We start from the raw sequence: 56,317 nt of genomic DNA on the forward strand, positions 1-56,317 counted from the left end.
CTGCCCTGCTTCGGGTCGTACGAGTCGGGGTTCTCCCAGATGTAGCCGAAGACCTCGCGGGTGACCTGGTCGGCCGCCGCGTCGTCGTCGAGGACGCGGTGGGCCAGGCTGTGCACCAGCGCGGCGAACCGGTCGTAGAACTCGCCCAGGGCAGCGGCCTCCCCGCGCGCCAGCCGCTGCTGCATCCTGCGGTCCCAGCGCGGTGGTGTGTCCATCGCCATACGGCCCTCCGCCCCTTCCCGGATCCCGGATCCCCGGTTCCCGGCGCCCGGTTCCTCTCCAAAGTAATGCGCCGCTCCGACAACGCACGCCTGTTTGCCGCAAGTGCGCCCTTGACGCGGATGCGGATGGTAAGGAAAGCGTCATCTCCGGGCTCGGGGGTTTCGGCGTTTCCCGGCGGGGCAGGCGGCGTCCGTGACGACGATCGAGGTCGACGAGGACGTGCACGGATCCTGGACGGTCTTCCATGTCCGGGGCGAACTGGACCTGGTCACCTCCCCGGGGATACGCCGCCGTGTCCACGACGCCGTCGCGGGCGGCCGTCACGACGTGATGATCGACCTGACCGGCGTGCGGTTCTGCGACTCCAGCGGTGTCGGCGTGCTGATCGCGTCCCGCCGGCTGCTCCGCTCCTGCGGTGGCCGGCTCCGCCTCGTCCTCCCGGAGGAACGGCCGGACCGGGAGGGTCACGTCGGCCGGGTGCTGTCCGCGCTCGGCGTGCGCCGTCTCTTCGACGTGTACGAGGACATGCCGGACGCGCTCACCGGGGCGGCCTCGCCGGGTGTGCCGGCGCAGGGCCGAAGCGCTCCCTGAGCTTGTACTTCAGGACCTTGCGCAGGGTCTCGTTGCGGGGCAGCGCGTCCACGACCTCCAGCTGTTCGGGCAGCTTGTGGACGGAGAGTCCGGCCTCCCGCAGGAAGGCGGTGACCTGCGCGAGGCCGAGCGGGGCGGCGCCCGGGGGCTGTTCGACGACGGCGCAGACGCGTTCGCCGCGCTCGGCGTCCGGGAGTCCTATGACGGCGGCGTCGCCCACGTCCGGATGGCGGTGCAGGAGGTCCTCGATCTCCTTGGCGGAGATGTTCTCCCCCTTGCGGATGATGATGTCCTTGACACGGCCCGTCAGGACGAGGTGGCCGCTCGGCGTGAGGTGCCCGAGGTCGCCGGTGATGAGGAAGCCGTCCTCGTCGAAGGCGGCGGCCGACTGCGCCGGGTCGAGGTAACCCCGGCAGACGGCCTCGCCGCGGAGCCGGACCTCGCCGTCGGCGGTGATCCGGATCTCCATGCCGGCGGGCGGCCGGCCCTCGGTGGAGGCGAGGTTCTCGTCGGTGTCGTCGGGGGCGCCCATCGTGATCATGGGGACCTCGGTCATGCCGTACCCGTGCGTGAGCCGGCAGCCCAGCTCCTCGCGTACCGCATGGTAGATCTCGGGCGGCTTGGGCGCCCCGCCGCCCGCGAGCAGCCGGAGGGTGGGGATGACGGGCTTCCCGGGTTGCTTGCGCTGCTCGGCGAGGAACATCGAGTAGAAGGCGGTGGAGCCGCCGGCGACCGTCACGCCGTGCCGGTTGTACTCGTCGAGCGCCTCGGGCAGCGAGAACTGTTCGAACATCACGGCGGGGAACCCGTACAGCAGGAGCATCACCGTGTAGTCGGGCCCGGCGATGTGCGCGTACGGGAAGGCCATCGAGCCGACGTCCTCGGCCGTCAGACGGAGGGCGTGGGCGAGGCAGGAGCCGCCGGCGAGGAGCGAGCGGTCGGTGTGCAGGACGCCCTTGGGGTCGGAGGTGGTGCCGGAGGTCCAGTAGATCCAGCGGACGTCCGTCCCGGAGGCGGGTGGCGGGGGCAGCACGGCCGGGTGACCGTCCGGGAGGTCCTCGTAGGCCTCGAAGACGCCGCGCGCGCCGAGCCTCCGCGCCATCTCCGCATGGTCGAATCCACGCCAGATGCCGGGGACCGCGAAGTACTCGGCCCGCGACTCGCGCAGCGCGAAGCCGACCTCCTTGTCCCGGTAGAAGGGGATCACGGGGGACTGCACGGCGCCGAGGCGGGCGAGCGCGAAGGAGAGCACGGCGGTCTCGATGCGGGTGGGCAGCTGCCAGGCGACGACGGTGCCGGGGCGCACCCCCATTCCGTGGAGACCGGCGGCGCAGCGCTCGGCGCGCTCGCGGAGGCCGCCGAAGGTGAGGACGCGGTCGCCCTGGAGGAGGACGGGCCGGTCGGGGGTGAGGGCGGCGCGGCGTTCGACGAGCTCCCAGAGCGTGCGGGACCCGCCCAGGGCGTACGCGGTCTGGTCCATGACCGTACTCCTCTTGGCTGACGTTCCGTCAGATAGTGCGGTGAGCGTAGAGGTCCGGCGCTTGTCGGTCCAGGGGCGCGAGGCTAGCCTGATGCCGAGTCCGTATCTGACGGGTCATCAGAAAAATGGAGGGGTCATGACGGAACTGCCCCGCATCATCAGCGTCGACGACCACGTGATCGAGCCCGCGCACCTCTTCGAGACCTGGCTCCCGGCCAGGTACCGAGACCGGGGCCCCCGACCCCTCACCGCCGGCATCGGCGAGCTCGCCTACGTCGCGGGCAAGTACCGGATCACGATGGACCCCGAAGGGCCGCCGACCGACTGGTGGATCTACGAGGACCTCACGTTCCCGTACAAGCGGAACATCGCCGCCGTCGGCTTCGACCGCGACGACATGACCCTGGAGGGGATCACCCGGGAGGAGATGCGCCCCGGCTGCTGGGACCCGAAGGCCCGCCTCGCCGACATGGACCTCAACCACGTCGAGGCCTCCCTCTGCTTCCCCACCTTCCCCCGCTTCTGCGGCCAGACCTTCGCCGAGGCCCACGACAAGGAGGTCGCCCTCGCCTGCGTCCGCGCCTACAACGACTGGATGGTCGAGGAGTGGTGCGGCGACAGCGGCGGCCGGCTGATCCCCCTCTGCATCATCCCGCTCTGGGACATCGACCTCGCCGTCGCCGAGATCCGGCGCAACGCCGCCCGGGGCGTCAAGGCCGTCACCTTCTCCGAGATCCCCACCCACCTCGGCCTGCCGTCGATCCACTCCGGCTACTGGGACCCGTTCTTCGCCGTCTGCCAGGAGACCGGGACGGTGGTGAACATGCATATTGGATCCAGTAGCCAGATGCCTGCCGCCTCGCCCGACGCGCCGCCAGCCGTCCAGGCCTCCCTCAGCTTCAACAACGCGATGGCCTCGATGATGGACTTCCTCTTCTCCGGCGTCCTGGTCAAGTTCCCCCGGCTCAAGCTCGCCTACAGCGAGGGCCAGATGGGCTGGATCCCGTACGCCCTCGAACGCGCCGACGACGTCTGGGAGGAACACCGCGCCTGGGGCGGCGTCCGCGACCTCGTCCCCGAGCCGCCGTCCACGTACTACTACCGGCAGATCTTCTGCTGCTTCTTCCGCGACAAGCACGGCATCGCGTCCCTGGACGCCGTCGGCCGCGACAACGCCACCTTCGAGACCGACTACCCGCACGTCGACTCGACCTTCCCGCACACCAAGGAGGTCGCCCTCGACCACGTCCAGGGCCTCGACGACGAGACGGTCTACAAACTCATGCGCGGCAACGCCATCCGCATGCTGGACTTGGGCATCGTCTGATGGACCTCTCCTGCACCGACGAGGAGGAGGCCTACCGCGCCCGGCTGCGCGAGTGGCTCGCCGCCACCCTGCCCGGCCTCCCCGAGCGGCCCGACCCGCTCGACTGGCCCGCCCGCCGCGCCTACGACTGCGGCTGGCAGCGCCGCCTGTACGACGCGGGGTACGCCGACACCCCCTGGGACGCCTCCCCGACCCAGCGCCTCATCTTCCTGGAGGAGACGGAACTGGCCGGGGCGCCCTACGTCGGAGCCAACTTCGTCGGCCTCCTCCACGCGGGCCCCACCATCGCCGCCGAGGGCACGCCCGTACAACGCGCGCGGTGGCTGCCGCCGATCCTGCGCGGCGACGAGGTCTGGTGCCAGGGCTTCAGCGAACCGGACGCCGGCTCGGACCTCGCCGCGCTCCGTACCCGGGCGGTACGGGACGGGGACGCGTACGTCGTCACCGGCCAGAAGATCTGGACCTCGCACGCCGAGGTCGCCGACTGGTGCGAGCTGCTGGTGCGGACCGACCCGGACGCGCCGTCCAGGCACCGGGGCATCACCTGGCTCGCCCTGCCCATGGACGCGCCCGGCATCACCGTACGGCCGCTGCGCACCCTCGCCGGGTCGACCGAGTTCGCCGAGGTCTTCCTCGACGAGGTGCGGGTGCCGGTGGCCAACCGGGTGGGGGAGGAGAACGACGGCTGGCGGGTCACCATGGTCACCCTCTCCTTCGAACGCGGCACCGCCTTCGTCGGCGAGGTCGTCGCCTGCCGCCGCGTCCTCGGCGAACTCGCCCGCACGGCCAGGAAGAACGGCACCTGGGACGACCCCGTCCTGCGGCGCCGACTCGGCAGGCTCTCCGCCGAGTTCCAGGCGCTCTGGCGGCTCGTCCAGGCCAACGTCAGCGAGGCCCGGGCGACCGGCGGGGTCCCCGGGACCGGCGGATCCGTCTTCAAGCTCCACTACTCGCACGCCCGCCAGGAGCTGTACGACGCGGCCGCCGCCGTCCTCGGGCCCGACGCGCTCGACCTCGGGCGCGAGTGGAACCTCGACCGGCTGTCCTCCCTCTCGTACACGATCGCGGCCGGCACCTCCCAGATCCAGCGCAACATCGTCGCCGAGCGCGTCCTCGGCCTGCCGAAGGGCCGGTGACCCTCTGATGGACTTCCGACTCACCGAGGACCAGCGGGTGCTGCGGCGGGGTGTACGGGAGCTGCTCGGGCGCCTCTTCGACCGGGAGGCGCTGCGGGCGGCCGTCTCCGCGCCCGCCCTGGACAGGGGCCTGTGGCGGGAGCTCGGCGCGGCCGGCTTCTTCACGTTGCGGCTGCCGGAGGCGGAGGGGGGCGTCGGGCTCGGGCTGCCCGAGGCCGTCCTCGTCTTCGAGGAGGCGGGGAGGGCGCTGCTGCCGGGGCCGCTGGTCGCGACGCATCTGGCCGCGGGGACCGTGCCGGGCGCGGCGGAGGGGGGCGTCGTGGTGACCGGAGCCTCGGAGGGCCTGGTCCCTTGGCTGGACGAGGCCGATGTGGTGTTGGGCGAGGTGGAGGACGCCGTCCCGATACGGTCGGTCGATCCGCTGACGCCCCTCCATCGGGTACCGCGGTCCGCGCCCGCGACGGATACGGAGGCGGCCCTCCTCACCGCCGCCGAGCAGGTCGGAAGCGCCGCGGCCACCACCGACATGGCCGTCTCCCACGCCCGGACGCGGACGCAGTTCGGACAGGTGATCGGGGGGTTCCAGGCGGTGAAGCACCTCTGTGCCGGGATGCTCGTGCGGGCGGAGCTCGCGCGGGCCGCCGTGTGGGCCGCCGCCGTCACCGGTGATCCCGTCGAGATCGCCGGGGCCAAGCTCCTCGCCGACGAGGCCGCCGTCGGCAACGCGCGGGACTGCCTCCAGGTGCACGGCGGAATGGGCTTCACCTGGGAGGCGGACGTCCACCTGCACCTGAAACGGGCCTGGGTGCGGGCCGAGCTGCGGCTGCCCGCCGCGCGGGCCGAGGAGATCGTGGCCGCCGGACTGTAGCGCCCGTGGCGGTCGCGCCAGGTGCCAGTCGCGGTGCCAGTCGCGCCGTGCCGCTGTCGCGCCCCGCGTCCGACACGTCACGCAATGTTGATACCGGCTCGTGTCCTTCGGCGGGGCCGTCACGGCCCGGAGTCGGCCTCCGGCTCCGGTACGCTCCGTGGGATGCGAGTGCTCATCGGCCCGGATCGTCCCGGTGTCGCCCCTCCGGCGGCTCCGCGGCCGGGAATGCCCGCCGCTCGCCCCCGGCGTTCGACTCCCCGCAGCGTGCGTCGCACAGTATGGACCATGCGTACTCCTTCGCGCTGGAATATGCCCGAAGCGCTTGTTGCGGTGACTGTACGTCAACCATGCTGTTCCACAAGGGAATCACGTTCCGTAAAGGTGTGTCCGCCGGTTCGGATGGTGTGAGCGGTGCAGGTGCTTCAGGTGCAGTTGGAGGTCGGGCCGGACCCGGCCGAGGTGGGACGAGCCCGGAGGTGGGCCAGGTCGCGGCTCGCCGGTTCGGGCATACGGGATGACGAGCCGCTCGCCGAGACGCTGGTGCTGCTCATCTCCGAGCTCGTGACCAACGCCGTGGTGCACACGGGCTGCCCGGCGGTGCTGCGGATGCTGTTCGCCGCGGAGGGGGCGGTGCGGGTCGAGGTGGCCGACGCGAGCGACCGCCCGCCGCGGCCCCGGCATGCGGAGGGCGACGACACCAACGGGCGCGGCCTGGAGCTGGTGGACGGCCTCGCGGACCGGTGGGGCTGGCAGCCGGAGGGCGCCGGCAAGAGCATCTGGTGCGAGGTGGACCGGGTGGTGGCCGTCTCTCCGATGACGCCGTTGTCGTCCAGTCGGGTGCCCTGTTGACGATTCGTTCCGTTTTGCCCACCCTAGGGTGAGCGATTCGTGGCGAGGGGAGCCGAGGGCGGTGCCCTCGGCGTGTGCGGATCGCGGTCGGGCGGCGGCGGGTCGTGCCGTGCTCGGGGCGCGTGCGAGCGCGCCGCCGCCCACAAAGTCCCTCGGGGGGATCTACAGGATCGCGACCGGAGCCACCGGTGTGCCCGTGCCGCCGACGAAGGGCTCGGGCATCGCGGAGAGCAGGAAGGCGTAGCGCCCTTCTTGTCCACAGGCTGTGGACAGATTCTCCAGATTCCAGTTCTGCCCCTGGAGCATCCCCATCTCGACCAGGTCCAGGGCGTGCACGGGCAGCCACAGGTCCTCTCTCTCGGGCGGGAAGATCTCGAAGGTGAGGGTGTCGTTGGCGACGGCCGCGACATCGTGGGCGTGGAACCACTCCGGCGTGCGGACCGAGAGGCCCGGTGAGGGGAAGGCGTACCCGTGCCGGTCCCCGGCCAGGTACAGCTGGATCTGCCCGGTCCGTACGAGGACGACGTCCCCGGCCCGTACGGTCACCCGGCCGAACTCGGCGGCCTCGTCGAGGTCTTCGGGGGTGACGGCGTGGTCGCCCGGAAGGCGGTCGACCCCCTTCGCGGCGGCGACGTCCAGGAGGACCCCCCGGCTGACGAGGTGGCGTGCCGTGTGGATGCCGCTGAACTCGGAGCGCCCGTGCGGGGTGATCGAGGTGGCGGGCCGGCCGTTGTAGATGCGTCCCGAGTGGGAGACGTGCGTCAGGGCGTCCCAGTGGGTGCCGGCCTGGAGGCCGAACGTCACGGCGTCGTCGCTGGTGGCGACCGTGCCGGGGCCGAAGATCTCCTGGTTGACCTGGACCATGACGTGGAGCGGGTTCACCCGGCCGGGGATCATGCCGGTCTGCACGCCGTCCTGTTTGAGGTCGACGGCGAGCGGGACGCGGTGGCCGGTGCGGACGGTGGCGGCGGCCTCCCGTACGACCTCGTCGGTGACGAGGTTGAGCGTGCCGATCTCGTCGTCCTCGCCCCAACGACCCCAGTTGTTGACGCGCTTGGCGATCTCGTGGAACGCGGCGGGAAGAGACATCGGGGCCTCCGGGGTCTTGTTTTCCGGTATCTGACGGACCGTAGAATCCTGACGACGAACGAATCTAACGGACCGTCAGAAAGCGCGGGAAGGGGCCGGGCGTGGGGAACTTCTTGGCTGGGAAGGTCGTCGCCGTGACGGGAGCGGGGCGCGGCATCGGCCGCGCCGTCGCCCTCGCCTGCGCGGCGGAGGGCGCGAAGGTCGTCGTCAACGACTACGGCGTGTCCATCGAGGGCGGCGAGCCGACCTCGGAGGTCGCCGCCTCCGTCGTGAAGGAGATCGAGGCGGCGGGCGGGACGGCCGTCGCCGTCGCCGACGACATCTCCACGATGGAGGGCGGAGCGAGGGTCGTCGAGACCGCCTTGACCGCGTACGGGCGGATCGACGGGGTCGTGTGCGTCGCCGGCATCCTGCGCGAGCGGATGCTGTTCAACATGTCCGAGGAGGAGTGGGACCCGGTCGTCGCCACCCACCTGAAAGGCACCTTCACCGTCTTCCGGGCCGCGTCGGCGGTCATGCGCAAGCAGGGGTCCGGGACGCTCATCGGCTTCACGAGCGGCAACCACCAGGGCTCCGTGGCCCAGGCCAACTACGCGGCGGCCAAGGGCGGGATCATCTCGCTCGTACGGAGCGCGGCCCTCGGCCTCCACAAGTACGGCGTCACCGCGAACGCGGTCGCGCCGGTGGCACGCACCCGGATGTCCGCGAACGTCCCCATGGAGCTCAAGGAGATCGGCGAACCGGAGGACGTGGCGGCGCTCGTCGTCTACCTGCTGAGCGACCGGGCGCGCGAGGAGAGGATCACCGGCCAGGTGTACACGATCGCCGGCCCCAAGATCGCGGTCTGGGCGCAGCCGAGGGAACTGCGCGCCGGGTACGCGGAGGCGGGTTCCTGGACTCCCGAACGCATCGCGGACTTCCTGCCGGGGACGGTCGGTGTGGACCCCATGCCGATGCTGGCCCGCCTGGAGGAGATGGCCCGGGCCGCCACCGCGGGCGAGCGCCCCAACGCCGGTGAGGGGAACGGATCATGAGAGGGGTCGTCTTCGACGGGAAGCGGGTCCAGGTCGTCGACGACCTGGAGGTACGCGACCCCGGCCCCGGCGAGGTGCTCGTGGCGATCGCCGCCGCCGGGCTCTGCCACAGCGACCTGTCCGTCATCGACGGGACCATCCCGTTCCCCGCGCCCGTCGTCCTCGGCCACGAGGGCGCCGGTGTCGTCGCGTCCGTGGGCCCCGGGGTCACCCACGTCGCCCCCGGCGACCACGTCGCCCTGTCCACGCTCGCGAACTGCGGCGCCTGCGCCGACTGCGACCGGGGCCGCCCGACCATGTGCCGGAAGGCGATCGGGATGCCGGGGCGGCCCTTCTCGCGGGACGGCCGGCCGCTCTTCCAGTTCGCGTCGAACTCGTCCTTCGCGGAACGTACCGTCGTCAAGGCCGTCCAGGCCGTGAAGATCCCGCCGGACATCCCGCTGACCTCCGCCGCCCTCATGGGCTGCGGCGTCCTCACCGGCGTCGGAGCCGTACTGAACCGGGCGAAGGTCGGCCGCGGTGACACCGTCGTCGTCATCGGCACCGGCGGCATCGGCCTCAACGTCCTCCAGGGCGCCCGGATCGCGGGCGCCCTGACGATCGTCGCCGTGGACACCAACCCGGAGAAGGAGGCGGTGGCCCGGCGGTTCGGGGCGACGCACTTCCTCGCCTCCGCCGACGGCGTACGGGACATCCTGCCCACCGGCGCCGACCACGTCTTCGAGTGCGTCGGCCACACCGGCCTCGTCCGGACCGCGATCGACCTCCTCGACCGGCACGGCCAGGCGGTCCTGCTCGGGATGACCGCGCCGAAGGCGGAGGCGAGCTTCCCCCCGGCCGCGATGTTCCTGGACAAGTCGATCCTGGGCTGTCGGTACGGCTCCTCCCGCCCCCAGAAGGACATCGCCCTCTACGCGGAGCTGTACCGCTCCGGAACCCTGCTCCTCGACGAACTCGTCACCCGGACCTACCCCGTTGAGGACTTCGCGCGGGCCGCGGAGGACGCGGAACGGAGGAGGGTGGCGCGCGGGGTGCTCACGTTCTGAGGGGGAAGCGCGCGCCAAGGGCTCGCGGGATGAGATCGGCGGAAACGCACTGGGCATCGGGTGCGTACGGCCGTTACGGTCCCCCACATGTCCTACCGCGAGCTCGCCACCCGCCCCGTCCTCGCCTGGTCCGCCGTCACCGTCGCCGGCCGGCTGCCCGTCGCCATGGCACCGCTCGCGCTGGTGTTCCTCGTACGGGAACGGCCCGGGGGCTACACGCTCGGCGCGGTCCTCGCCGCCGCGTACGTGCTCGGGGAGATCCTCGCCGCGCCCGTCCTCGGCATGCGGATGAGAGCCGAGCGGGCCCGGCCGCAGCTCGCCGCAGGCCTCGCGGTCGGCGCCGCCGGGTTCGCCGGACTCGGGCTCGCGCCCGGCGCCCACCCCGTCGTCCTCGCCGTCCTCGCGCTGCTCGCGGGCGCCGGCCCCGCCGCCGTGCCCGGCGGACTGCGGGCCCTGCTCACCAGCCTGGTCCCCGAGCGGGCCGTCACCCAGGCGATGAGCGCGGAATCGATGCTGACCTTCGCCCTCTGGGCCGCCGCACCGGCACTCACCACCGGCCTGGCACTCGGCGCCGCCCCCGCCGTACCGCTGCTCCTGCAGGGCGTCCTGATGGGGCTCGCGGTGGCCGGACTGTGGACGCTGCCGCCCGGATGGGCCGCCGTGGAGCAGGAGGAGGGCGCCGCGCTCCGGCGGGCACTGTTGCGGGCCTGGCCCGTGTACCTCCTCGGGGCCGCCGGTCTCACTCTGCTCGCGCTCGCCGAGCTGATCCTGCCCGCCCTCCTCGAACAGCGCGGGATCGGCATCGGCTGGGCGGGCCCCCTGCTCGCCGGGTTCTCCATCGGCTCGGCCGTCGGTGCCTTCGTGTACGGCCTCCGGGGGCGCTGGCCCGGCCCGCTGGCCGTCCAGTCCCTCGTCCTGGTCCTCGCGGTGGCCCTGGGCGTCGCGCTGGTCGCCGTACTGCCGTGGACCGCCGCCATCGCGGTGGCCCTGGTCGCCGCCGGTCTCCTCCAGGCCCCCGCGAGCCTCACCCGGAACCTGGCCCTCCGGCAGGTCCTCCCGCCGTCCGCGCTCGCCGCCGGGTACTCGGTCATGTACGCGGCGGTGGGCGCCGGTTACGCGGTCAGCGGTACGTTCACGGGCGGGCTGCTCAAGGTGGTGGCACCGTCGACGGCGATCCTCTGGGGGGTGGGCCTGACGGTGCTGCTGACGGTGGTGGGAGCGGCGGGCGAGCGGCGCCTGACGCGGCGCACGGCGCGCGCGTCCGACGCCGGCGCGGACGTTCAGGCCGAGGCCGCGCCCGTGCGGAAGGTGCGGCGGTAGGACGTCGGGGTCACTCCGATCGCGCTCATCAGGTGCACGCGCAGCGACTGGGCCGTGCCGAAGCCGGCGTCCTGGGCGACCCGGTCGATCGGCAGGCCGGTGGACTCCAGGAGGTGCCGGGCGCGCTCGACGCGCTGCTGGGTGAGCCACTGGCCGGGGCTGATGCCGACCTCGTCGCGGAAACGGCGCGTGAACGTCCGCACGCTCATCGCCTCCTTCTCCGCCAGGTCCCGCAGCTGGATCGGCTCGTGGAGGTGCGCGAGCGCCCAGGCCCGCGCGGTGGTCGTGGTGTGGGTGCCGGTCTCCGGCAGGGGCCGCTCGATGTACTGCGCCTGGCCGCCGTCCCGGTGGGGCGGTACGACGGTCCTGCGGGCGACGTCGTTGGCGACGGCCGTGCCGTGGTCGCGGCGCACGATGTGCAGGCACAGGTCGATGCCGGCGGCCACTCCGGCCGAGGTGAGGACGTCGCCGTCGTCGATGAAGAGGACGTCCGCGTCGACCCGCACGCGCGGGAAGAGGCGCTGGAAGTGCTCGGCGGACGCCCAGTGGGTGGTGGCCGGGCGCCCGTCGAGGAGACCGGCGGCGGCCAGCACGTACCCGCCGGTGCAGATGGAGACCAGCCGGGTGCCGGGCCGGATGTGCGCGAGCGCCGCGGCCAGGTCCTCGGGGAGCCTGCCCTCGTCGTGGACCGGCCCGAGCTCGTACGAGGCGGGCACGACGACGGTGTCGGCGGTGGCGAGGGCCTCCGGGCCGTGCTCCACGTGGATGGAGAAGTCGGCGTCCGTCTGCACCGGACCGACAGCCGTCGCACAGGTCACGATCTCGTACAGCGGGCGTCCCCGGGGGTCCTTCGCGCGGCCGAAGATGCGGTGCGGGATGCCCAGCTCGAAGGGGAGGAGGCCGGGCAGGGCGAGAACGGCGACGCGGTGCGGCGACGGCACGGGCAGCGCCCCCTTCGTCATTCGGTGGTGGGCCAGACCATACGGCTGGTGCGCGTACGTGTCCGTGACGGACAACACGTACAAGTCCGAGGCCGACGAGCGGATTCCCGTCCCGGTCGCGCCGCCCGCCTTCTGGCTGGTGATGTGGTCGACGGCGGTCCAGACGCACGTACCGCAGGAAGCCCTGCACCGGATGCCGTCGTGCAGCTGAGAACCGTGTCCCGATCCTTTGGAAACCTGTCATCCGGGCCAATGGCCGGGGGCGGCCCGGAACGGGAAGCTCGGTGGCATGGCCCAGACAACCGAGACTCACGTCCGTACGCCCGAGAAGACCCCCCGTCACCGCGTCCACCGTGCGTGGTTCGTCGCGGCGGTCACCTTCGTCACGATCATCGGCGCCGCGGCCTTCGCCTCCCTGCCGGGCCTGCTGATCGAGCCGCTGCACGAGGAATTCCACTGGTCGCGGGGGACGATCGGCTTCGGCGTCTCGGTGAACCTCGCGCTCTACGGCCTCACCGCCCCCTTCGCCGCGGCCCTCATGGACCGCTTCGGCATCCGCCGGGTCGTGGCGGTCGCGCTGAGCGTGATCGCGCTCGGCTCGCTCCTCACCGTCTGGATGACGGCGGCCTGGCAGCTCGTCCTCTACTGGGGCGTCCTCGTCGGCCTCGGCAGCGGCTCCATGGCCCTCGCCTTCGCCGCGACCGTCACCAACCGCTGGTTCGTCGCCCGCCGGGGCCTGGTGACCGGCATCCTCACGGCGGCCGGCGCCTCCGGCCAGCTCGTCTTCCTGCCCCTCCTCTCCTGGCTGGTCGCCCACCACGGCTGGCGCCCCGCCGCCGTCACCGTGGCCCTCGCCGCGCTCGCGGTCGTCCCCTTCGTGTGGCTGCTGCTCCGCGACCACCCGGCGGACGTCCGGCTCGCCCCGTACGGCGGGGAGTACGCCGACAAGCCGGCCCCCGTCACCGGCGCGGCCCGCCGCACCGTCACCGTCCTCCTCAGGGCCGCCCGCACGGGCCCGTTCTGGCTCCTCGCCGGGTCCTTCGCGATCTGCGGGGCGTCCACGAACGGCCTGGTGAAGACCCACTTCGTACCGGCCGCCCACGACCACGGCATGGCGGTCACGGCCGCCGCGGGGCTGTTGGCCGTGATCGGCGTCTTCGACGTCGTCGGCACGGTCGCCTCCGGCTGGTTCACGGACCGCTTCTCGCCGCGCCGACTGCTCGCCGTCTACTACGCGCTGCGAGGGATCTCCCTCCTCTTCCTCCCGATGCTGCTCGCGCCCTCGGTCCACCCCCCGATGCTGTTCTTCATCGTCTTCTACGGCCTGGACTGGGTCGCGACGGTCCCGCCGACGATCGCCCTGTGCCGCGAGCACTACGGCGAGGACTCGGCGATCGTCTTCGGCTGGGTCCTCGCCTCCCACCAGGTCGGCGCGGCGGCCGTCGCCTTCGCGGGCGGCGTGGCCCGCGACGTCTTCGGCACGTACGACGTCGTCTGGTACGCCTCGGGCGCGCTGTGCGCGGCGGCGGCCTTGATGGCCCTGGTCATCAGTCGGCCCCGGACGGAGACGGTGTCCCTGGCCGGAGCATGATGACCGCCGGGGGGCCTACGCGCTGAACCGACCGAACCGCCCCCGGTGGAACAGCAGCGGCTCCGCCTCCTCCTCCGCTCCCAGCGACTCCACCCGCCCCACCACGATCAGATGGTCGCCCCCCGTGTGCACCGCGGTGATCGCGCAGTCGATCCAGGCGGGCGCGCCGGCGAGGCGCGGCGAGCCGGTGACCGGCGCCGCCGCCCACTCCACGCCCGCGAACTTGTCCGCGCCGCTCACCGCGAACGACCGGCACAGCTCGCCCTGCCCTGCGCCGAGGACGTTGACGCAGAAGGCCCCGGCCGCCGCGATCCGGGGCCAGGTCGTCGACGTGCGGGCCACCATGAAGGCGACCAGGGGCGGATCGAGGGAGAGGGAGGCGAAGGACTGGCAGGCGAAGCCGGCCGGTCCGTCCGCGTCGCGCGCCGTCACGATCGTGACGCCGCTGGCGAAGTGCCCGAGGACGCGGCGGAACTCGCCGGGGTCGACGGGGGCGCGCTCGTCCTCCCCGACCGCGCGCAGGGCCGGCCGGGGCAGTGGTTCCACGGCCGTCGGCGAACCGGCCGCTCTCAGGTGTCGGACGACGGTGGCCGCCATCCCCGCGTGTCCCATCACACCGTCCATTGAAACTGACGGTCCATCAGATGGGAACCCCTCGGGGACGACGGCCACGGTCTCCGCTCAGCCGGCGACGGCCCCCGTCGACCGGGTCCAGGCCACACCCGACAGGTGCCCGGTCCGCGCGGCCGTCACCCGCACGGTGATCTTCAGCCCGCGCTGGGCCTTCGTCAGGACGAACGTCGTCTTCGTCGCCCCACTGATCGCCCGCCCGTTCGCGTACCACTGGTACGCGTACGAGGTCGGCGCCGGCGTCCACGTCCCCCGGTTCAGACCGAGCGTCCGGCCGACCTTGACCGTGCCGGTGACGTACGGCGCCCGGGTGGCCTTGGGCGCGACGCCCTTCACCACCACCGAGCCGCTCACCGCGGTGAGCGTCGGGTGACCGGCCTTCCGTGCGATCACGGCCACCGACAGCTGCTTCCCCTGGAGCGAGGACGGGATCGTGTACGTGGAGGCCGTGGCGCCCGCGATCGCGACCCCGTTGGCCCGCCACTGGTACGCGAGGGAGTTCACTGGCAGCGACCACGACCCCGGCTTCGCCGTCACCTTCCCGCCGACGACCGCCGTACCGGAGATCCCGGGCGCCGCCGTGTTGCGGAGGGCGGCGACGACGGTCACCGACGGCTTCATGTACTGCGCGCCGAACGCGTACACGCTGAGGTTCAGCGAGCCGAGCGGGGCGCGCGTCAGGTCCAGGGCCACCGTCATGCTGCGCCGGTCCGGCGCGACGGAGAGGGTGGTGGACTCGGCGCGGAAGGACCCGTCCGTCACGACGACCTTGGCGGAGCTGTGCAGCGCCGAGCCGGTGACGGTCATCGAGATCTTCCCCCGCCCGACGGTGGCCGGGCCGACGGTGCCGAGGGAGCGCTCGTCGGGACCGCAGAGGTACTGGGCACACGTGATGCCGGCGTTCACCGCCGTGGAGGACTCCGCCGGCGCCTCCGGGAGACCGATCACGAGGATGCCCGGCCGCACCTGCTTGGGGGAGAGGTTCGACAGGGTGCACTCGTAGTTCTGGCCCTCGCTGGAGTACGACCCGGAGCAGCCGTTCTTCCACGTCTCCCGGTCGTACAGCCACGGCGTCGGCTGCTGCTCGAAGGTCCCCGCGGGCGTGAACCGCACACCGAAGCGGTCGCCCGACGCCGACGGAACCGCCGCGCAGAGCGCGGTCTTATGCTCGGTCAGGGTGCCGGCGAGCGGGCCGAAGCCGTAGCTGACGTTCGGGACCTTGACGCACTCGGGCGCGGGCCCCGCCGGGGTGGCGATGCGCAGGGCGTCCAGGCGGTAGCCGGCAGGCGCGGTGCCGCCGACCGGGACCTGGACGAGCACCTGGTACGCCGCCGATCCGGTGGCGGCGCACCCTCGGGCGAAGTAGTCGCAGACGGCGTCGCCGGCCGCGTCGAAGGCCATCAGCCGGACGGCGTTCTTGGCGTCGCGCACATTGAGGTGCAGGGTGTCCCCTGCCGAGGCCGTGGTCACCCGGTGGCACAGGAAGGTCCCGGGCACGGCCGGGACTCCGCCGGTGGACGGGCCGCCGACGGCCACCGCCGGGGTGGCGACGCAGCCGCGCGCGGTGGCGGTGACGTCCCGGCGGGTCAGCGCGATCTCGGCGGCGAGGTCGCGGCCCTGGACGAGGACCGTGTGGGCGACGCCCGGAGTCAGGTCGCAGCCGGTGAAGGTGGAGTAGTACGAGCGGATCTCGCAGATCCGCTTGCCGTTCGCGTCGACGACGACGATCTCGGCCGCCATGTCTCCGGCGGTCTTCTCCACCTGGAAGAGCTCGCGGGCGGAGTGCCCGCCGGCGGGGATGGTCAGACAGTCGGCGAAGACGCCGCCGCCGGTCTTGACCCGCATCCGGGTCGGGTTCGCGGTGAGGTCGCCGGCGAGGAAGGTCCGGCAGGTCGCGGGGGCGTCGGTGCGGTGGACGACGAGGCCGTAGCCGTCGCCGCCCTCGGGCGCGTGGGCGTCGGTGACGATCATCCGGTACGGGGCGGTGCCGCCGAGGACGCAGGTGCCGTCCCACAGGCCGTTGCCGTAGAGGCATTGCTCGGCGCCGTTCGCGTCGAGGACCTTGATGTCCGTGCTGTGGTCCGACAGCACGGCCACGTGCGCCCCCTGGGGCGCCGGCAGGTTCAGGCAGTCCGCCTCGCCGGGACCGGAGAACGTGCCCCGGTAACTGCTCGCGAGCGTGACGCCGTCCGTGCAGCCCTCGGTGGAGGTCCGGCCGAGGATCCGCAGGGCCTCGTCCGTGAGCACGGTGTACGTCGCGCCGGCGGTGAGCGTGCAGCTCTCGTCGTAACCCCGGCAGACGAACGTGCCGTCCTTCGCGTACACGGACATGGGGCTGATCGCACCGGACGCGTCGACGGTCTCGACGTCGTAGCGGCCGGTCACGGCGGGCGTGAAGGTCTTGCACCCGGTCGGCGGCGAGGCCTGGGCCGGCGCGGTGCCGTAGGCGGTGACGGCCACGGTCGCGCAACCGGCCGGGTCGGAGAGCCGGCGGACCTTCAGCGAGTACGCGGCGGGGAATCCGCCCTCGACGTATCCGACGGTCCCGAAAACGCGGTAGCCGCTGGTCCCCTCGGGCAGGACGCAGCCCTCGCTGCCGTCCGCGTTGCCGAGCGGGCAGAGCCGCTTACCGGTGTCGTCGGCGATCCACGCGTAGGACTCGCCGTACTTGACCGGCCGGAAGAGGGTGGTGATCCGGTCGCCCGGGGCGGCGGTGAAGGAGTGGCAGACCACGCTCAGCGCGGCGGGCACCTGGCCGGTGACGGGCGCGGTGTCGTAGCCGGTACCGGAGACGGCGGGGCACTCGCCCCGGACGCCGGCCATCAGCGGGACGAGGGCGACCCGGTTCTCGGCGGCCTGCCAGTCGTTGTTGGTGAGCTTGAGCGTGTACGAGCCGACGGCCAGGTCGCACCAGGCGTCCTTGTAGCCCCAGTCCTCGCACGTGACCCGGTCCTCACCCGCGTACAGCTCCGGGTAGGTGTCGTGGCTGCCGTCGATGAGGATGCGGTGCGTGCCGGGCTTCTCCACGGTGACGTTGAAGCAGGCGGTGCCCTTCGCCTCGACGGTGACGTCCCTGACCGCGTCGCCCGGGTCGCCGAGCGGCGCGAGGGGCAGCACGGGACACGGGTCCGAGGTCGGTGTCGGGTCGGGCGTCGGATCGGTGGTGGCCGTCGGGTCCGGCGTCGGCTCGGTCGTCGGCGTCGGGTCCGTGGTGGCCGACGGTTCGGGCGTCGGCTCGTCCGGAGCCTGGGCGTTCTGGGCCGGCGCCGCCCCAGACGCGGTCGGCGCGGGCGTCGCCGCCAGCGCCGTACCCGTCGGGAGCATCGGCCCCACCAGGGCCGTCAGCAGGGCAGGGACCAGCAGGAGCGTTCTCGCGGATCGTCTGGATCTCGAGCGAGAGCGCGCGAAGTTCGGCATTGTTCCGTTCCCCCCGGAGCGGTGCGTGTCATATGCGCGTCACACCCTACGGGCAGCCCCGGACACCGTCGCGCGACTAAATCCCCTGGTACCGCGCCCCCCGCCGCTCCACGAAGCTCGCCACCCCCTCCTGTGCGTCCCTCGTCGTCATGTTGATCTCCTGGGCCGTCGCCTCCGCCGCGAAGGCGGTCGAACGGTCCACGTCCAGGGACGCGTTCACCAGCTGTTTCGTGAGGGTCAGGGCCCGCGTCGGGCCCTGGGCCAGGCGTTCGGCCCATTCCCTGGCCGTCTTCGACAGCTCGGCCGCCGGGACCACCCGGTTCACCAGGCCCATGCCGAGCGCCTCCGCCGCCGGTACCGCGTCGCCGAAGAACATCAACTCCTTCGCCCGCTGCGGCCCGATCAGCCGCGGGAGGAGGTAGGCGCCGCCGCCGTCGGGCACCAGGCCCCGCCGTACGAACACCTCGATGAAACGGGCCGACTCGGACGCCAGGACCAGGTCGCACGCGAAGGCCAGGTGCGCGCCGATCCCCGCCGCCGTGCCGTTCACCGCCGCGATCACCGGCTTCTCGCAGTCCAGTACGGCTCCGACGAAGCGTTGCGCACCGAGCCGGATCATCCGCGCCACGTCCCCGGCGACACGCTCACCGGTGGCGGGCGCGCCCCGCAGGTCCGCGCCCGCGCAGAAGCCGCGCCCGGTGGCCGTCACCACCACACAGCGCACCTCCGGGTCGGCGGACGCCTCGGCCAGCAGGGCGATGATCCGCTCCCGCTGGTCCCAGGTGACCGCGTTCATCGCCTCGGGTCGGTTGAGCGTGATCCACGAGACGCCGTTCTCGACGGTGTGCAGCACGTCCGGCACGGCTCTCCTATCGGCAGACCGCCAGCGCGTCCAGGGCGACAGCCCCCTGCCCGCGCGGCAGCACCATCAGCGGGTTGATGTCCAGTTCGGCGAGGTCGCCGTCGAGTTCGAGGGCCATCCGCTGGACGCGGAGCACGACCTCGACGAGCGCGTCGACGTCGGCCGGCGGGGCGCCCCGTACGCCGTCGAGCAGGGCCCGGCCGCGCAGTTCGCCGAGCATCGAGCGGGCCTCGCGCTCCCCGAAGGGCGGGACGCGGACGGCGGTGTCGTTCAGGACCTCCACGAGGACCCCGCCGAGGCCCACCGTGACCGTCGGGCCGAACAGCTCGTCATGGGTCACGCCCACCACCATCTCGACCCCGTGCCCGACCATCTGGCAGACGAGGACGCCGTCGAGGTCGATCTCCTCGAAGCGGGCGATGTCGGTGAGCTCGCGGTAGGCGTCCCGTACCTGGCTTGCCGAGGTCAGCCCGACCTTCACCAGGCCCAGCTCCGTCTTGTGGGCGAGCTGCGCACCCGAGGCCTTCATCACGACCGGGTAGCCGACGAGCCCGGCGGCCCGGACGGCCGCCGCCGCGCTGGTGACGAGCTGCTCGCGCGGCACCCGTATCCCGTACGCCCGCAGCAGCTGCTTCGCCGCGTGCTCGCTGAGCCGCCGGCCGGGCCGCACGAGGGCCTGGGCCTTGCGGAAGGACGGGGAGGGGGTGCGGGGGGCCTCGTCGAAGGGGGAGCGGTAGCCGGCGGTGAAGCGGTGGTGGTCCAGATAGGCCTTCACCGCCCCGATGCAGTTGGCGAAGGTACGGAAGGTGGCGACGCGGGAGGAACCGAGGAGGGTCGTGCGGTACGCCTCCTCCGTACCGACCGGCGAGCCCCAGACCACGCACACCAGCTTGTCCGTGGCCTCGGCCGCGTCGACCAGGTCCTGGGCGAGCTTGTCGCTCATCGGGGGGAAGGGGCCGGTGATGGGACAGATGAGGACGCCGACGGACGGGTCGGCGAGGATCGCGTCGATGATCTTCCGGCCGCGCCAGTCGCCCACCGGGTGCCCGCCGTTGTCGACGGGGTTGGCGACGTTCAGGTACTCCGGGATCCACTGGTGGAGTTCGTCCTGCTTGGACTGGTGGAGGGTGGGGAGCTCCAGCCCCGCCGCCGTGGCCAGGTCGGCGAAGTGTGCTCCCGTGCCGCCGGAGATGGAGTAGACGACGACCCCTTCGGCGAGCGGCCTGCGCGCGCGGGCGAGGAGGGCCGAGGTGTCCTGGAGCTGGTCGAGCCCGTCGACCCGGATCACCCCGTACTGCCGCATGGCCGCGTCCACGACCCGGTCGGCGCCCGTGAGCTTGCCGGTGTGGGAGGCGGCGGTCCGGGCGCCGGTCTCGGTGCGGCCGACCTTCACGGCGACGACGGGGACGCCCTGGCGCGCGGCCCGGTCGGCGGCGAGGAGGAAGGACCGGCCGTCCTTGAGCCCTTCGACGTAGCAGGCGATGGCCCCGACCTCGGGCCGCCCGGCGAAGTACGAGAGGAAGTCGGCGGTCTCCAGGTCGGCCTCGTTGCCGGTGGGCGCCCAGTGGGAGAGGCGGACGCCGAGCTCCTGGAGGGTGAAGACGGGTCGCCCCTGGTGACCGGACTGGGTGATGAGGGCGACGGCGGGGCCTTCGAGGTCCTCGCGGAAGCGCTCGAAGGCGTTGAGGTTGGTGTTGGGGCCGAGGAGCCGGAGTCCGGAGCGGCGCACGGCGGCGGCGAGACGTTCCTGCGCGGCGGCCCCCGCCTCCCCGGTCTCGGCGAAGCCGGAGGCGAAGGCGACCGCGAACCTCACCTTGGTCTCGGCGAGTTCCTCGATGACGGGCAGCGGGTCGGCGACGAGGAGGACGGCCAGGTCGACGGGTTCGGGGAGCGCGCCGACGGAGGGCACGCAGTCGATCCCGAAGACGCTCGTACGGGTCGGGTGCACCGGCACGAGCCGGGCGCCGACCCGCTCGGCCCAGGCGAGCAGCTGCCGGGTGATGCCGGTGGTGGGCCGGCCCTCGGTGTCGGAGGCGCCGACGACCGCGACGGCCTCGGGCCGGAAGAACCGGTCGAGGTCGGGGACGGGCGCGTGCAGCGGCCGCCCGCTGACGTCCAGGTCGCCGGCGACGGCGGTGACGCCGTGCACGGCGTCCCTGGGCGTGTCCCCGCAGGCGACCACGCGGGCGCGGAGATCGGTGGTGAAGGTGCCGTGAGTCGATCCGAGCATCGTTCCGCTCCACCCTTCAGTCCCTGACAAGAGAGCTGACGTACTGTCAGGTTACATAACTGACGGTCAGTCAGGAATGGGTGGACGCGGATCGGCTCCGTCAGCTCTCCGGGGGTGTCCGGCGGTCCGCCCGCGCGATCCGGCGGGCGATCCTCTCCGCGTCCCGCGCCAGCTCCCGGAGCATCCCGCTGATCGGGTTCGTGAACCCCGTGAAGTACAGCCCGGGCGCCTCGCGCGGGCTCCGCGCCCCGTGCGCCACCGGCAGCCCGCGCTCGTCGAGCACCTCCAGGTGTCCGAGGAGCGGCTCCAGGGCGCGCCGGTAGCCGGTCGCCGCGATCACCGTGTCCGGGGTGATCCGGCTGCCGTCCGCGAGGACCACCTCGCCGCCCTCGAAGGACTCCACGGCGGCGACGATCTCGACCTTCCCCACGCGCACGGCGTCGACGAGGCCGACGTCCTGCACCGGGATCGCGCCCTCCCGCTGCCGGGTGGCGAGCCCCTTGTCCGGCCGGGGCAGTCCGTACGCCGTGAGGTCCGGCCCCGCGAACCGGGCGAGCAGCGCGCCCAGCCGGTCGACCACGGCCGCCGGCAGCCGCCGCACCAGGATCCCGGAGCGCTGGGCGGGCCAGCCGAGCGTCGTGCGGCGCACGATGTGCGGGACGGTCCGCACCGCGAGCCGCACCCGCGCCGCCCCGCCCCCGGCGAGGTCGGCGGCTATCTCGGCGCCGGTGTTCCCGACGCCCACGACGAGGACGTCCTTCCCGGCGTACGGCCCCGGGTTGCGATAGGTCCGGGCGTGGCTCAGCTCGCCCCCGTACGCGTCGCGGCCGGGCCAGTCGGGGACGTACGGGGTGTGGTTGTATCCGGTGGCCACCACCACCGCGCGCCCGGTGAGCCGCCGGCCGCCGGTGGCGTGCAGGACCCAGTCCGCGCCGGCCCGCTCGACGCGGTGGACCTCGACCCCGGTCACGACCTCCAGCTCGTGCTTCTCCGCGTACGTCTCCAGGTAGCGGACGACGTCGGCGCGGGCGACCCAGCGGCCGAACGAACGGGGCATCTTGAGCCCGGGGAGTGCGGAGAGCCGGCGGGTGGTGTGCAGCCGCAGCCGGTCGTAGTGCGTGCGCCAGGAGGCGCCGACGGCATCGGACCTCTCCAGGACGACGGCCCGGACGCCCCGCGCGCGCAGGGCGGCGGCGACGGCGAGCCCGCCGGGTCCGCCGCCGATGACGTACACGGGGTGGACGACCTGTGGAGAGGGTGTTCGGGGGGTGGTGACCATGAATGCTGAGCGTAATGACGTGTACACGCAATGGGTCTCGATCGAGAGGGGATTTCGGTTGCGAATCGGTCACGCGCCCCCACCCCTTGCGGCCGGGGGCGGATCTGCGCTGAACTGACGTACCGTCAGATCCAGTACGTGAGGGAGCCCGCATGCAGACCGTCTGGCTCACCGGCGCCGAATGGCTCGCCGTCCTCCGCATCGGCCTCGGCCTGTGGTGGCTGGAGAGCTGGCGCCACAAGGACAGGAAGGCCTGGTTCGAACGCGGCACCGGCATCGCCTGGGCCGCCGACGTGGCGGGCAAGCACAGGTGGCCGCCGGTCAAGAGGGGCTTCGAGACGGTCGTCGCCCCACGCCCCAAGCTCATGGCGTACGTCGTCGTCTACGCGGAACTGGCCCTCGGCCTCGGCCTGGTCACCGGCTTCCTCACCCCGATCGCTCTGATCGGCGGCCTCCTCCTCAACCTCCTCTACCTCGTCCTGATGATCCACGACTGGGCCGAGCAGGGGCAGAACGCGATGATGGCGCTCATCTCCCTCGTCGCCCTCCTCGCCGTGTCCTGGCAGACCTGGTCCCTCGACTCCGCGATCGGACTCTTCCGGTGACGGCTGCCGACCCCGACATCGACACCTTCACCCGCCCCTACTGGGACGCCGCCGCCGAGGGGCGTCTCCTCCTGCGCCACTGCGCCGCCTGCGACCGCGCCCACCACTACCCGCGCGAGTTCTGCCCGTACTGCTGGAGCGAGGACGTCCGCTGGGAGCGGGCGAGCGGCCGCGCCACCCTCTACACGTGGTCGGTCGTCCACCGGAACGACCTCCCGCCCTTCGGCGACCGCGTCCCGTACGTCGCGGCCGTCGTCGACCTCGCCGAGGGCCCGCGCATGATGACGGAGGTCATGGGCGTGCCGGAGGGCGACCTCCGGATCGGGATGGAGCTGGAGGTCGCCTTCCGGAGGGACGGGGACGTCACCGTCCCCGTCTTCGGCCGTCCCCGTTCAGAGGGCTGAGATGTTCCGCCAGAGGTAGGCGCGGTCCGCGGAGTTGCAGGAGTACGTCATCACGAACGGCGGTCCCGTCAGCAGGCACATGCCGTTGTTCACGTTCTTGATCGTCCGCCCGGCGGACGTCGAGGTGCCGATCTTCCAGGACTGGACGCTGGAGCCGTTGCAGGGGGAGAGCGCCACGGTGGAGCTGGAGGGCTCCAGACACTTTCCGGACTTCCTGCTGACGAGGCGGAAGGTGCCGTTCGCCCCGGGGGAGTAGGTCCAGGAGTAGGAGAGGCTGCCGCCGTTGCTGGGCGCGGAGCCGCACTCGTAGGTGTTGACGAGGGTGGCCCAGCCCTCGTCGCTTTCGGCCAGACACTGCCCGTTCGAGGCGTTCTCGATGGAGTACGTCCCCGAGGGCGCCGAGCCGCCGGAGGGCGGCGGGGGCGCGGGCTTGTTCGTCGGCTGGGGTGCGGGCCGGGTCGTCGACCCGCCGGAGGACCCGGAGCCCGAGCCCGAGCTGGTGGAGCTGGAGCCGCCTCCCGAGCCGCCGGTGTCGGAGCCCCCGGAGGACGTGGAGGTGCTCGATCCGCCGCCCGTGACGGACCCGCCCCCGCCCCCGGCTGCGCCGGAGCCGTCGGGCAGGGTGCCGGTACCGCCCGCGTCGCCACCACCGGAGGCGGGCGGGAGCGGGGCCGTCGACCCGGCCGACGGCTTCCCCGAGGGCTTGCCCGGCGGCTTGGCGGAGGGCTTGGCCGAGGGCTTGCCCGTGCTGGACGAGGAGGGTACGGCCGCCGGCTGCGAGGCGACGGCGGACGGGGAGCCCGAGGTGCCGGGGGACGCGCCGAGACGGCCGATCTCGTACGGACCGAGGGCGACGGTCAGGGTGGTGCCGGTAGCGACGACGACGGGCACGGCGAGCATGACGAACTTGTTGCGCCGCCGTTTGTCAGGTGCGGCCGTAGCCGTGAGGGCGACGGCGTCGGGCGAGGCCGTCGCGGGCTCCTTGGGGGCCTGCGGGGTCAGCGAGGCCGTCGCCACGTCCTGGGCGGGGTCGGTCCGCTCCAGCTCGGCGAGCTGCTCGGCGGTGGGCGCCCCGGCGGCGAAGACGGCCCGCTCGGCGATCCGCTCGGTCACGGCCGCCGGCCAGACGGCGCCCACCGCGCGCTCCTCGGCGAGCCCGACGAGTTCGTCGGCCGTCGGCCGGTCCGCCGGATCCTTGGCGAGACACTTCTGTACGAGCTCCGCGAGCTCGGGGTCGCCCTCGGTGAGCCGCCCGAAGTCGGGGTCGCCGTGGACGACCCGGTAGAGCAGATCGGGCCCGGAACCGTCACCGAACGGAGGGCGTCCGTTCGCGGCGTAGAGGAGAAGGCTGCCGAGGGCGAACACATCGGCCGCGCCGGTCAGTCCGCGGTCGGCGACGGCCTGCTCGGGGGCCATGTAGGCGGGGGTGCCGATGACCATGCCGGTCTTGGTCAGCCGGCTCTGGTCGGCGGCGCGGGCCACGCCGAAGTCGATGAGCGAGAGGCCCTCGCCGGTCAGCATCACGTTGGACGGCTTGAGGTCGCGGTGCACCATGTCGGCGCCGTGCACCACCCGCAGCCCGGCCGCCGCGCCCCGGAGGAGCCGCCACAGGGCGTCGCCGGTGAGCGGGCCGCCGTTGAGGCGGATGGCCTCGTTGAGGGTGATGCCCGGGATGAACTCGGTCGCGAACCACGGCGGCTTCGCCGTGCGGTCACTCGCGAGGAGCTTGGTGTTGGCGCCGGCGGGCAGCCGGGCCAGGTTGTCGAGCTCGTGGCCGAAGTGACTGAGGAAGTCGGCATCCTCGGCGAGCACGGGAAGGACCCGCTTCACCGCGGCGAACTTCCCGGGGACGGCGCCGAGATAGACCCGGCCCATCCCGCCGGACCCGAGCACACCGAGCAGCCTGAACGCCCCGATCTGCCGCGGGTCGCCCGCTTCGAGAGGCATCGCCCCGCTGCCGCTCAAACTGTCCGAAGTGGATTGGTCTTCCGGTTCCCCCTGCATGGGCGACACAGTAGCCGAGCGGGTTTGCGATCTGAATGGAGCCCAAGTCGTTGTTGCTGAGGTGTGGTTGAGGGGCGGGGGAGGGAGGGGGCTTCGAGAGTGCGGGTCTCGGAGGTTCTCGGTGTGGCCGGGCTTCGAGGGCTTCTGGTGTGGCCGCCCTCTTTCCGAGTGTGGCGGGCTCCACCACCGCGTCAAGGGCAAGTCGGCTCCGCCGATGGGCTGCGCCCACCCTTGACCCGGCGGCGGAGCCCGCTCTTTCACACTCGGAGGGCGGCCGGGGGAACGGGTCCACGCAAGGGGCGGTATCCGCGTCCCGCCGTAGGCGGGCGACGGGCCGGTGGGCGGGGCCGAGGCCGGGCATCGGCCGGGCGGGTAGTCGGCGCGCGGCGGGGTGGGTGGGGGGCGCGGTTCGTGGCCGGGGAGGGTGGGGCCGGTTCCGTGGGTTCGGGGTGCGCGGCAGTTGCATGGGGCGGCCCGGCGGCGCTTAGCGACTCATCGTGGCCGTGTGGTGGGGCTTCATGCCCCGCTGGTCACTGTCGGGGGGTCGTTTCCCGCAGTAACCCGCCTCGGTTGGGCGGTTCGCCCTCTATGAGGCCTCGTCCGGGGGCCGTTACCGCGAGTAGAGCGGACTTACCTCCCAGGACGCGCCTCACCACCCACCGGGAATGACCAGCGGGGCCTGAATCCCAGCCGACACACGGCCCACAGCCGCCAAACCGACCCGGGCCGCCCCATTCCACAACCGCGCACCACCGACCCACCCGGAACGGGTCCACCCTCCCCGGCCACAAACCGAGCCCCCACCCACCGACCCGCCACCCGCACACTCACCCCGGACACTGCCCGGGCCTGGGCGGGGACCCCGACCCCCGGACCGCCCTCCGAGAGGTCTTTCGCGCCTGGAGCCGCCGGGTCAAGGGTGGGCGAAGCCCATCGCGCAGCGACGCCGAAGGCGCCCTTGACGCGGCGGTGGAAGGCGCGACTCTCGGAAAGAGGGCGGTCCCACCAGAAGCCCACGAACCACCCCCACCCCCAGCACCTCAGAAACCCATGAAAGAACGCGCCGTGACGGAGGTTTTCGACGCCCCGCCGAGCGGGGCGGCTCTATGCCGACAGCGACCAGGGCGCGGACAGGAGGTCGGCGACGCTGCGCCGGTCCCGGCCGTCCGGGCGCTCCCCGGCCGCCTTCCCCAGGGCGACCATGGAGACGATCGCCCATCCCGGCTTCGGACCGAGCTCCTTCGTGAGGCCTTCCATGTCGAAGGCCCGGAACTGGTGCGAGGCCAGCCCCAGCGCCTCGCCCTGGAGGGTCATGTGGGCGATGGCCTGGCCCAGGTCGTAGTCCGCGAACTCCGAGTACAGCAGCTCCGTGTCCCCCACGTGCCGACGCGCCAGCGTGACGACGAGCAGGCCCGCGTTCGTCGCCCACCGGGCCGAGCTGGGCGCGAGGTGGCGGACCACCCGCTCATGGTCCGGCTCACCGGGCCGGCTCGCGAAGAAGCCCCAGGGCTGGGAGTTCCCGGCCGAGGGTGCCCACCGCGCGGCCTCGAGCAGCAAGTTCAGGGAGTGGTCGTCGACGGCGGCCGACGGGTCGAACTGGTACGGGCTGAACCGACCCGCCAGCAGGGGATGAATGCCGTCGGACGATTCCAGATCACGTTGCATGAACCGGTGCAACCTTCCCCCACTCAGGCGTATTCCAGTCCTAGGAGAGGGCGTCCAGGATGTGCGGTGCCGCCTCCGCGAGGCTCGGGAAGTGGCGGTGGGCGTCCGGGTGCGGGGCCGGGGTGTTCACCGTCCAGACCGTCATCCCGGCATCCAGGCCCGACCGGACCCCGGACGGCGCGTCCTCGATCACGAGGCACTCCGCCGGGTCCGCGCCCAGCTTCTCGGCGGCCGTGAGGTACGGGACGGGGGACGGCTTCCCCTCGGCGACGGAGGCCGCGTCGATGACGAGCCCCGGGAGGGGAAGCCCGGTCCGCTCGAACCGACCCCGCACCCGATGCTCGTAGTTCGACGTGACGAGTGCCCACCGGTCCGAGGGGAGCGCGGTGAGCAGCTCGACGGCCCCGTCGAAGGCCGCGTACGAGCCCGTACGGACGTCCTCGTCCTCCAGCGCGTGCAGAAGGGCGAGGCACTCGTCCGGGTCCTCACCCGGTACGACGGCCACGAAGGTCTCCACGGGCCGCGTCCGTAGCGCGACGGCGTACACCTCGCCCCCGTCGAGCCCGTACCGCGCGGCCCACGCGTGCCAGACGCGCCGCTGGTTCTCGACGGCGTCCATGAGGGTGCCGTCGACGTCGAAAAGAACGATCTTCATGGGGGTCACGCGCCGGATGCTACGTCCAGGAAAGCGGCCCAGGAGGCGGGGGAGACGGCGAGCTGGGGGCCGCGGGGGTTCTTGGAGTCGCGGACGTGGACGGTGGTGGGGTGGGCGGCGACTTCGACGCAGTTGCCGCCCGAGGCATCGCTGTAGCTGGACTTCTGCCAGTCGTAGGCGACTTCGATGCACTCGCCGCCTTCGGAGCTGCTGTAGCTGCTTTTGAACCAGGCGAGTTCCGTGGTGTTCATCGTTCTCCCAGCAGTTTTTCGATCCAGGCCAGGGACTCCTGCGGCGAGAGAGCTCGCGCCCGGATGATCCCATAGCGCTCGGCGTAGGTGCGCGCCTGTTCCGGTGAGGTGATCAGACGGGCGTGCCCGTAGATCTCGGTGTACGCGACCTCTCGCCGACCCGGTGGAGTGAGCAGCGTGAACGCGCCGTCCAGATAGGGGTGTTCCGTTCCGTCCTGCGGCATGATCTGCAACTCGATCGTGCGCTGCCGAGCGACGTCCAACACGCGTCGCAGCTGCTCGCGGTGGACCTGCGGTCCACCGAACGGACGCAGCAGGACAGCGGCCTCCAGGACGAAGCTGATCGTTGGCGAAGGCCACTTGTCGAGGATCACCTGTCGTGAGATCCGGTCTGCCACCCGTTTCTCGACCGTCTCCTCGTCCAGCATGGGACGACGGTTTCCGAAGAGATAGCGTGCGTAAGCCTCGGTCTGCAGGATGCCTGGCACAGCCTGCACTGCGTAGTAGTGCAGGGCCACTGCCTTCGCCTCAGCCTCAGCGAAGTCCTGGAACCAGTCCGGATGTCGGGTTCGCGCCCGCGCCAGCGCCTCCCGTACGTCGTCCACCGCAGCCGCCAGCACACCCCCCGCCCCCAGTGCCTCGTCGGCTCGCAACAGGAAGTCCGGCTGCGGAGTCCGTACCCCCCTCTCGATCGCCGAGATCAGGTCCTCGCTGCAATGCGTGATCTCCGCCAGCTCCGCCTGGCTCAGGCCCGCGTTTCTCCGCAGCACCTTGATGATCTTCCCGAGCGCACGGAAAAGGTGCGCCGTACCGTCCACCTCGGAGGGCCGTTCCGGCCGCTCCTCCTCGTTCCCCGACATCCGTACCGCCTTCTTGGCGTACCCGTACAGTTACTCAGCGTCGTGGCGTCGCTGCTGGTCAGCGTACGGCCGAGGGGTCAGGCTCGGGGGCATGAAATCCGAAACAGCCACTCCAACCGGTGAGTTCACGCTCCGGCTCTCGGCCACCCGCCGGGGCGCACGCCTGGCGCGGTTACTGGCCGTGCAGCAGCTCCGTGACTGGGGTCTGCGCGGGCCCGCCGTCGAGGCCGTCGAGCTGGTCGTCGCCGAGCTGGCCAACAACGCCGTCCAGCACGGGTGGGTCCTGGGGCGGGACTTCGAGGTGCGGATGGAGCGGGGCGGCGACCACGTACGGATCGAACTGTCCGACGCGCGCGGGGAGCGCAGGCCCGTGCCGGCCCGGGAGCCGGACGAGGGCGGCTACGGGCTGCTGCTCGTAGCCGCCCTCGCCACGGCGTGGGGCGTGAAGGACCGGTCGGTCGGCAAGACGGTCTGGGCGACCGTGCCGGCCGGGCCCGCCCCGCTGACCGGTCAGAAGATGGCCAGCTCCCAGCCGAAGTAGTCGTAGGAGTAGATCGGGCTGCGGGTGCCGAAGGGGGCCCGCCAGTTGCCGGTGCCCTTGTACACGTACGTGTTGCCGTACTCGTTGCTCGCCAGCAGGTCGGGGTGGCCGTCACGGTCGACATCGCCGAAGCCGGCGACGCCGTGGTACGCGTTCCAGCCGCCTCCGATCCGGGTGCGGGCCGCGAAGGTGCCGTCGCCCTTGCCGAGGTAGAGCCAGAGGACGCCGGCGGTGTCGCGGGCGACGAGGTCGCCGGCCGGGCCGCCGCCGATGTCGCCGGTGGCGGTGAGCTGGTTGTAGGCGCCCCAGCCGTGGCCGGCCTTGACGCGCGGACCGAAGGGGGCGGTGGCGGAGCCGGTGCCCTTGTAGAGCCACAGGTCCCCGGCCTTGTCGGTGGCGAGGAGGTCGAGGCGGCCGTCACCGGTCAGGTCGCTGCCGCTCGCGATCTGCCGGTAGGCCTGCCAGCCGCCGCCGATGCGGACCCGGGGGGCGAGGGCGTGGCCGGTGCCCTCGTGGAGCCAGAGGACGCCGGTCTTGTCCCGGGCGAGGACGTCGCTGTACGGGGCGCCGCCGAGGTCTCCGGGAGAGAGGAGCCGGTCGTAGTCTTTCCAGCCGCCGGTGCCGAGCACCTCGGGGGTGCCGGGGGTCCAGGATCCGAGGGGCAGGCTCGTGTTGTAGAGCTTCAGACCGGCGGCGTCCCGGACGAGGACGTCCGGGGTGCCGTTGTCGTTGAAGTCGTGCGCGACGGTCTTGCGGACGACCTTGAAGGTGCCGGTCCTCTCGAGGGCCGGGCCGATTCCGTTCAGGGGCCGTGCGGTCATCCGCCAGGTGTAGTCACCGTTGGGGGCGGGGACGGCGTCGCCGTTGCTGCCGAAGACGGCCTTCCAGTTGAGGGTCCGGTTCACTCCGTCGTAGGACAGCCGGTAGGTCTCCTTCCGCCGGGTCGCCGTGTGCGTCAGTTCGAGGCGTGCGTCGACCCTTTCCCGGCTGAAGGACCAGCTCAGGGGCGTCGGACCGGTGGCGGTGTCGAGGTCGATCACCTCGGGGACCCTCTGATCGCCCGCTTCGAGCGCGGTGGGCTTGCCGGAGCCCGCCACGAGCGTGGCGACCGGAGTGCCGTCGCCGCCGGCGGAGATCCGGTACAGGCCCTCGCCCCCGGCGAGGGTGCCGCCGCGCGCCATCTGGGTGCCGTCGGGCCCCGGGAGGGGTTCGGCGAAGTCGTCGAGGAGCTTGACCTTCGTGCCGTCCTTCAGCGAGAGGGCGGTCAGCGCGTGCAGGGGGGTCTGGTAGCCGGCCGTGTAGCCGCCCGTCTGCCCGTACGTCGCCCAGTCGCCCACCAACTCGACCTGGATGGGCGAATACGTGCTGCCCAGGGGGGTGCGGGTGGCCGCGCCGGTGTCCCGACGGGCGGTGACCAGGGTCGGGGTGGACGGGGTGGGCCACTCGGTCCAGGCGATGTGGGTGGGGGACAGCGCGGTGCTGAAGTTGGCCATCCGCTGGGGTTCGTACGTCTCGACGACCGCGCGGGCCGCGAGGTCCACCACGGCTATGTGGTGCGCGGGGGTCGCTCCGTCGCCGGCGCGTGTGTACACGACCACGGCGGTGCCGGGGGAGTCGACGTCGAGGTGGGCGAGCACGGCGTCGTCGGGCAGGCCGGTCACCTTGTGGTCGACGAGTTCGCCCTGCGGACGGGTGATGACGTGGAGTTCGCGGCCGCCGGCGGCGTTGGCCTTCGTCGTGAGGACGGAGGAGCCGTCGAGGGCCTTCGCGGCGCCGTAGCCCTCGCCCAGCACGCTGAGGTCGAACACGACGGGGTCGGCACCGGTGGCCAGGTCGTACACCGAGTAGACGGTCCCGTCGGCCCGGGTGACGAGGTCGGTCCGCCGGCTCGACACGTACCGGCCCTCGGGCAGCGTGGTCGTGACCCCGTCCGCGTACCGCGTCCACCGGTAGGTGAGATGGCCGCCGTCGCTCCGGGCGCTCAGGAAGCCCGACGGGCCGGCGCCCGCGAGCTGGGCGTCGGCGGGGAACGTCAGCGGCGTGGTGTCCTGCTGGGATGCGGGGGCCGGGGCGGCCGCGGCCGGTGCCGCCAGGGCCGGGACGGTGGCCAGGCCGCTCGCGGTGACCGCGAGGGTCGCCGTCAGTGCCAGGGCGAGCCGACGGCGGGGCGTGCGCGTGTGGTTCACAGGGCGGTCCTTCGGGAGTACGGGCGCGGCGGATCCTCCGCCGTGCCCGTACTCGACTCGCGAGGGGTTCGGAAGGTTGTAGGCCGGGGCCCGGGTCAGGCGACGCTGTTGAACTTCGTGCCCTCGCCCGCGTACAGGTTCGTCGTCATGCGGCTGAACGGTGCCGTGGCCGAGCCCGTGGACCGGTAGGCGTACGTGCCGCCCGTCCCGTACGCGATCAGGTCCGGGCGGCCGTCGTTGTCGAGGTCGCCGGCGCCGACGAGCTGGGAGAAGGCACCCCAGCCGGAGCCGATCTTCACGCGGGTGGTGAAGCCGCCGGTGCCGTTGCCCTGGTAGAGCCAGAGGACGCCGGTGGTGTCACGCGCGATGAGGTCGCCCGCGGCGCTGCCCGCGATGTTGCCGACGGCGGTGAGCTGGTTGTACGTCCCCCAGCCGGTGCCGATCTTCACGCGGGCCCCGAAGGGGGCGGTGGTGGAGCCCGTGCCCTTGTAGAACCAGAGCGTGCCGGTGGTGTCGGTGGCGAGCAGGTCGGCGCGGCCGTCGCCGTCGAGGTCGGAGCCACCGGTCAGCTTGTTGTAGCCGCCCCAGCCGGAGCCGATCTTCACGCGGGTCGCGAAGCCGCCGTCGCCCTTGCCCTGGTAGTGCCAGAGCACCCCCGAGCCGTCGAGGGCGACGAGGTCGCCGTGTGCGCTGCCGGCGATGTTGCCGACGGCCTCGATCTGCTTGTACGTCTGCCAGCCCGTGCCGACCTTCGTACGGCGGGCGGTGACGATCTGGCCGCCGGTCGGCCAGTCGAAGAGGTCGTCCCGCCACAGGGTGCCGGAGGCGTCGCGGGCGAGGACGTCGGTCGAGCCGTTGTCGCTGAGGTCGTGCGCGTTGGCCTTGCGGGTCACCTTGAAGACGCCGGAGGCGTACGCGGGGTCGCCGACGCCGTTGAGCGGAGTGGCGACGACCGACCACATGTAATCGCCGTTGGGGGCGCTGGAGTCGCCCGTGAGGCCGTTCCAGCTGATCCGGGCCGTGGTGGAGGTCGGGACCACGCGCTGCGTGTGGGTCTTGCCGGTCCTCGTGTGCTTGAGGGTGATGTCCAGGACGACGTTGGAGCGGGAGAGGGTCCACTCCATCGGGACCGTGGTGCCGTTCTTCTCCAGGTCGACGACCGCCGGCACGTGGGAACCGGTCACCTGGACACGGGTCGTCCGGCCGGTGCTCGCGACCAGGGTGACGTTCGGGGCGCCGCCGGTGTCGGAGATCCGGTAAAGGCCTTCGCCCTGGTCGACCGTGCCGCCGCGCACCAGCAGTGAGCCGTCGGTCGCGGCGGTCGCGCTGCTGAAGTGGTCGAGGAGCTTGACGCGCTCGTTCGTGACGATGTTGCGGGCGGTCAGGGCGTTGAGGGGGTTGGCGGTGGTCGCCGTGGCGCCGTCGGTGTTGCCGTACGTCACCCAGTCACCGACGACACCGGCGATGACGGCCTTGTCGCTGTCGGAGCCCAGGGAGAAGTGGGCCGGGCCGGCGTCGTTCGTGAAGTCGTCCGCGTACACCTCGGTCGTGGAGTCGCCCGGGACCGAGGTCCACGCCTGGTACTTCGACGTGATGGCGCCGGTGACGGTGGCGGGGTCGAACTTCCCGGTGCCACGGACGTAGTCGTACACCGCGCCGCCCCCGCGGAACTGGGTGGAGCGGAAGTAGCCGGTCTGGTTGTTGAAGAACGACATCCCCAGGATGGAGATGCGGTCCCCGGAACCGCCCTGGACCTTGTAGAAGGTGTTGCTGTAGCCGTACGAGATCTTCTGCTTCGCGTCGACCCCGTTGGTCCTGGTCAGCGTGTAGAGGTCGTACGTGCCGGAGAGGTTGGGCACGGACACGTACAGGGTGTTGTCGACGGCCCCGGCGAACTTGGCGCCGGGACCGAACTTCTGGATCAGGTTGAACGACGTGCTGACCTGGTTGGGGTCGTTCACGTCCCGTATGAAGAAGAGGTTGTCGTCGGACGTGGTCACCGCGAAGTCCGAGGAGGTGCCGTAGCCCCGGGTGCCCTGGACGGTCTCGGTCGAGCCGTCGGAGAAGTTCGTCCAGACGAGGGTGCGGCCGCCCGCCCCGTCCCCCTGCGAGGAAAGGAAGCCGGAGGGGCCGGTGCTGACGATCTCGGCGTCGGGCGCGAGGGTGATCCCCTCCTGGGCGTCGGCGGGCAGGGCGGGGACGGTGGCGGGCGCGGCGGTGGCGGGGGTGGTCGCGAGAGCGGTACCGGCCGTGACGGCCAGCACGGCGGTCACGGCAACGGCGAGACGCCGCCGCGGAACGCGGGAGAGAGACACGCTCGGATCCTTCGTGCGGAGGGAGGTAGAACGGGGTACGCCGCGACGGCGCGCCCCGGTGGCGCCGTGGTCCTGGGGGCTTCGCGTCAGAGGACGTGGCCGTACGGGTCGGCCTGAGGGGCGTACACGGAGGGCACGGGACGGCGTTCCCCGGCGGCCGCGGCGAAGGCGCGGCGGATGGTGCGTGCTGAACTCAAGATTCCCCCCGTGAGAACCGGATGTCGCACGCGATCGCGCGTGCGACATCCGGTCAGACACCCGAAGGAAACGAGAGGTTGTACGGGAGCTGACGAAAGATCCGGCTCGGTGAGGAGGTGTTGGCGGCTACGCCCGCCGCTTCACCACGCCCCGTACGTACGCCGCCTGCCCCGCGTGCTGGAGGTCGTCCGCGATCACCGACACCAGCCGGACGCCGAGGGTCACCGGCGGGTCCCAGGCCGTGTCGACGACGCGCTCCAGGTCCGCGTTCGTGACCGTGCGGACCAGTTCCTCCGTACGGGCGTGCACGGCGTCGTGGTAGCCGAGCAGCAGCTCCGCCGAGGCGCGGACCTTCCCCACCTGGGCGCGCGACTGCCCGTACCCGGTCGCCGCCGGGGGGAACGGGAGACCGAAGCGGTCCCGCCAGCCGTCCGCGGTCCACACCTGCTCCCTGTCGAACGCGTCCGCGAGGTGATCGTCCTGGACGCGGGTGAGGTGCCAGACGAGCCAGGCGACCGAGTTGGCGTCGGGATCGATCCGTACGGCGAGCTCCTCGTCCGTCAGCCCCTCCACGGCTTCGTGGACGACCTCACGGATCCGGCCGAACGAGTCGAGCAGAAGACCGGCGCTGTTCATGGGGGCTCCTCGGGGTCGGGGACCTACGGACGCTCCTGCCGCCACCGCTCCACGGCCGCCTCCACGTCGAACGGCCCCAGGTTCAGCGGGGGACCGGCCGGCGGACGGGCGAGGGCCTCGGCGATCTTGGTGTTGATCTCCCCGAGGATGCGGCGGACCTGGCTCTCCGAGACGGCCGCCGCCACCGCCGCCTCCGCGTCCTCGGCCTCCTTGCGCAGGGCGAGGGAGGGCGGCAGCACGGACGCGCCCTCGCGGTGCATCTTCCCCTTGATCCACCACAGCTCGTCGTACGGGGCCGAGTCGTCGGGGAGGGGCTTGCCGAAGCCGGACAGGCTCCGGAAATCGCCGCGCTCCGCGGCCTCGCGGATCTGCTTGTCGACGAACGACTCGAAGCTGACTCCGGGCGGCTTGCGTTCGGTCATGTGTCCAGACTACGTACCCACCGCCGATCGGGTGTGGTCTTCGTCGGCTACTGCGGCACGCGATCTTCCGGCACTCTGAGGTCCGTTCAACGCGCGTCGACCCTTGCTCCGCCCATGTTCCGCCGATCCCCGACCCACTCACCGGAGGACGCATGCGTGCACGGATCACCCCCCTCGGCACCCTCCTCGCGCTCGTCGCGGGCCTGCTCACCGCGCTCGTCACCACGACCCCCGCCCAGGCCGCGCCGCTGTTCAAGGCGCCCTACCCCTGCGGGCAGACCTGGACCTACAGCCACCACTCGGCCGAGGTCCGCCAGGCGCTCGACTTCGTCCGCTCGGACGGCGGCACGACCGCCGGCACCCCGGTCCTCGCCTCGGCGTCCGGCACGGCCCGGCGCTACTCCCAGCCGACCGGCGCCGGGAACTACATCGTGATCGACCACGGCAGCGGCTGGAAGACGTACTACTTCCACCTCAGCGCCTACTCCGTCGCCGACGGCGCCTGGGTCGCACAGGGGCAGCAGATCGGCACCACCGGTTCCACGGGCAACAGCTCCGGCGCCCACATCCACTACGAGCAGCTCTACAACGGCGTCGGCCAGACGATCCTGATCAACGGCGTCTCCCTCGCCCCCTACCCGGGCTCCTACGGCTCCAAGTTCCTGACCAGCGACAACGGGTGCTCGGGCGGCGGCGGTGGAAAGTACTGGGTCGACACCTTCGCCAACGCCACGGGATACGCCCAGGCGAACACGAACGACCCGCAGGGCGTGCTGAACGCGGGCACGAACTACGTCTACTGCAAGGTCTGGGGCGCCGAGGTCCGCGACGGCTCCGGGAACTACAACCACTGGTGGCTGCGGACCGACCTCGACACCGTCTACGCCGGGAAGAACGGCTACGGAGCGTACGTGTCGGCGTACTACCTGTCCCGCTGGGGCAACGACGAGGCCCGCGACAACAACGGCGCCGTGATCCCGAACTGCTGAAAGCGGCCCGGAAAAGGGCAGGAGCCCCGCTCGTGCCGAGGCACGGAGCGGGGCTCCTTGGGTACTGCTCTAGTCGTGCTTTCGCCGACCCGGGCAACTAGGCCGGGGAGACGTTCTCCGCCTGCGGGCCCTTCGGGCCCTGCGTGACGTCGAAGGTCACGAGCTGGTTCTCCTCGAGCGAGCGGAAGCCGTTCGCATTGATCGCGGAGTAGTGGACGAAGACATCCGGGCCGCCGCCGTCCTGGGCGATGAAGCCGAAGCCCTTTTCAGCGTTGAACCACTTCACGGTTCCGGTAGCCATGAGCCCTCCTATGGGCCAAAGGGTCGCCCTGCTCCAGAACCTGCAAACAAGTCTGAAAACTACAAAAGCCTGCGGGTTACATGCTCCGCAGGCTCTGTACTGCAAGGGAAACCAAACTGCAACTTGCGTTGAGCGTAGCACGCAGGCCCCTCGCGGCGGTAGAGGTAAAGATCACGTCACCCGGATGTTTGATTCTCTTCCGGGCACTGACGGGCGTGCCCCGCCGATGCCCACACCGCGAGACGGGTCTAGCCTCGCGATGTGGACAAAGCAACCGACGACCAGCAGCGCAGCCGGCCCCGCGTCGGACACATCCAGTTCCTGAACTGCCTCCCCCTCTACTGGGGCCTGGCCAGGACCGGGACGCTCCTCGATCTCGAGCTCACCAAGGACACGCCGGAGAAGCTCAGCGAGCGGCTCGTCCGGGGCGATCTCGACATCGGGCCCATCACCCTCGTCGAGTACCTCCGCAACGCCGACGACCTGGTCGCCCTCCCTGACATCGCCGTCGGCTGCGACGGGCCCGTCATGTCCTGCGTGATCGTCTCCCAACGGCCCCTGGCGGAGCTCCACCACGCGCGCGTGGCCCTCGGCTCCACCTCGCGCACCTCCGTACGCCTCGCCCAGCTGCTCCTTTCCGAGCAGTACGGGGTCGAGCCGGACTACTACACGTGCCCGCCGGACCTCGGCGTGATGATGCAGGAGGCGGAGGCCGCCGTCCTGATCGGCGACGCCGCGCTCCGGGCCTCCCTGCACGACGCGCCCCGGCTCGGCCTCCAGGTCCACGACCTGGGGCTGATGTGGAAGGAGTGGACGGGCCTGCCGTTCGTCTTCGCCGTCTGGGCGGCGCGCAAGGACTTCCTGGCGAGCGAGCCGGAGACCGTCCACGAGGTGCACCAGGCGTTCCTGGCCTCGCGTGACCTCTCCCTCGAAGAGGTCGCCAAGGTCGCCGAGCAGGCCGCCCGCTGGGAGACCTTCGACGCCGAACTCCTGGAGCGGTACTTCCGCACGCTCGACTTCCGATTCGGCCCCGAGCAGCTCGCGGGCGTTCGCGAGTTCGCCCGCCGCACCGGCCCCACGACCGGCTTCCCGGCGGACGTCGCGGTGGAACTCCTGCCGCGCCCGGCGCGATAAGCGGCGGAGCCGCGGGGAGCGGCGGGAAAGCAATACCGGCAGGCGCTCCCGCGTGCCGGGCGGGCCTTTCCGCGCACCATGCGGAATGCGGTCGCTCCGCCCCGGGCGCCGGTAAGGGGGACGCACCCGCAATTCACCGGCTATTCGCCGTTCCCCCGCTCGCGCGTCACGGATCCGACCCCTCCCCGGACACCGGCGGCCGCCGACCCGCACCCCGCACGAGCCGCGAGGGGCCCTGGCGTAGGCTGGTTCGGTCTGTCATAACCCCTCCGAAAGGGACGCACCCGGTGACCGAGAAGGCCGAACTCCAGTCTGTTCTCGACCGCGCCGCCGCGGGTGGCCGGATCACCCCCGAGGAGGCGCTCGACCTCTACCGCTCGGCGCCCCTGCACGCGCTGGGCGCCGCCGCCGACGCCGTGCGCCGCCGCCGGTACGCGGGGACCGAGCACATCGCGACGTACATCATCGAGCGGAACATCAACTACACGAACGTCTGCGTGACGGCGTGCAAGTTCTGCGCCTTCTACGCCGCGCCGAAGGACACCAAGAAGGGCTGGACCCGGGACCTCGACGACATCCTGCGCCGCTGCGCGGAGACCGTGGAGCTCGGCGGCACCCAGATCATGTTCCAGGGCGGGCACCACCCGGACTACGGCGTCGAGTACTACGAGAAGCACTTCGCCGCCATCAAGAAGGACTTCCCCCAGCTGGTCATCCACTCCCTCGGCGCCTCCGAGGTCGAGCACATGGCCAGGATCTCCGGCGTCTCCGTCGAGGAGGCGATCACCCGCATCCACGCCGCCGGTCTCGACTCCTTCGCGGGCGCCGGCGCCGAGCTGCTGCCCGAGCGGCCGCGCAAGGCCATCGCCCCGCTCAAGGAGAGCGGCGAGCGCTGGCTGGAGATCATGGAGATCGCCCACGGGCTGGGCGTCGAGTCGACCTCCACCATGCTGATGGGCACCGGCGAGACCAACGCCGAGCGGATCGAGCACCTGCGCATGATCCGTGACGTGCAGGACCGGACGGGCGGCTTCCGGGCCTTCATCCCGTACACGTACCAGCCCGAGAACAACCACCTCAAGGGCCGGACGCAGGCCACGCTCTTCGAGTACCTCCGGATGATCGCCGTCAGCCGGCTCTTCCTCGACAACGTCGCGCACATCCAGGGCTCGTGGCTGACCACGGGCAAGGAGATCGGGCAGCTGACCCTGCACTACGGCGCGGACGACCTCGGCTCGATCATGCTGGAGGAGAACGTCGTCTCCTCGGCCGGCGCCAGGCACCGCTCCAACCTGCGCGAGATGATCGACATGATCCGCACGGCGGACCGCGTCCCGGCGCAGCGCACCACGACGTACGAGCACATCGTCGTCCACGACGACCCGGCGAACGACCCGGTGGACGAGCGCGTCGCCTCGCACATCTCCTCGACCGCGATCGAGGGCGGCACGGCGCACCCCGAGCTGAAGCTCCTCGACGCCCGCTGACGCCCGTGCTCACGATCCACGTCGCCGAGGCGTCGCCCGAGACCGCCGTCCTGGTCGACGGCGGCCTCGTCGCGGCCGTCGGCCCGTACGAGGACCTGGCCGCGGTGCGCCCCGAGGCGCGGCTCCGCGAGTGGCCGGGCATCCTCACGCCCGGCCTGCTCAACCCGTACGGGCCCGAACTCCTCGAAGGCATGTACCACCCGGACCCCCGGGAGGCCGAGGGCTTCGGCACCGAGCCGATCACCGGCGAGCGGGCGCAGCGGATCTTCCGCATGGACGCCTCACGGCGGGGCGCCTCCGCGCGCCGCGCCGTGCAGCGGCTCCTCGCGCACGGGACGGTCGCGGTCGCGGGCGAACTCCGCGGTCAGGCGGCGGCGGACGCCGTCCGCCGGGCGGGCCTGGCGGTGGGCCGCCGCCCGGAGAAGCTCCCGGGCACCCCCTCCTTCTCCCCGAGCCCGCTCATCCTCCTGCCGGGGTTGGAGCCGGGAGGCCCGGCCCGCTTCGCGGTCTTCGACGTTCCCGACCGCGCCTCCCTGGTCCGCCTGGGCGCGTCAACCTGCGTCGCCACCGTGATCGCCGGCCGACTGGTCTACCGCGCCCGCTGAGCCGTCCCGGAACCAGCTCCGGTCCCGGCCGCCCCAAGGCTCCTCCCGCTCCTCCACCGGACGTGCGTCCGCGCTCCTCACCAGCTCAAGGAAGCGCGGGTCCGCGGCCACGGCAAAGAAGTCGCGTGCCTTCAGCGGCGCCGCCGCCGTCCCGGCCCTCCCCGACATCCCCGCGTACACGGAGAGCTCGACCCGGCTCGTGCGGTACTGGTACTGCACGGACGTCAGGCCCTGCCATTCACTGATATGACCGGTCGGTGACCTTCGGGGGCAGCAGCTCATCGAGCAGAGCCGCCGCCTTCCGGCCCCCGGTCATCCGTACGCGTACGCCAAGACGGTGCTGACCCGCACCTTCCAGTCCGAACGGCGCCGCCAGCTGCGCGTCGCGCTCGACCGTCCTTGAGCACGCCGGGCCCGGAAAGGTTGAAAGGAGTTCCGGGAAATCGGGAAATCGTGCTGCGCAGGCTGCCCGGCGGGCCCGCGCGGGGTGGCCGGGGCCCGCCTGCCAGAATGGGCGGATCCGTCCGCACCGACCTTGCGAGGCCGAACGCCAGTGACCCGCGCATCCCTGGACAAGCAGCCGCACGAAGTCGCCACGATGTTCGACGACGTGGCGGCCAACTACGACCTCACCAACGACGTCCTCTCCCTCGGGCAGGACCGCCGGTGGCGCAAGGAGGTCGCGAAGGCGGTCGACGCCCGTCCCGCGCAGAAGATCCTCGACCTCGCCGCCGGCACGGCCACCTCCTCGCAGCCGTTCGCGCGGGCGGGGGCGTACGTGGTGCCGTGCGACTTCTCGCTGGGGATGCTCCAGGTCGGCAAGAAGCGGCACCCGTGGATGCCGTTCACGGCCGGCGACGGCATGAACCTGCCCTTCCGCGACGACGTCTTCGACGCGGTCACGATCTCCTTCGGCCTGCGGAACATCCAGGACACGGACCAGGCGCTGCGCGAGCTGTACCGGGTGACGAAGCCGGGCGGCCGGGTCGTCATCTGCGAGTTCTCGCACCCCACCTGGGCGCCGTTCCGCACGGTGTACGAGGAGTACCTGATGCGCGCGCTGCCGCCGGTGGCCCGTGCCGTCTCCTCGAACCCCGACGCGTACGTGTACCTCGCGGAGTCCATCCAGTCCTGGCCGGACCAGCCGACCCTGGCGGGCATGCTCCAGAAGGCCGGCTGGTCGAGGGTGGCCCACCGGAACCTGACGGGTGGCATCGTGGCGCTCCACCGGGGGTTCAAGCAGGCGTAGGGCGGCTTCGGCCTACTTCTTGTACATGCCGTAGCCGCTGATTCCGGCGTACACGGCGTCGGAGACCGCCCGGTGCACGTACACGCCGTTCACCCGGTCCGTCGGCGGGGTGCGGACGGTGGTGCCGGCGGTGGTGGTGGCGGTGATCAGGGTCGCCGAGCCGCCGCCGTCGAGGTTGAGCGCGTCGATCAGGCCGAGCTCGTCGGAGTCCAGGAGCTCCCCGAAGGCGTGCAGCCAGGCGCCGTCCTCGTGGGTGGTGGTGTTGTCCGGCTGAGGCTGTCCGGTCAGGGTGACGAAGACGGTGTGGCCCCGCACGTTCGTGCCGAGGGCCACCCGCGAGTCGGTGCAGATCTCGGTGCCGGGGGTGGCGCCGGGGCTCGTGTCGCCGCAGGTGTCGGGCAGTTCGGCCGGGATGTCGCCGTTGCGCAGGAGCTGGTGGAAGGAGCTCACGACGTCCACCGACGGGTCCAGAGGGATCTCCCGGGCGAACCGGGTGTCGGTCAGCTTCTGGGAGACCTTGAGCGTGGTGCCGAGGAGCGCGTGGTCGCGCAGCCACGTGGCACCGGTGCCGACACCCTGGAGAATGCGGCCGCCGGACGGCACCCTGACCTGGGCGGTGTTGCCCTTGCCGCCGCCGCGGCTCGCGCGGGCGGCCGTCACCTTCCCCGTGGAGTCGAGGACGACCTCGTAGCCGGGGTCGTCGTCGGTGGTGACCGTCGGGTCGAGGCCGGGCTTGGGCACCGGGTACTTGTAGTCGGACGTGAACAGGACGATCTCGTCGGGGTCGGTGTAGACGCCCTTCTGCCCGGTGATCGACTCGGCGACGAGCCTGTCCTCGGCGTCACGGGCGCAGCCGCGGGCGCGGCCCGGGTCCCGGTTGATGTCGTCGAGGCGCGCGGGCGCGCCGTCGGCCGCCGTCAGGCCGAGGTCGGTGCGCAGCTTGGTGATGTACGGGACGCCGTACTGGATCACGGCCCCCGATGTGCCCTGGCCGCCGCCCCAGCAGCTGGAGCCGTGCAGGACGCCGTCGGTGACCGAGACGCTCATGTGCTGGAGGGTGACGGGACCGGCGGCCGCCAGGTCCGGGTGCGGCGTCTCCGACTTGAACAGGCTGCCGTTGACGCCCGCCACGGGGTGCCGGGAGGGCGCCGAGCTGACCCCGGCGAGCTGGTCGGCGACCGTCTCGGCCAGACCGTCGCCCGCGCCGACGGTGCTCGAAAGGTCGAGCGGCGCGGCGGTGGGGTCGATCTCGACGACCTGGAGGATGCGCGGTCTGGTGCGGTTGTCCAGGTTCTTCTCGGTCCAGTTGGTGACCGTGATGCCGGCGGGAAGCTCGGCGGCGCCCGGCACCGGGGTCTGCTCCCAGTTGGCGGCGAGCGGGCTCAGGACGCCGTCCACCGCCGTGGAGGCGGGGGCGTTGGAGGTGGTCAGGGCGAGGGTCGCGGTGAGGGCGGCGGCGACGGCGAGGGCCGGGCGCAGGGACGTGGTCACTGGCACTCCGAGGTTCCGTTGACGAGTTCGTGGGAGCGGAACGTGCCCGCGAAGGGCGCGGGGACGGTGACGCTCTGGCCGCGCAGCACGACGTACGCGCCGTACGACGTGGTGCCCTGCGTCCAGGTGCCGGTGTAGTCGGGGTTCGGGTAGAAGCAGAGGTGCTTGGCGGTCCGGTTGAACACGGACGCGGGGGCTACCTCGGGGCCGTAGCTGTTGCCGTAGTTCTGGGTCGCGGCGTCGGGGCCCGGGTCGTGGACGGTCATCGCGCCGCGCCCGTTGCGCTCGGCGAAGGTGCAGACCTGGCCGTCCTGGCAGCGCTCGTAGCCGGTGAAGCACAGGGCGCGGGTGGGCACGAGCTTGTACGAGCCGACGACCCAGCGGGTGCCGCCCTCGACGTACTCGTCGGCGTTGCCCGGCTTGACGGTCTGGAGGCCGCCGCCGTACTCGGACCTACCGTACACACAGGCCCACATACCGGTGTTGTTCTTCACGGAGAGGACGGTGCCGGCGTCCCGTTCGGCCTTGGCGCCCTCGGCGACGTCCGTGCGGGTGCCGGTTCCGCCGCTGCCGTCGTAGAGGCAGAACTGTCCGGCCGGGCAGTCGGGGAAGGCGGCGGCGTCGGCCTTCCCGGGCAGCACGAGGAAGGCCGAACAGAGCAGGGCGAGGAGGGCCGCGAGCAGCGTGCCTCTCCGTATGTGTGTACGAGTGATGGTCACGATCGATGATCTTGCCCGAGGGGTGGCCCTCCGACCAGTCCGTCACGGGCCCCCATAGACTGCCCCGGTACGTCCGTACCCCCCTTACCGTCGAGTCTCCGGGAGATCCGCCGTGACCGAGCAGCCCCTCTCCGAGCACACCGCAGATGTGATCGTCGTCGGGGCAGGCCCGGCCGGCTCCACCACCGCGTACTACCTGGCCAAGGCCGGCCTCGACGTCCTGCTCCTGGAGAAGACCGCGTTCCCCCGGGAGAAGGTCTGCGGCGACGGCCTCACCCCACGCGCCACCAAGCAGCTCGTCTCCATGGGCATCGACATCTCCGAAGAGGCCGGCTGGCTGCGGAACAGGGGCCTGCGGATCATCGGCGGCGGCGTCCGGCTCGAACTCGACTGGCCGGAGCTCGCCTCGTACCCGGACTACGGACTCGTCCGCAAGCGCGACGACTTCGACGAGCAGCTCGCCCGCCAGGCGCAGAAGGCCGGCGCCCGGCTGTACGAGCGCTGCAACGTCGGCGCGCCCGTCATCGACGACCGTACGGGCCGGATCACCGGTGTCCACGCGAAGCTGGGCGAGGAGAAGCGCGACGTCACCTTCCACGCCCCGCTGGTCGTCGCCGCCGACGGCAACTCCACCCGGCTCTCCCTCGCCATGGGCCTGCACCGGCGCGAGGACCGGCCGATGGGCGTGGCGGTGCGGACGTACTTCACCAGCCCCCGCCACGACGACGACTACCTGGAGTCCTGGCTGGAGCTGTGGGACCGGCGCGGGCCGCAGGACCGTCTTCTGCCCGGCTACGGCTGGATCTTCCCGATGGGCGACGGCACGTCCAACGTCGGCCTCGGCATCCTCAACTCCTCGAAGGCCTTCCGGGAGCTGGACTGGCGCGAGGTCCTCAAGGCCTGGTGCGCGTCCATGCCGGAGGACTGGGGCTACACCCCGGAGAACATGACGCAGCCGATCCGCGGCGCCGCCCTCCCGATGGCCTTCAACCGCCAGCCGCACTACACCAAGGGCCTGCTGCTCGTCGGTGACGCGGGCGGCCTGGTCAACCCGTTCAACGGCGAGGGCATCGCGTACGCCATGGAGTCCGGCCAGATCGCGGCCGACGTCATCGTCCAGGCACACGCCCGCGCGACCCCCGCCCAGCGCGAACTGGCCCTGCGGAACTACCCGCAGATCCTCAAGGACACCTACGGCGGCTACTACACGCTGGGCCGCGCCTTCGTGAAGCTCATCGGCAACCCGAAGGTCATGAAGATCGCGACCCAGCGCGGCCTGACCCACCCGCTCCTGATGAAGTTCACCCTCAAGATGCTGGCGAACCTCACGGACCCGACGGGCGGCGACGCGATGGACCGCATCATCAACGGCCTCTCGAAGGTGGCGCCGAAGGCGTGAACGAGCGCCGGTAGGCGGTGGGGGAGAGCCCGACGGCCAGGGTGAAGTGGCGGCGCAGGTTCGCCGCCGAGCCGAGCCCGCTCTCCTCACCGATCCGCTCCACCGGCAGGTCCGTCGACTCCAGGAGGGTCTGGGCCCGCGCCACGCGCTGCCGCAGCAGCCACTGCAGCGGGGTGGTGCCGTGGGCCTCCCGCACCCTGCGGTGGAAGGTGCGCGGGCTCATCCGGGCCCGGCGCGCGAGTTCGTCCACCGACAGGGGCTCGTGCAGGTGCTCCAGGGCCCAGTGGAGGACCGGCCCCAGGCTGTCCTCGTCGCTCGCCGGCACCGGCGCCGCCACGAACTGCGGCTGCCCGCCGGGGCGGTGCGCGGGGACGACCAGCCGCCGGGCCAGCTCGCCCACCACCGCGGCGCCGAGGTCCCTCCGTACGAGATGCAGGCACAGGTCCAGGCCGGCGGCGGCGCCCGCACTGGTGAGCACGCGTCCCTCGTCGGTGTAGAGCACCGAGGCGTCGACGGTGACCCGCGGGTGCCGGGCGGCCAGCGCGGCCGCGTAGTTCCGGTGGACGACGGCCCGGTGGCCGTCCAGGACCCCGGCCGCCGCGAGCGCGAACGCGCCGGTGCACATCGAGACCATGCGCGCCCCCGCCGCGTCCGCCTCCCGCAGGGCCGCGACGAGCTCGGCGGGCACCTCCCGGCGGCCCTCGGCCACCTCGTCCGGCACCGACGGCACGATGACCGTGTCCGCGCCGGCGAGTCCGTCGAAGCCGTGCGTGGCGTGCGGGACCGGGCCGCACACCCTCAGCGCGTACCAGGGGTCGGCCAGGTCGGTGTGCGGCACGCCGAACACCATCGAGACCGTGGACAGCTCGTACAGGTCCCACGGCGAAAGCCCGCCCCGCTCGTCGGGGACGAGGACGACGGCGACCGCTCCAGCGCTCATGCACCCGACCGTACGACACGGCACTGACACCGTGGCAGGAACCGTGCGCAGCGGGTCGGTTCCTCCGCTGTCGGCGGGATCCGCGCGCTGCGAGCGTGGAGCCATGAGCACGAAGCGCACTCCAGTGACCGTCATCGGCCTCGGGCAGATGGGCGCCGCCCTCGCGGGCGCCTTCCTCGACGCCGGCCATCCCACCACCGTCTTCAACCGCACCCCGCAGAAGGCGGCCCCGCTCGTCGCGCGGGGAGCCGTCCAGGCCGCCACCGTCGCCGAGGCCGTCGAGGCGGGCGAACTCGTCGTGGTCTGCGTCCTCGACTACCCGGCGGCCCGCGCCCTCCTCGCCCCCGCCGCCGGGGCGCTGCGCGGCCGGGTCCTGGTCAACCTCACCTCCGGTTCGCCCGAGCAGGCCCGCGAGGAGGCCGAGTGGGCCGCAGGCCACGGCGCCGGCTATCTCGACGGCGGCATCATGACCACCCCGCCGGGGGTCGGCGACAGCGACAGCATGATCCTCTACGCGGGCGGTCCGGGGCTCCTCGCCGAGCACCGGGCGACCCTGGAGGTCCTCGGCGACCCGGTCGACCTGGGCGCGGACGCGGGACTGGCCTCGCTCTACGACGCCGGGCTGCTCGGCCTGATGTGGTCGGTCTTCGGCGGCTGGCTGCACGCCACCGCGCTCGCGGGCGCGGACGGGGTGCCGGCCAAGGAGTTCACGGCGGTGTCGGTGCGCTGGCTGCGCACGGTGTCCTGGTTCCTCACCACGTACGCGGAGCAGATCGACGCGGGGGAGTACCCGGGCGACGACGCCACCATCGACGTCCAGGTCGCGACCATCGGGCACCTGCTGCACGCGGGCGAGGAGCGGGGGATCGACGGGCGGCTGCCGCGGCTGCACCTGGAGCTGATGAGGGAGGCGGTGGCGGCGGGCCACGGCGGGGACAGTTACGCCCGGATCATCGAATCCTTCCGCACATAGAACAGAACGTTCCCGAGGTGGCCAGACAGGGCAGAAGCCGTCACTCCCCCGAGGAGTGACGGCTTCTCACCGTTGAAGGCGCAGGGATCAGAGGATGCGCACGGCGCCCGAGGGAGTGTCCCAGTCCAGGGAGCGCTCGACGACGCCGGTGGACGGGTTCTGCGCGCCGACGTACTTGCCGCCGCCGACGTAGATGGCGACGTGGTACGAGCCGCTGCGGCTGCCCCAGTACAGGATGTCGCCCGGCTGCAGGTCGCTCAGGGAGACGGAGGTGCCCATGCTCGACTGCTCGTACGAGATGCGGGGCAGGTCGATGCCGGCCGCGCGGTAGGCGGCCTGGACGAGTCCGGAGCAGTCCCAGGAGTTGGGGCCGGTGCCGCCGGAGACGTACGCGTCGCCGACCTGGGCCTGGGCGAAGGCCACGATCGCGGCGGCGGAGCCGGAGGGGGCCTGCGTCCGGGTGTCGCTCTCCGAGGCGGTGGAGCCGCCGTCGTCCGACGACGAGCCGGTGTCGTTCGAGGAGCTCGTGGTGGAGAGCTGGGTGCGCACGGCGTCGCGGGAGGAGCGCTCGGCGGCCTCCTTGCGCTCCTGCTCGGCCTTGAGCCGGGCCTCTTCGGCGCGCTCGGCCGCGGCCTTGCGCTCGGCCTCGGCCTTGGCCTTCTTGGCCTCCTTGGCGGCCTTCTGCAGCGCCGCGTCCTCCAGGGTGCGGAGGTTCTGGTCGAGGGCCTCCTGCTGGGAGGCCTCGGCGGAGGCGGCGACGGCGCTGGCGAGGCCGGTGGAGGCGTCGAGCGTGCCCAGGGTGGGCATTTCGATGGTCTCGGTCACCGGCTCGGCATTCGCCGGCCCGGCAGCACCGGCCACCGCGATGGTGCCGAGGACGCCACCGGCAACTCCGGCGCGGAGCGCGAGCTTCGAGGCGCTGCGGCGGGGCTTCCGGTGGCTGGGTATGTGAGCGGTGTGGGACATGGGTACAACCGCTATCAGGGCTTCACGGTTCCCTTCAAGAAACGTGGGTTGCGCCACAGTTACGTCTGGAACCTGTGAATCCACTTGCGTGGCAACCTTATTGACGCCGTAACGGGCAAATCGGGCATGGGTCATCCGGCCGGTGATCACGGGTTTTCATTGAAACGCCCGAATTGCCCGACGCTTACCACCTCTTGACGCCGATGGCCAAGCCCTCTTCTTTTGAAGCTCCTGTGGCGTGACGCAGGTCACATCGGGCTCGTGAATCCGTGCACGTGTCCGTCGTCGCGTCCACCTCCGTCCGCCGGACCCCCCGACCGGGCGACGGCCGGATCCTTTATCACTCGGACGCACCCACCGCCAATTTGCCTGTATGGGCCATCGCTTGATAGTGCGACACCCCTTCCGAGCAGCGATTTCCGGTCCGGATGTCACAACTGGTGATCACCTGGGCGCTTCGCGCAACAAGATCACCGCTCATCCGACTTCATGATCCTTCGTCAGGTGGTGGAGATCACAAAGTCCTTGCTGTACCCCGTGTCGCAGATCACAGAGGGGCAGGCATAAGATGCGGGGCAGTCGGGCTTGTGAACTGCCTCACATGGGGGCGATCTTTCACGGTCCGGTGGTGCGGTCCAACGGTCAAGGACGACTGGAAGGAGCGAGGAGCGTGAATGCGTACGCGCCCGTCCTCGTGCTCGGTGCCCTGGGTGCGGGGTTTGCGATCTTCTCCGTGGTCATGGCCACGCTAATCGGGCCAAAGCGGTACAACAGGGCGAAGCTTGAGGCATACGAGTGCGGCATCGAACCGACGCCCACTCCCGCCGGGGGCGGTCGCTTCCCGATCAAGTACTACCTGACGGCGATGCTCTTCATCGTCTTCGACATCGAGATCGTCTTCCTCTACCCCTGGGCCGTCACCTTCGACGCCCTGGGGCTTTTCGGGCTCGTGGAGATGTTGCTCTTCGTGCTCACCGTCTTCGTCGCCTACGCGTACGTGTGGCGACGTGGCGGCCTGGAATGGGACTGAGGGGCTGAGGGGCACCTATGGGACTCGAAGAGAAACTCCCGAGCGGCTTTCTGCTGACGACGGTCGAACAGGCCGCGGGCTGGGTGCGCAAGGCGTCCGTGTTCCCCGCGACCTTCGGCCTCGCCTGCTGCGCCATCGAGATGATGACCACCGGAGCCGGCCGGTACGACCTGGCCCGCTTCGGCATGGAGGTCTTCCGCGGCTCGCCGCGCCAGGCCGACCTGATGATCGTGGCCGGCCGGGTCAGCCAGAAGATGGCGCCCGTCCTGAGGCAGGTCTACGACCAGATGCCCAACCCCAAGTGGGTCATCTCCATGGGCGTCTGCGCCTCCTCGGGCGGCATGTTCAACAACTACGCGATCGTGCAGGGCGTCGACCACATCGTGCCGGTCGACATCTACCTGCCCGGTTGCCCGCCGCGTCCGGAGATGCTCCTGGACGCGATCCTCAAGCTCCACCAGAAGATCCAGACCTCCAAGCTCGGCGTGAACGCCGAGGAGGCGGCCCGCGAGGCGGAGGAGGCCGCGCTCAAGGCGCTGCCGACGATCGAGTTGAAGGGTCTGCTCCGGTGAGTGACGAAACTCCGAACCCCGAGAAGGAGCTGAGCGAGCAGAACCTGCCCGGTCAGCGCGGGGACCACGGCGAGGAGGTCCGCGTCCAGCGCGGCATGTTCGGCGCCCAGAGCGGCGCCGACACCTCCGGCTACGGCGGCCTCGTCCGCTCGATCCGCCTCCCCGGCCCGGCCACCCGCCCGTACGGCGGCTGGTTCGACGAGGTCGCCGACGAGCTGGAGGGCGCCCTGGAGGAGCAGGGCCTCCTGCCCGGGAACGCCATCGAGAAGACGGTCGTCGACCGCGGCGAGCTCACCTTCCACATCGAGCGCGAGCACCTGGTCCGCGTGGCCCGCACCCTGCGCGACGACCCGGCGCTCCGCTTCGAGCTCTGCACCGGCGTCTCCGGCGTGCACTACCCCGGTGACAAGGGCCGCGAGCTGCACGCCGTCTACCACCTGCGCTCGCTCACCCACGGCCGGCTGATCCGCCTGGAGGTCTCGGCCCCCGACGCCGACCCGCGCATCCCGTCGCTCGTCGCCGTCTACCCGACGAACGACTGGCACGAGCGCGAGACGTACGACTTCTTCGGCATCGTCTTCGACGGCCACCCCGCCCTCACCCGGATCATGATGCCGGACGACTGGCAGGGCCACCCGCAGCGCAAGGACTACCCCCTCGGCGGCATCGCCGTCGAGTACAAGGGCGCCCAGATCCCGGCTCCGGACCAGCGGAGGTCGTACAGCTGATGTCCACCTCACACGCGTCTCCGCGCGAGACCACGGAAGGCACCGTCTACACGGTGACCGGCGGCGACTGGGAAGAGGTCGTCCAGTCCGCCGCGAAGGCCGACGACGAGCGCATCATCGTCAACATGGGCCCCCAGCACCCCTCCACCCACGGCGTGCTCCGGCTCATCCTGGAGATCGACGGCGAGACCGTCACCGAGGCCCGCTGCGGCATCGGCTACCTCCACACCGGCATCGAGAAGAACCTCGAATACCGGACCTGGACGCAGGGCACCACCTTCGTCACCCGCATGGACTACCTCACCTCGTTCTACAACGAGACGGCGTACTGCCTCGGCGTGGAGAAGCTCCTCGGCATCACCGAGCAGATCCCGGACCGCGCCAGCGTCATCCGCGTCCTGCTCATGGAGCTCAACCGGCTCTCCTCGCACCTGGTCTGCATCGCCACCGGCGGCATGGAGCTCGGCGCCACCACGATCATGATCTACGGCTTCCGGGACCGCGAGATGATCCTGGACCTGTACGAGCTGATCACGGGCCTGCGCATGAACCACGCGTTCATCCGCCCCGGCGGCCTCGCCCAGGACCTCCCGCCCGGCGCCGTCGACGCCGTCCGCGAGTTCGTGAAGACCATGAAGAAGAACCTGCCGGAGTACGACAAGCTCGCCACCGGCAACCCCATCTTCAAGGCCCGCATGCAGGACGTCGGCTACCTCGACCTCACCGGCTGCATGGCCCTCGGCGCCACCGGACCGATCCTGCGCTCGGCGGGCCTCCCGCACGACCTGCGCAAGACCGACCCGTACTGCGGCTACGAGAACTACGAGTTCGACGTCCCCACCGCCGACACCTGCGACTCCTACGGACGCTTCCTCGTCCGCCTGGAGGAGATGCGGCAGTCCCTGCGGATCGTCGAGCAGTGCCTCGACCGCCTGGCGCCCGGCCCGGTCATGGTCGGCGACAAGAAGATCGCCTGGCCCGCGCAGCTCGCGCTCGGCACCGACGGCCTCGGCAACTCCATGGACCACATCGCGAAGATCATGGGCACCTCCATGGAGGCCCTCATCCACCACTTCAAGCTGGTCACCGAGGGCTTCCGGGTCCCGGCCGGACAGGCCTACGCGGCCGTCGAGTCACCCAAGGGCGAGCTCGGCGTCCACGTCGTCTCCGACGGAGGCACCCGCCCCTACCGGGTCCACTACCGCGACCCGTCCTTCACCAACCTCCAGGCCATGGCCGCGATGTGCGAGGGCGGCCAGGTCGCCGACGTCATCGTCGCCGTCGCCTCCATCGACCCCGTGATGGGAGGCGTCGACCGATGACCGAACAGATCAGCCTGGGCATGCCCCAGCTTCCCGCCCCCGCGTACCCGGCGGACGTCCGCGCCCGCCTGGAGGAGGACGCGCGGGCGATCATCGCCCGCTACCCGGACTCCCGCTCCGCGCTCCTGCCGCTGCTGCACCTCGTGCAGTCGGAGGAGGGCTACGTGACCCGCACCGGCATGCAGTTCTGCGCCGACGTCCTCGGCCTCACCACCGCCGAGGTCACCGCCGTCGCCACCTTCTACACCATGTACCGCCGCAAGCCCTCCGGCGACTACCAGGTCGGCGTCTGCACCAACACGCTCTGCGCGGTCATGGGCGGCGACGCCATCTTCGAGGAGCTCAAGGCCCACCTCGGCGTCGGGAACAACGAGACGACCCCCGACGGCAAGGTCACCCTGGAGCACATCGAGTGCAACGCGGCCTGCGACTTCGCGCCGGTCGTGATGGTGAACTGGGAGTTCTTCGACAACCAGACGCCCGAGTCCGCCAAGAAGATGGTCGACGACCTGCGGGCCGGCCGCACCGTCGAACCCACCCGCGGCGCCCCGCTCTGCACCTTCAAGGAGACGGCCCGCATCCTCGCCGGCTTCCCCGACGAGCGCCCCGGCGCCGTCGAGGCCACCGGCGGGGCGGGACCCGCCTCCCTCGTCGGCCTGCGACTGGCCAAGGGCGAGCAGCCGCACCACCGAATCGTCCACCCGCGTGGTGAGACCTCCGGTCAGGAGGGGGAGTGATGACCTTGGCCGCCGAGATCAACAACAGCAGTCCCGAGAAGCTGCTCGCACCCGTCCTCTCGGCCTTCTGGGACCAGCCCGACTCCTGGACCCTGGAGACCTACGAGCGCCACGACGGCTACCAGGGCCTCAAGCGGGCCCTCGCGATGAGCCCCGACGACCTCATCGCGTACGTCAAGGAATCCGGCCTCCGCGGACGCGGCGGCGCGGGCTTCCCCACCGGCATGAAGTGGCAGTTCATCCCGCAGGGCGACGGCAAGCCGCACTATCTCGTCGTCAACGCCGACGAGTCCGAACCCGGCACCTGCAAGGACATCCCCCTCCTCTTCGCCAACCCGCACTCCCTCATCGAGGGCATCGTGATCGCCTGCTACGCGATCCGCTCCCACCACGCCTTCATCTACCTGCGCGGCGAGGTCGTCCCCGTCCTGCGCCGCCTCCATGAGGCCGTCCGCGAGGCCTACGCCGCCGGCTACCTCGGCACGGACATCCTCGGCAGCGGACTCGACCTCGAACTCACCGTCCACGCCGGCGCCGGCGCGTACATCTGCGGTGAGGAGACCGCGCTGCTCGACTCGCTCGAAGGGCGCCGCGGCCAGCCCCGGCTGCGACCCCCCTTCCCCGCGGTCGCCGGTCTGTACGCCTGCCCCACTGTGGTGAACAACGTCGAGTCCATCGCCTCGGTTCCCGCGATCCTGCACAAGGGCAAGGACTGGTTCACGTCCATGGGCAGCGAGAAGTCCCCCGGCTTCACGCTCTACTCGCTCAGCGGACACGTCGCCTCGCCCGGCCAGTACGAGGCCCCCCTCGGCATCACCCTGCGCCAGCTCCTCGACATGAGCGGCGGCATGCGGCCCGGTCACCGGCTCAAGTTCTGGACCCCGGGCGGCTCCTCCACCCCCATGTTCACCGACGAGCACCTCGACGTGCCCCTCGACTACGAGGGCGTCGGCGCCGCCGGGTCCATGCTCGGCACCAAGGCCCTCCAGTGCTTCGACGAGACCACCTGCGTCGTCCGGGCCGTCACCCGCTGGACCGAGTTCTACGCCCACGAGTCCTGCGGCAAGTGCACACCCTGCCGCGAGGGCACGTACTGGCTCGTCCAGCTGCTCCGCGACATCGAGCACGGGGCGGGCACCCTGTCCGACCTCGACAAGCTCAACGACATCGCCGACAACATCAACGGCAAGTCGTTCTGCGCCCTCGGCGACGGCGCCGCCTCGCCGATCTTCTCCTCCCTCAAGTACTTCCGCGAGGAGTACGAGCAGCACATCACGGGCAAGGGCTGCCCCTTCGACCCGGCCAAGTCGACCGCCTGGGCGGACAACCACAAGGAGGTGACCGCATGACCGTCATCGCGTCCACCCCCAGCGGCGGCGGCAGCGCGCCCGTACCGCCCGAGGATCTCGTCACGCTGACCATCGACGGCGCCGAGATCTCCGTCCCCAAGGGGACGCTGGTCATCCGCGCCGCCGAACAGCTCGGCATCGAGATCCCGCGCTTCTGCGACCACCCGCTCCTCGACCCCGCCGGCGCCTGCCGCCAGTGCATCGTCGAGGTCGAGGGCCAGCGCAAGCCCATGGCCTCCTGCACCATCACCTGCACCGACGGCATGGTGGTGAAGTCGCAGCTGACCAGCCCCGTCGCCGAGAAGGCCCAGCACGGGGTGATGGAGCTGCTGCTCATCAACCACCCGCTGGACTGCCCGGTCTGCGACAAGGGCGGCGAGTGCCCCCTGCAGAACCAGGCGCTGTCCCACGGACAGGCCGAGTCCCGCTTCGAGGGCGTCAAGCGGACGTACGAGAAGCCGATCCCGATCTCCACCCAGGTGCTGCTCGACCGCGAGCGGTGCGTCCTGTGCGCCCGCTGCACCCGCTTCTCCCACCAGATCGCCGGCGACCCGATGATCGAGCTCATCGAGCGCGGCGCGCTCCAGCAGGTCGGCACCGGCGAGGGCGACCCCTTCGAGTCGTACTTCTCCGGCAACACCATCCAGATCTGCCCGGTCGGCGCCCTCACCTCCGCGGCCTACCGCTTCCGCTCCCGCCCCTTCGACCTGGTCTCCTCGCCGTCCGTCTGCGAGCACTGCGCCGGCGGCTGCGCCACCCGCACCGACCACCGGCGCGGCAAGGTCATGCGGCGGCTCGCCGCCGAGGACCCGGAGGTCAACGAGGAGTGGGTCTGCGACAAGGGCCGCTTCGCCTTCCGGTACGCCCAGCAGCGCGACCGGCTCACCACCCCGCTGGTGCGCAACGAGGCGGGCGTCCTCGAACCGGCCTCCTGGCCCGAGGCCCTGGAGGCCGCCGCCCGCGGGCTCGTCCGCGGCCGGACCGGCGTCCTGACCGGCGGCCGGCTGACCGTCGAGGACTCCTACGCGTACGCCAAGTTCGCCCGGGTCGCCCTCGACACCAACGACATCGACTTCCGGGCCCGGATCCACTCCGGCGAGGAGGCCGACTTCCTGGCCTCCGTCGTCGCCGGACGCGGACGCGACCTGGACGGCAGCGGCGTCACGTACACCTCGCTCGAAGCCGCCCCCGCCGTCCTCCTCGTCGGCCTGGAGTCCGAGGAGGAGGCCCCGGGCGTCTTCCTGCGGCTCCGCAAGGCCTGGCGCAAGCACGGTCAGAAGACGTACGCGGTCGCCCCGTTCGCCACCCGGGGCCTGCAGAAGGCGGGCGGCACCCTGCTGCCGGCCGCCCCCGGCACCGAGACCGAATGGCTCGACGCCCTCACCGCCCGGGTCGGCCTCTCCGGGGACGGCGCCGCCGCGGCCGAGGCCCTCCGCCAGGAGGGCGCGGTCCTCGCCGTCGGCGAGCGGCTCGCGGGCGTGCCCGGCGCGCTCACCGCCGCCCTGCGCGCCTCCGCCACCACCGGCGCCCGCCTCGTGTGGATCCCGCGCCGCGCCGGCGAACGCGGAGCCGTCGAGGCCGGCGCGCTCCCGGCGCTGCTGCCCGGCGGCCGGCCCGCGACCGATCCCCGCGCACGTGAGGAGGTCGCCGCCGCCTGGGGCGTCCGCGAACTCCCGCACCGCTACGGGCGCGACACCGGCCAGATCGTGGAGGCCGCCGCCACCGGCGAACTCGGCGCGCTGCTCGTCGCCGGTGTCGAGGTCGCCGACCTGCCGGACCCGGCACGCGCGCGTGAGGCCCTCGACGCGGCCTTCGTGGTCTCCCTGGAGCTGCGGCCGAGCGAGGTCACCGAACGCGCCGACGTGATCCTGCCGGTCGCGGCGGTCGCCGAGAAGCCCGGCACCTTCCTCAACTGGGAGGGCAGGGCGCGGCTCTTCGAGGCCGCGCTCAAGCCCGAGCAGATGACCCGGCCGCTCGCGCCGAGCGACGCCCGCGTGCTCCACATGCTGGCCGACGCCCTCGACGCCCACCTCGGTCTGCCCGACCTGCGGTCCGCGCGGCGGGAGATGGACCGGCTCGGCGGCTGGACCGAGGAGCGGGCCTCCGAGCCCACCTCGCCCGGACAGGCCGCGCCCCGGGCCGGCGACGGCGAGGCCGTCCTCGCCGGACACCGGCTCCTGCTCGACCTCGGCCGGCTCCAGGAGGGCGACGCCGCCCTGGCCGGCACCCGGCACGCGGCGGTCGCCCGGCTCTCCGCCGCCACCGCCGCCGACACCGGGGTCAAGGACGGCGACGTCCTGGAGGTGACCGGCCCCGCGGGCTCCGTCGCCTTCCCGCTCCAGGTCACCGAGATGCCCGACCGGGTCGTCTGGCTCCCGCTGAACTCGGCGGGCCGGGGCGTCCTCTCCGACACCGGCGCCCAGCCCGGCGACCTGGTCCACATCGGTCCGGCGACGCCGCAGGAGGTGCAGGCATGACCGCGAACGTCCTCGCCGCCGAAGACCTGTCCATGTTCGGCACGGACCCCTGGTGGCTCGTCCTGATCAAGGCCGTCTTCTGCTTCGCCTTCCTGATGATCACCGTGCTGTTCTCCATCGTGTGGGAACGCAAGGTCGTCGCCTGGATGCAGCTGCGCATCGGCCCCAACCGGCACGGCCCCTGGGGCCTCCTCCAGTCCCTCGCGGACGGCATCAAGCTGATGCTCAAGGAGGACGTGATCGTCAAGAAGGCCGACAAGGTCGTCTACGTCCTCGCCCCGATCATCGCCGCGATCCCCGCCTTCATGGCGATCGCCGTGATCCCGTTCGGCCCGGCCGGCAACGAGATCTCGATCTTCGGTCACCGGACCGCGATGCAGCTCACCGACCTGCCGATCGCGATGCTGTACGTCCTCGCGGTCGCCTCCGTCGGCATCTACGGCATCGTCCTCGCCGGCTGGTCCTCCGGATCCACGTACCCGCTGCTCGGCGGTCTCCGGTCCTGCGCGCAGATGATCTCGTACGAGATCGCCATGGGCGCGGCCTTCGCCTCCGTCTTCCTCTACTCCGGGTCGATGTCGACCTCGAAGATCGTCGAGGCGCAGGCGGACCGCTGGTTCGTGATCCTGCTGCCGGTCTCGTTCATCATCTACATCGTCACGATGGTCGGCGAGACGAACCGCGCCCCCTTCGACATGCCGGAGTCCGAGGGCGACCTCGTCGGCGGCTTCAACACCGAGTACTCCTCCATCAAGTTCGCGATGTTCATGCTTGCCGAGTACGTGAACATGGTGACGGTCTCGGCCGTGTCGGTGACCCTCTTCTTGGGCGGCTGGCGGGCCCCGTACCCGGTCTCCACCTTCTGGGAGGGCGCGAACCACGGCTGGTGGCCGATGCTCTGGTTCGTCGTCAAGGTGCAGTTGCTGCTGTTCTTCTTCATCTGGCTCCGCGGCACCCTGCCCCGCGTCCGCTACGACCAGCTGATGAAGCTCGGCTGGAAGGTCCTCATCCCGGTCGCCGTGGTCTGGCTGATGCTGGTCGCCACCGTCCGCGCGCTGCGGAACGAGAACATCGCCTTCTCGAACATCGTCCTGTACGTGGCCGGCGCCGTCCTCGCGCTGCTGCTCCTCTCCTTCCTCGTCGACGTGTTCCGCGACCGGAAGGCGAAGGCGGCCGCGGACGGGCCCGCCGACGC

51 protein-coding genes (2 of these 51 cut by a window edge) are annotated in these 56,317 nt (G+C 71.8%); 28 read left to right on the forward strand and 23 right to left on the reverse strand.

Going from position 1 to position 56,317, the window contains the following annotated elements; translation table 11 throughout:
- Nucleotides 1-221 carry the 5' portion of a sigma-70 family RNA polymerase sigma factor gene (locus ACZ51I_RS22995; RefSeq protein ID WP_468878878.1) on the reverse strand. 361 nt of this gene lie to the left of the window's left edge, so 221 of the gene's 582 nt are visible here — the first part of the coding sequence; the start codon lies at nt 219-221; the stop codon falls past the left edge of the window.
- Nucleotides 222-414: 193 nt separating this feature from the next.
- On the opposite strand from ACZ51I_RS22995, the gene ACZ51I_RS23000 reads away from it, so the two are divergent.
- On the forward strand, nt 415-813 hold the full coding sequence (locus tag ACZ51I_RS23000) for an STAS domain-containing protein (RefSeq protein ID WP_468878881.1): 399 nt from the start codon (nt 415-417) through the stop codon (nt 811-813).
- Here the strand turns inward: ACZ51I_RS23000 and ACZ51I_RS23005 are convergent.
- On the reverse strand, nt 761-2,293 hold the full coding sequence (locus ACZ51I_RS23005) for a class I adenylate-forming enzyme family protein (protein ID WP_468878884.1): 1,533 nt from the start codon (nt 2,291-2,293) through the stop codon (nt 761-763). The genes ACZ51I_RS23000 and ACZ51I_RS23005 overlap by 53 nt on opposite strands.
- Before the next feature lie 136 nt (nt 2,294-2,429).
- Between ACZ51I_RS23005 and ACZ51I_RS23010 the strand changes: the two genes are divergently transcribed.
- The 4 genes from ACZ51I_RS23010 (at nt 2,430) to ACZ51I_RS23025 (ending at nt 6,473) form a co-directional block, all read left to right on the forward strand.
- Nucleotides 2,430-3,620 (forward strand): amidohydrolase family protein, encoded by a 1,191-nt coding sequence (locus tag ACZ51I_RS23010; RefSeq protein WP_468878887.1) that lies wholly within the window; start codon nt 2,430-2,432, stop codon nt 3,618-3,620.
- Entirely contained in the window at nt 3,620-4,756 is a 1,137-nt protein-coding gene (locus ACZ51I_RS23015; RefSeq protein ID WP_468878889.1) for an acyl-CoA dehydrogenase family protein, read from the forward strand. Before ACZ51I_RS23010 ends, ACZ51I_RS23015 begins: the two co-directional genes overlap by 1 nt.
- A 7-nt stretch (nt 4,757-4,763) precedes the next feature.
- Entirely contained in the window at nt 4,764-5,624 is an 861-nt protein-coding gene (locus ACZ51I_RS23020) for an acyl-CoA dehydrogenase family protein (RefSeq protein WP_468878891.1), read from the forward strand.
- A 411-nt stretch (nt 5,625-6,035) separates the two neighbouring features.
- On the forward strand, nt 6,036-6,473 hold the full coding sequence (locus ACZ51I_RS23025) for an ATP-binding protein (RefSeq protein ID WP_468878894.1): 438 nt from the start codon (nt 6,036-6,038) through the stop codon (nt 6,471-6,473).
- Between the two features lie 162 nt (nt 6,474-6,635).
- Here ACZ51I_RS23025 and ACZ51I_RS23030 read toward each other — a convergent pair whose 3' ends face one another.
- Nucleotides 6,636-7,562, reverse strand: coding sequence for a cyclase family protein (locus ACZ51I_RS23030; protein ID WP_468878897.1), 927 nt, complete (start codon nt 7,560-7,562; stop codon nt 6,636-6,638).
- Between the two features lie 101 nt (nt 7,563-7,663).
- Between ACZ51I_RS23030 and ACZ51I_RS23035 the strand changes: the two genes are divergently transcribed.
- The 3 genes from ACZ51I_RS23035 to ACZ51I_RS23045 all read left to right on the forward strand — a co-directional run bounded on the left by ACZ51I_RS23035 (nt 7,664) and on the right by ACZ51I_RS23045 (nt 10,962).
- Complete coding sequence (locus tag ACZ51I_RS23035; protein WP_468878900.1) at nt 7,664-8,596, forward strand: SDR family oxidoreductase; 933 nt, start codon at nt 7,664-7,666, stop codon at nt 8,594-8,596.
- Nucleotides 8,593-9,642, forward strand: a complete 1,050-nt coding sequence (locus ACZ51I_RS23040; protein WP_468878903.1) for a Zn-dependent alcohol dehydrogenase — start codon at nt 8,593-8,595, stop codon at nt 9,640-9,642. Before ACZ51I_RS23035 ends, ACZ51I_RS23040 begins: the two co-directional genes overlap by 4 nt.
- Before the next feature lie 87 nt (nt 9,643-9,729).
- On the forward strand, nt 9,730-10,962 hold the full coding sequence (locus tag ACZ51I_RS23045) for an MFS transporter (RefSeq protein WP_468878906.1): 1,233 nt from the start codon (nt 9,730-9,732) through the stop codon (nt 10,960-10,962).
- Here ACZ51I_RS23045 and ACZ51I_RS23050 read toward each other — a convergent pair.
- Nucleotides 10,923-11,924: a GlxA family transcriptional regulator gene (locus ACZ51I_RS23050; RefSeq protein WP_468878909.1), complete on the reverse strand. Its 1,002-nt coding sequence runs from the start codon at nt 11,922-11,924 to the stop codon at nt 10,923-10,925. The two genes, ACZ51I_RS23045 and ACZ51I_RS23050, sit on opposite strands and share 40 nt — an antisense overlap.
- A gap of 37 nt (nt 11,925-11,961) precedes the next feature.
- On the opposite strand from ACZ51I_RS23050, the gene ACZ51I_RS23055 reads away from it, so the two are divergent.
- Both ACZ51I_RS23055 and ACZ51I_RS23060 read left to right on the forward strand, forming a co-directional pair.
- Nucleotides 11,962-12,114 carry a hypothetical protein gene (locus ACZ51I_RS23055; protein WP_468878911.1) on the forward strand — a complete coding sequence of 51 codons (153 nt, stop codon included), beginning with the start codon at nt 11,962-11,964 and terminating at the stop codon, nt 12,112-12,114.
- Nucleotides 12,115-12,192: 78 nt separating this feature from the next.
- Nucleotides 12,193-13,494: an MFS transporter gene (locus tag ACZ51I_RS23060; protein ID WP_468878913.1), complete on the forward strand. Its 1,302-nt coding sequence runs from the start codon at nt 12,193-12,195 to the stop codon at nt 13,492-13,494.
- Between the two features lie 15 nt (nt 13,495-13,509).
- On the opposite strand, the gene ACZ51I_RS23065 is transcribed toward ACZ51I_RS23060, so the two are convergent.
- From ACZ51I_RS23065 to ACZ51I_RS23085, 5 genes are all read right to left on the reverse strand, one after another.
- Nucleotides 13,510-14,106 (reverse strand): flavin reductase family protein, encoded by a 597-nt coding sequence (locus ACZ51I_RS23065; protein WP_468878915.1) that lies wholly within the window; start codon nt 14,104-14,106, stop codon nt 13,510-13,512.
- Nucleotides 14,107-14,175: 69 nt separating this feature from the next.
- Nucleotides 14,176-17,448: a hypothetical protein gene (locus ACZ51I_RS23070; protein WP_468878917.1), complete on the reverse strand. Its 3,273-nt coding sequence runs from the start codon at nt 17,446-17,448 to the stop codon at nt 14,176-14,178.
- 169 nt (nt 17,449-17,617) lie between these two features.
- Nucleotides 17,618-18,337 carry an enoyl-CoA hydratase/isomerase family protein gene (locus ACZ51I_RS23075; protein ID WP_468879632.1) on the reverse strand — a complete coding sequence of 240 codons (720 nt, stop codon included), beginning with the start codon at nt 18,335-18,337 and terminating at the stop codon, nt 17,618-17,620.
- 73 nt (nt 18,338-18,410) lie between these two features.
- Nucleotides 18,411-20,633: an acetate--CoA ligase family protein gene (locus ACZ51I_RS23080; protein WP_468878920.1), complete on the reverse strand. Its 2,223-nt coding sequence runs from the start codon at nt 20,631-20,633 to the stop codon at nt 18,411-18,413.
- Nucleotides 20,634-20,733: 100 nt separating this feature from the next.
- Entirely contained in the window at nt 20,734-21,912 is a 1,179-nt protein-coding gene (locus ACZ51I_RS23085; RefSeq protein WP_468878922.1) for a flavin-containing monooxygenase, read from the reverse strand.
- A gap of 152 nt (nt 21,913-22,064) precedes the next feature.
- On the opposite strand from ACZ51I_RS23085, the gene ACZ51I_RS23090 reads away from it, so the two are divergent.
- Both ACZ51I_RS23090 and ACZ51I_RS23095 read left to right on the forward strand, forming a co-directional pair.
- Entirely contained in the window at nt 22,065-22,517 is a 453-nt protein-coding gene (locus tag ACZ51I_RS23090) for a DoxX family membrane protein (protein ID WP_468878925.1), read from the forward strand.
- Entirely contained in the window at nt 22,514-22,921 is a 408-nt protein-coding gene (locus tag ACZ51I_RS23095) for a Zn-ribbon domain-containing OB-fold protein (protein ID WP_468878927.1), read from the forward strand. The genes ACZ51I_RS23090 and ACZ51I_RS23095 overlap by 4 nt, the downstream gene beginning before the upstream one ends.
- Here ACZ51I_RS23095 and ACZ51I_RS23100 read toward each other — a convergent pair.
- The 5 genes from ACZ51I_RS23100 to ACZ51I_RS23120 all read right to left on the reverse strand — a co-directional run bounded on the left by ACZ51I_RS23100 (nt 22,910) and on the right by ACZ51I_RS23120 (nt 28,356).
- Entirely contained in the window at nt 22,910-24,868 is a 1,959-nt protein-coding gene (locus ACZ51I_RS23100) for a protein kinase domain-containing protein (protein ID WP_468878929.1), read from the reverse strand. The two genes, ACZ51I_RS23095 and ACZ51I_RS23100, sit on opposite strands and share 12 nt — an antisense overlap.
- A gap of 1,161 nt (nt 24,869-26,029) precedes the next feature.
- Nucleotides 26,030-26,590, reverse strand: coding sequence for a nitroreductase family protein (locus ACZ51I_RS23105; RefSeq protein ID WP_468878932.1), 561 nt, complete (start codon nt 26,588-26,590; stop codon nt 26,030-26,032).
- 40 nt (nt 26,591-26,630) lie between these two features.
- A complete protein-coding gene (locus tag ACZ51I_RS23110) occupies nt 26,631-27,245 on the reverse strand; it encodes an HAD family hydrolase (protein WP_468879634.1) in 615 nt (204 codons plus the stop codon).
- 5 nt (nt 27,246-27,250) lie between these two features.
- Nucleotides 27,251-27,496: a DUF397 domain-containing protein gene (locus ACZ51I_RS23115; protein WP_468878935.1), complete on the reverse strand. Its 246-nt coding sequence runs from the start codon at nt 27,494-27,496 to the stop codon at nt 27,251-27,253.
- Nucleotides 27,493-28,356, reverse strand: a complete 864-nt coding sequence (locus ACZ51I_RS23120) for a helix-turn-helix domain-containing protein (protein WP_468878937.1) — start codon at nt 28,354-28,356, stop codon at nt 27,493-27,495. The genes ACZ51I_RS23115 and ACZ51I_RS23120 overlap by 4 nt, the downstream gene beginning before the upstream one ends.
- A gap of 91 nt (nt 28,357-28,447) precedes the next feature.
- Between ACZ51I_RS23120 and ACZ51I_RS23125 the strand changes: the two genes are divergently transcribed.
- Nucleotides 28,448-28,897 carry an ATP-binding protein gene (locus ACZ51I_RS23125; RefSeq protein ID WP_468878940.1) on the forward strand — a complete coding sequence of 150 codons (450 nt, stop codon included), beginning with the start codon at nt 28,448-28,450 and terminating at the stop codon, nt 28,895-28,897.
- Here the strand turns inward: ACZ51I_RS23125 and ACZ51I_RS23130 are convergent.
- The 4 genes from ACZ51I_RS23130 to ACZ51I_RS23145 all read right to left on the reverse strand — a co-directional run bounded on the left by ACZ51I_RS23130 (nt 28,867) and on the right by ACZ51I_RS23145 (nt 34,654).
- Nucleotides 28,867-31,083 carry an FG-GAP repeat domain-containing protein gene (locus ACZ51I_RS23130; protein WP_468878943.1) on the reverse strand — a complete coding sequence of 739 codons (2,217 nt, stop codon included), beginning with the start codon at nt 31,081-31,083 and terminating at the stop codon, nt 28,867-28,869. The two genes, ACZ51I_RS23125 and ACZ51I_RS23130, sit on opposite strands and share 31 nt — an antisense overlap.
- 95 nt (nt 31,084-31,178) lie before the next feature.
- Nucleotides 31,179-33,398: an FG-GAP repeat domain-containing protein gene (locus tag ACZ51I_RS23135; RefSeq protein WP_468878946.1), complete on the reverse strand. Its 2,220-nt coding sequence runs from the start codon at nt 33,396-33,398 to the stop codon at nt 31,179-31,181.
- 324 nt (nt 33,399-33,722) lie between these two features.
- Nucleotides 33,723-34,232, reverse strand: coding sequence for a mycothiol transferase (locus tag ACZ51I_RS23140; protein ID WP_468878949.1), 510 nt, complete (start codon nt 34,230-34,232; stop codon nt 33,723-33,725).
- 23 nt (nt 34,233-34,255) lie between these two features.
- Complete coding sequence (locus ACZ51I_RS23145) at nt 34,256-34,654, reverse strand: DnaJ family domain-containing protein (protein ID WP_468878952.1); 399 nt, start codon at nt 34,652-34,654, stop codon at nt 34,256-34,258.
- Between the two features lie 152 nt (nt 34,655-34,806).
- Here ACZ51I_RS23145 and ACZ51I_RS23150 point away from each other — a divergent pair, with 152 nt between their 5' ends.
- Entirely contained in the window at nt 34,807-35,643 is an 837-nt protein-coding gene (locus ACZ51I_RS23150; protein WP_468878954.1) for a M23 family metallopeptidase, read from the forward strand.
- Nucleotides 35,644-35,740: 97 nt separating this feature from the next.
- Here the strand turns inward: ACZ51I_RS23150 and ACZ51I_RS23155 are convergent, their stop codons facing one another.
- The gene (locus tag ACZ51I_RS23155) at nt 35,741-35,944 is read right to left on the reverse strand and encodes a cold-shock protein (RefSeq protein WP_015035453.1); all 204 of its coding nucleotides are present in this window, start codon (nt 35,942-35,944) and stop codon (nt 35,741-35,743) included.
- A 261-nt stretch (nt 35,945-36,205) separates the two neighbouring features.
- Between ACZ51I_RS23155 and ACZ51I_RS23160 the strand changes: the two genes are divergently transcribed.
- The 4 genes from ACZ51I_RS23160 to ACZ51I_RS23175 all read left to right on the forward strand — a co-directional run bounded on the left by ACZ51I_RS23160 (nt 36,206) and on the right by ACZ51I_RS23175 (nt 40,419).
- The gene (locus tag ACZ51I_RS23160) at nt 36,206-37,078 is read left to right on the forward strand and encodes a menaquinone biosynthetic enzyme MqnA/MqnD family protein (protein ID WP_468878958.1); all 873 of its coding nucleotides are present in this window, start codon (nt 36,206-36,208) and stop codon (nt 37,076-37,078) included.
- A gap of 287 nt (nt 37,079-37,365) precedes the next feature.
- Complete coding sequence (gene mqnC, locus ACZ51I_RS23165; protein WP_468878961.1) at nt 37,366-38,565, forward strand: cyclic dehypoxanthinyl futalosine synthase; 1,200 nt, start codon at nt 37,366-37,368, stop codon at nt 38,563-38,565.
- Between the two features lie 5 nt (nt 38,566-38,570).
- Nucleotides 38,571-39,170 carry an imidazolonepropionase-like domain-containing protein gene (locus ACZ51I_RS23170; protein ID WP_468878964.1) on the forward strand — a complete coding sequence of 200 codons (600 nt, stop codon included), beginning with the start codon at nt 38,571-38,573 and terminating at the stop codon, nt 39,168-39,170.
- A gap of 553 nt (nt 39,171-39,723) precedes the next feature.
- Nucleotides 39,724-40,419, forward strand: a complete 696-nt coding sequence (locus ACZ51I_RS23175; RefSeq protein ID WP_468878966.1) for a demethylmenaquinone methyltransferase — start codon at nt 39,724-39,726, stop codon at nt 40,417-40,419.
- Nucleotides 40,420-40,431: 12 nt separating this feature from the next.
- Here ACZ51I_RS23175 and ACZ51I_RS23180 read toward each other — a convergent pair whose 3' ends face one another.
- Both ACZ51I_RS23180 and ACZ51I_RS23185 read right to left on the reverse strand, forming a co-directional pair.
- Nucleotides 40,432-41,910: a phosphodiester glycosidase family protein gene (locus tag ACZ51I_RS23180; RefSeq protein WP_468878968.1), complete on the reverse strand. Its 1,479-nt coding sequence runs from the start codon at nt 41,908-41,910 to the stop codon at nt 40,432-40,434.
- Nucleotides 41,907-42,629: a peptidase inhibitor family I36 protein gene (locus ACZ51I_RS23185; protein ID WP_468878971.1), complete on the reverse strand. Its 723-nt coding sequence runs from the start codon at nt 42,627-42,629 to the stop codon at nt 41,907-41,909. Before ACZ51I_RS23185 ends, ACZ51I_RS23180 begins: the two co-directional genes overlap by 4 nt.
- Nucleotides 42,630-42,741: 112 nt before the next feature.
- On the opposite strand from ACZ51I_RS23185, the gene ACZ51I_RS23190 reads away from it, so the two are divergent.
- Nucleotides 42,742-44,028, forward strand: coding sequence for a geranylgeranyl reductase family protein (locus ACZ51I_RS23190; protein ID WP_468878973.1), 1,287 nt, complete (start codon nt 42,742-42,744; stop codon nt 44,026-44,028).
- On the opposite strand, the gene ACZ51I_RS23195 is transcribed toward ACZ51I_RS23190, so the two are convergent.
- The gene (locus ACZ51I_RS23195) at nt 43,994-44,968 is read right to left on the reverse strand and encodes a GlxA family transcriptional regulator (protein WP_468878976.1); all 975 of its coding nucleotides are present in this window, start codon (nt 44,966-44,968) and stop codon (nt 43,994-43,996) included. The genes ACZ51I_RS23190 and ACZ51I_RS23195 overlap by 35 nt on opposite strands.
- Nucleotides 44,969-45,071: 103 nt before the next feature.
- On the opposite strand from ACZ51I_RS23195, the gene ACZ51I_RS23200 reads away from it, so the two are divergent.
- Nucleotides 45,072-45,941, forward strand: a complete 870-nt coding sequence (locus tag ACZ51I_RS23200; protein ID WP_468878979.1) for an NAD(P)-dependent oxidoreductase — start codon at nt 45,072-45,074, stop codon at nt 45,939-45,941.
- An 87-nt stretch (nt 45,942-46,028) separates the two neighbouring features.
- Here the strand turns inward: ACZ51I_RS23200 and ACZ51I_RS23205 are convergent, their stop codons facing one another.
- Nucleotides 46,029-46,907 (reverse strand): C40 family peptidase, encoded by an 879-nt coding sequence (locus tag ACZ51I_RS23205; RefSeq protein ID WP_468878981.1) that lies wholly within the window; start codon nt 46,905-46,907, stop codon nt 46,029-46,031.
- A 670-nt stretch (nt 46,908-47,577) separates the two neighbouring features.
- On the opposite strand from ACZ51I_RS23205, the gene ACZ51I_RS23210 reads away from it, so the two are divergent.
- The 8 genes in view from ACZ51I_RS23210 to nuoH are tightly spaced (at most 17 nt apart) and all read left to right on the forward strand, a layout consistent with a single transcriptional unit that may run on beyond the window.
- Nucleotides 47,578-47,937 (forward strand): NADH-quinone oxidoreductase subunit A, encoded by a 360-nt coding sequence (locus ACZ51I_RS23210; protein WP_019888619.1) that lies wholly within the window; start codon nt 47,578-47,580, stop codon nt 47,935-47,937.
- 17 nt (nt 47,938-47,954) lie between these two features.
- Entirely contained in the window at nt 47,955-48,509 is a 555-nt protein-coding gene (locus ACZ51I_RS23215) for a NuoB/complex I 20 kDa subunit family protein (RefSeq protein ID WP_024756031.1), read from the forward strand.
- Nucleotides 48,506-49,237 (forward strand): NADH-quinone oxidoreductase subunit C, encoded by a 732-nt coding sequence (locus ACZ51I_RS23220; protein WP_468878984.1) that lies wholly within the window; start codon nt 48,506-48,508, stop codon nt 49,235-49,237. Before ACZ51I_RS23215 ends, ACZ51I_RS23220 begins: the two co-directional genes overlap by 4 nt.
- Entirely contained in the window at nt 49,237-50,559 is a 1,323-nt protein-coding gene (locus ACZ51I_RS23225) for an NADH-quinone oxidoreductase subunit D (protein WP_468878986.1), read from the forward strand. Before ACZ51I_RS23220 ends, ACZ51I_RS23225 begins: the two co-directional genes overlap by 1 nt.
- Complete coding sequence (gene nuoE / locus ACZ51I_RS23230; RefSeq protein ID WP_468878989.1) at nt 50,556-51,296, forward strand: NADH-quinone oxidoreductase subunit NuoE; 741 nt, start codon at nt 50,556-50,558, stop codon at nt 51,294-51,296. The genes ACZ51I_RS23225 and nuoE overlap by 4 nt, the downstream gene beginning before the upstream one ends.
- Nucleotides 51,296-52,645, forward strand: coding sequence for an NADH-quinone oxidoreductase subunit NuoF (gene nuoF / locus ACZ51I_RS23235; protein ID WP_468878992.1), 1,350 nt, complete (start codon nt 51,296-51,298; stop codon nt 52,643-52,645). The genes nuoE and nuoF overlap by 1 nt, the downstream gene beginning before the upstream one ends.
- A complete protein-coding gene (locus tag ACZ51I_RS23240) occupies nt 52,642-55,122 on the forward strand; it encodes an NADH-quinone oxidoreductase subunit G (RefSeq protein WP_468878994.1) in 2,481 nt (826 codons plus the stop codon). The genes nuoF and ACZ51I_RS23240 overlap by 4 nt, the downstream gene beginning before the upstream one ends.
- A protein-coding gene (nuoH, locus tag ACZ51I_RS23245) for an NADH-quinone oxidoreductase subunit NuoH (protein WP_468878997.1) crosses the window boundary here: on the forward strand, nt 55,119-56,317 show its 5' portion. Its footprint extends 166 nt past the window's final position; 1,199 of the gene's 1,365 nt are visible here — the first part of the coding sequence; it begins with the start codon at nt 55,119-55,121; its stop codon lies beyond the right edge, outside the window. The genes ACZ51I_RS23240 and nuoH overlap by 4 nt, the downstream gene beginning before the upstream one ends.

It is taken from the genome of Streptomyces sp. NPDC034084, assembly GCF_055575535.1.

Bases quoted from the DNA above. Each gene is read 5' to 3' on its own strand.
- ACZ51I_RS23075 (WP_468879632.1), bottom strand. From the start codon at position 18,337: ATGAACGCGGTCACCTGGGACCAGCGGGAGCGGATCATCGCCCTGCTG.
- ACZ51I_RS23205 (WP_468878981.1), bottom strand. From the start codon at position 46,907: ATGTCCCACACCGCTCACATACCCAGCCACCGGAAGCCCCGCCGCAGC.
- ACZ51I_RS23115 (WP_468878935.1), bottom strand. From the start codon at position 27,496: ATGAACACCACGGAACTCGCCTGGTTCAAAAGCAGCTACAGCAGCTCC.
- ACZ51I_RS23120 (WP_468878937.1), bottom strand. From the start codon at position 28,356: ATGTCGGGGAACGAGGAGGAGCGGCCGGAACGGCCCTCCGAGGTGGAC.
- ACZ51I_RS23005 (WP_468878884.1), bottom strand. From the start codon at position 2,293: ATGGACCAGACCGCGTACGCCCTGGGCGGGTCCCGCACGCTCTGGGAG.
- ACZ51I_RS23085 (WP_468878922.1), bottom strand. From the start codon at position 21,912: ATGGTCACCACCCCCCGAACACCCTCTCCACAGGTCGTCCACCCCGTG.
- ACZ51I_RS23060 (WP_468878913.1), top strand. From the start codon at position 12,193: ATGGCCCAGACAACCGAGACTCACGTCCGTACGCCCGAGAAGACCCCC.
- ACZ51I_RS23145 (WP_468878952.1), bottom strand. From the start codon at position 34,654: ATGACCGAACGCAAGCCGCCCGGAGTCAGCTTCGAGTCGTTCGTCGAC.
- ACZ51I_RS23215 (WP_024756031.1), top strand. From the start codon at position 47,955: ATGGGACTCGAAGAGAAACTCCCGAGCGGCTTTCTGCTGACGACGGTC.
- ACZ51I_RS23010 (WP_468878887.1), top strand. From the start codon at position 2,430: ATGACGGAACTGCCCCGCATCATCAGCGTCGACGACCACGTGATCGAG.
- ACZ51I_RS23045 (WP_468878906.1), top strand. From the start codon at position 9,730: ATGTCCTACCGCGAGCTCGCCACCCGCCCCGTCCTCGCCTGGTCCGCC.
- ACZ51I_RS23090 (WP_468878925.1), top strand. From the start codon at position 22,065: ATGCAGACCGTCTGGCTCACCGGCGCCGAATGGCTCGCCGTCCTCCGC.
- ACZ51I_RS23195 (WP_468878976.1), bottom strand. From the start codon at position 44,968: ATGAGCGCTGGAGCGGTCGCCGTCGTCCTCGTCCCCGACGAGCGGGGC.
- ACZ51I_RS23225 (WP_468878986.1), top strand. From the start codon at position 49,237: ATGTCCACCTCACACGCGTCTCCGCGCGAGACCACGGAAGGCACCGTC.
- ACZ51I_RS23125 (WP_468878940.1), top strand. From the start codon at position 28,448: ATGAAATCCGAAACAGCCACTCCAACCGGTGAGTTCACGCTCCGGCTC.
- ACZ51I_RS23015 (WP_468878889.1), top strand. From the start codon at position 3,620: ATGGACCTCTCCTGCACCGACGAGGAGGAGGCCTACCGCGCCCGGCTG.
- ACZ51I_RS23080 (WP_468878920.1), bottom strand. From the start codon at position 20,633: ATGCTCGGATCGACTCACGGCACCTTCACCACCGATCTCCGCGCCCGC.
- ACZ51I_RS23240 (WP_468878994.1), top strand. From the start codon at position 52,642: ATGACCGTCATCGCGTCCACCCCCAGCGGCGGCGGCAGCGCGCCCGTA.
- ACZ51I_RS23110 (WP_468879634.1), bottom strand. From the start codon at position 27,245: ATGAAGATCGTTCTTTTCGACGTCGACGGCACCCTCATGGACGCCGTC.
- ACZ51I_RS23065 (WP_468878915.1), bottom strand. From the start codon at position 14,106: ATGGGACACGCGGGGATGGCGGCCACCGTCGTCCGACACCTGAGAGCG.
- ACZ51I_RS23070 (WP_468878917.1), bottom strand. From the start codon at position 17,448: ATGCTCCCGACGGGTACGGCGCTGGCGGCGACGCCCGCGCCGACCGCG.
- ACZ51I_RS23050 (WP_468878909.1), bottom strand. From the start codon at position 11,924: ATGACGAAGGGGGCGCTGCCCGTGCCGTCGCCGCACCGCGTCGCCGTT.
- ACZ51I_RS23020 (WP_468878891.1), top strand. From the start codon at position 4,764: ATGGACTTCCGACTCACCGAGGACCAGCGGGTGCTGCGGCGGGGTGTA.
- ACZ51I_RS23200 (WP_468878979.1), top strand. From the start codon at position 45,072: ATGAGCACGAAGCGCACTCCAGTGACCGTCATCGGCCTCGGGCAGATG.
- ACZ51I_RS23155 (WP_015035453.1), bottom strand. From the start codon at position 35,944: ATGGCTACCGGAACCGTGAAGTGGTTCAACGCTGAAAAGGGCTTCGGC.
- nuoE (WP_468878989.1), top strand. From the start codon at position 50,556: ATGACCGAACAGATCAGCCTGGGCATGCCCCAGCTTCCCGCCCCCGCG.
- ACZ51I_RS23040 (WP_468878903.1), top strand. From the start codon at position 8,593: ATGAGAGGGGTCGTCTTCGACGGGAAGCGGGTCCAGGTCGTCGACGAC.
- ACZ51I_RS23140 (WP_468878949.1), bottom strand. From the start codon at position 34,232: ATGAACAGCGCCGGTCTTCTGCTCGACTCGTTCGGCCGGATCCGTGAG.
- ACZ51I_RS23100 (WP_468878929.1), bottom strand. From the start codon at position 24,868: ATGCCTCTCGAAGCGGGCGACCCGCGGCAGATCGGGGCGTTCAGGCTG.
- nuoF (WP_468878992.1), top strand. From the start codon at position 51,296: ATGACCTTGGCCGCCGAGATCAACAACAGCAGTCCCGAGAAGCTGCTC.
- ACZ51I_RS23030 (WP_468878897.1), bottom strand. From the start codon at position 7,562: ATGTCTCTTCCCGCCGCGTTCCACGAGATCGCCAAGCGCGTCAACAAC.
- ACZ51I_RS23150 (WP_468878954.1), top strand. From the start codon at position 34,807: ATGCGTGCACGGATCACCCCCCTCGGCACCCTCCTCGCGCTCGTCGCG.
- ACZ51I_RS23105 (WP_468878932.1), bottom strand. From the start codon at position 26,590: ATGCAACGTGATCTGGAATCGTCCGACGGCATTCATCCCCTGCTGGCG.